The organism is Herbaspirillum autotrophicum, assembly GCF_001189915.1.
In the GTDB taxonomy this organism is placed as follows: Bacteria; Pseudomonadota; Gammaproteobacteria; order Burkholderiales; family Burkholderiaceae_D; genus Herbaspirillum; species Herbaspirillum autotrophicum.
Genome location: NZ_LFLS01000033.1, coordinates 1 through 57,671 on the forward strand (window position 1 = coordinate 1; position 57,671 = coordinate 57,671).

General features: G+C 60.1%; 47 protein-coding genes (1 of these 47 running past the window's edge). 25 read left to right on the plus strand and 22 right to left on the minus strand.

The features are described 5' to 3' along the window. The first annotated feature begins 169 nt into the window (after nucleotides 1–169). The 3 genes from AKL27_RS21210 (at nucleotide 170) to AKL27_RS21220 (ending at nucleotide 1,905) form a co-directional block, all read left to right on the plus strand. Nucleotides 170–1,078, plus strand: coding sequence for a LysR family transcriptional regulator (locus tag AKL27_RS21210; protein ID WP_050464862.1), 909 nt, complete (start codon nucleotides 170–172; stop codon nucleotides 1,076–1,078). A gap of 97 nt (nucleotides 1,079–1,175) precedes the next feature. Further along, nucleotides 1,176–1,547 (plus strand): VOC family protein, encoded by a 372-nt coding sequence (locus AKL27_RS21215; protein ID WP_050464863.1) that lies wholly within the window; start codon nucleotides 1,176–1,178, stop codon nucleotides 1,545–1,547. Between the two features lie 118 nt (nucleotides 1,548–1,665). Next, on the plus strand, nucleotides 1,666–1,905 hold the full coding sequence (locus AKL27_RS21220; protein ID WP_050464864.1) for a hypothetical protein: 240 nt from the start codon (nucleotides 1,666–1,668) through the stop codon (nucleotides 1,903–1,905). A 14-nt stretch (nucleotides 1,906–1,919) separates the two neighbouring features. On the opposite strand, the gene AKL27_RS21225 is transcribed toward AKL27_RS21220, so the two are convergent. Continuing rightward, nucleotides 1,920–2,498: an HD domain-containing protein gene (locus tag AKL27_RS21225; RefSeq protein ID WP_050464909.1), complete on the minus strand. Its 579-nt coding sequence runs from the start codon at nucleotides 2,496–2,498 to the stop codon at nucleotides 1,920–1,922. A 201-nt stretch (nucleotides 2,499–2,699) separates the two neighbouring features. Here AKL27_RS21225 and AKL27_RS21230 point away from each other — a divergent pair, with 201 nt between their 5' ends. The 5 genes from AKL27_RS21230 (at nucleotide 2,700) to AKL27_RS27900 (ending at nucleotide 6,159) form a co-directional block, all read left to right on the plus strand. Continuing rightward, nucleotides 2,700–3,089 carry a tautomerase gene (locus AKL27_RS21230; RefSeq protein WP_050464865.1) on the plus strand — a complete coding sequence of 130 codons (390 nt, stop codon included), beginning with the start codon at nucleotides 2,700–2,702 and terminating at the stop codon, nucleotides 3,087–3,089. 55 nt (nucleotides 3,090–3,144) lie between these two features. After that, a complete protein-coding gene (locus AKL27_RS21235) occupies nucleotides 3,145–3,627 on the plus strand; it encodes a MarR family winged helix-turn-helix transcriptional regulator (RefSeq protein ID WP_050464866.1) in 483 nt (160 codons plus the stop codon). 262 nt (nucleotides 3,628–3,889) lie between these two features. Next, the gene (locus tag AKL27_RS21240; protein WP_050464867.1) at nucleotides 3,890–4,915 is read left to right on the plus strand and encodes a D-cysteine desulfhydrase family protein; all 1,026 of its coding nucleotides are present in this window, start codon (nucleotides 3,890–3,892) and stop codon (nucleotides 4,913–4,915) included. A 75-nt stretch (nucleotides 4,916–4,990) separates the two neighbouring features. Next, nucleotides 4,991–5,449, plus strand: a complete 459-nt coding sequence (locus tag AKL27_RS21245; RefSeq protein ID WP_050464868.1) for a GFA family protein — start codon at nucleotides 4,991–4,993, stop codon at nucleotides 5,447–5,449. Nucleotides 5,450–5,604: 155 nt separating this feature from the next. Continuing rightward, nucleotides 5,605–6,159, plus strand: a complete 555-nt coding sequence (locus tag AKL27_RS27900; protein ID WP_157057035.1) for a hypothetical protein — start codon at nucleotides 5,605–5,607, stop codon at nucleotides 6,157–6,159. A 426-nt stretch (nucleotides 6,160–6,585) separates the two neighbouring features. On the opposite strand, the gene AKL27_RS27905 is transcribed toward AKL27_RS27900, so the two are convergent. The 3 genes from AKL27_RS27905 to argC all read right to left on the minus strand — a co-directional run bounded on the left by AKL27_RS27905 (nucleotide 6,586) and on the right by argC (nucleotide 8,192). Next, complete coding sequence (locus tag AKL27_RS27905; RefSeq protein ID WP_157057036.1) at nucleotides 6,586–6,747, minus strand: hypothetical protein; 162 nt, start codon at nucleotides 6,745–6,747, stop codon at nucleotides 6,586–6,588. Between the two features lie 110 nt (nucleotides 6,748–6,857). Further along, a complete protein-coding gene (locus tag AKL27_RS28180; RefSeq protein ID WP_198156036.1) occupies nucleotides 6,858–7,013 on the minus strand; it encodes a hypothetical protein in 156 nt (51 codons plus the stop codon). Nucleotides 7,014–7,265: 252 nt separating this feature from the next. After that, complete coding sequence (gene argC, locus AKL27_RS21255) at nucleotides 7,266–8,192, minus strand: N-acetyl-gamma-glutamyl-phosphate reductase (protein WP_050464870.1); 927 nt, start codon at nucleotides 8,190–8,192, stop codon at nucleotides 7,266–7,268. Between the two features lie 110 nt (nucleotides 8,193–8,302). Between argC and AKL27_RS21260 the strand changes: the two genes are divergently transcribed. Then, the gene (locus tag AKL27_RS21260; RefSeq protein WP_050464871.1) at nucleotides 8,303–9,187 is read left to right on the plus strand and encodes a LysR family transcriptional regulator; all 885 of its coding nucleotides are present in this window, start codon (nucleotides 8,303–8,305) and stop codon (nucleotides 9,185–9,187) included. Nucleotides 9,188–9,283: 96 nt separating this feature from the next. On the opposite strand, the gene AKL27_RS27275 is transcribed toward AKL27_RS21260, so the two are convergent. The 3 genes from AKL27_RS27275 to AKL27_RS21270 all read right to left on the minus strand — a co-directional run bounded on the left by AKL27_RS27275 (nucleotide 9,284) and on the right by AKL27_RS21270 (nucleotide 10,751). Beyond that, nucleotides 9,284–9,472 (minus strand): CPCC family cysteine-rich protein, encoded by a 189-nt coding sequence (locus tag AKL27_RS27275; protein WP_083439194.1) that lies wholly within the window; start codon nucleotides 9,470–9,472, stop codon nucleotides 9,284–9,286. A gap of 328 nt (nucleotides 9,473–9,800) precedes the next feature. Next, nucleotides 9,801–10,145 (minus strand): carboxymuconolactone decarboxylase family protein, encoded by a 345-nt coding sequence (locus tag AKL27_RS21265; RefSeq protein ID WP_050464872.1) that lies wholly within the window; start codon nucleotides 10,143–10,145, stop codon nucleotides 9,801–9,803. A 186-nt stretch (nucleotides 10,146–10,331) separates the two neighbouring features. After that, nucleotides 10,332–10,751: a hypothetical protein gene (locus tag AKL27_RS21270; RefSeq protein ID WP_157057037.1), complete on the minus strand. Its 420-nt coding sequence runs from the start codon at nucleotides 10,749–10,751 to the stop codon at nucleotides 10,332–10,334. Nucleotides 10,752–10,991: 240 nt separating this feature from the next. On the opposite strand from AKL27_RS21270, the gene AKL27_RS21275 reads away from it, so the two are divergent. Together AKL27_RS21275 and AKL27_RS21280 are read left to right on the plus strand one after the other, a co-directional pair. After that, nucleotides 10,992–11,663, plus strand: coding sequence for a response regulator transcription factor (locus tag AKL27_RS21275; RefSeq protein ID WP_050464874.1), 672 nt, complete (start codon nucleotides 10,992–10,994; stop codon nucleotides 11,661–11,663). Continuing rightward, nucleotides 11,660–13,072: a sensor histidine kinase gene (locus tag AKL27_RS21280; protein WP_050464875.1), complete on the plus strand. Its 1,413-nt coding sequence runs from the start codon at nucleotides 11,660–11,662 to the stop codon at nucleotides 13,070–13,072. Before AKL27_RS21275 ends, AKL27_RS21280 begins: the two co-directional genes overlap by 4 nt. On the opposite strand, the gene AKL27_RS21285 is transcribed toward AKL27_RS21280, so the two are convergent. Continuing rightward, complete coding sequence (locus AKL27_RS21285) at nucleotides 13,069–15,144, minus strand: sensor histidine kinase (protein ID WP_198156037.1); 2,076 nt, start codon at nucleotides 15,142–15,144, stop codon at nucleotides 13,069–13,071. The genes AKL27_RS21280 and AKL27_RS21285 overlap by 4 nt on opposite strands. Before the next feature lie 241 nt (nucleotides 15,145–15,385). Here AKL27_RS21285 and AKL27_RS21290 point away from each other — a divergent pair, with 241 nt between their 5' ends. The 12 genes from AKL27_RS21290 (at nucleotide 15,386) to AKL27_RS21345 (ending at nucleotide 31,823) form a co-directional block, all read left to right on the plus strand. Next, nucleotides 15,386–16,048, plus strand: a complete 663-nt coding sequence (locus tag AKL27_RS21290) for a response regulator transcription factor (protein ID WP_050464877.1) — start codon at nucleotides 15,386–15,388, stop codon at nucleotides 16,046–16,048. Nucleotides 16,049–16,176: 128 nt separating this feature from the next. Next, the gene (locus AKL27_RS21295) at nucleotides 16,177–16,770 is read left to right on the plus strand and encodes an outer membrane beta-barrel protein (RefSeq protein ID WP_050464878.1); all 594 of its coding nucleotides are present in this window, start codon (nucleotides 16,177–16,179) and stop codon (nucleotides 16,768–16,770) included. A gap of 304 nt (nucleotides 16,771–17,074) precedes the next feature. Beyond that, nucleotides 17,075–18,259, plus strand: coding sequence for a non-hydrolyzing UDP-N-acetylglucosamine 2-epimerase (gene wecB, locus AKL27_RS21300; RefSeq protein ID WP_083439195.1), 1,185 nt, complete (start codon nucleotides 17,075–17,077; stop codon nucleotides 18,257–18,259). A 3-nt stretch (nucleotides 18,260–18,262) separates the two neighbouring features. Then, complete coding sequence (locus AKL27_RS21305) at nucleotides 18,263–20,482, plus strand: cellulose biosynthesis cyclic di-GMP-binding regulatory protein BcsB (protein ID WP_050464880.1); 2,220 nt, start codon at nucleotides 18,263–18,265, stop codon at nucleotides 20,480–20,482. A 56-nt stretch (nucleotides 20,483–20,538) separates the two neighbouring features. Beyond that, complete coding sequence (locus AKL27_RS21310) at nucleotides 20,539–22,731, plus strand: glycosyl transferase family protein (protein ID WP_050464881.1); 2,193 nt, start codon at nucleotides 20,539–20,541, stop codon at nucleotides 22,729–22,731. Continuing rightward, a complete protein-coding gene (locus AKL27_RS21315) occupies nucleotides 22,728–25,541 on the plus strand; it encodes an NfrA family protein (RefSeq protein WP_050464882.1) in 2,814 nt (937 codons plus the stop codon). Before AKL27_RS21310 ends, AKL27_RS21315 begins: the two co-directional genes overlap by 4 nt. 5 nt (nucleotides 25,542–25,546) lie before the next feature. Continuing rightward, entirely contained in the window at nucleotides 25,547–26,245 is a 699-nt protein-coding gene (locus AKL27_RS21320; protein ID WP_198156038.1) for an alginate O-acetyltransferase AlgF, read from the plus strand. Between the two features lie 12 nt (nucleotides 26,246–26,257). After that, nucleotides 26,258–27,619: an MBOAT family O-acyltransferase gene (locus AKL27_RS21325; RefSeq protein ID WP_050464884.1), complete on the plus strand. Its 1,362-nt coding sequence runs from the start codon at nucleotides 26,258–26,260 to the stop codon at nucleotides 27,617–27,619. A gap of 2 nt (nucleotides 27,620–27,621) precedes the next feature. Further along, the gene (locus tag AKL27_RS21330; protein ID WP_050464885.1) at nucleotides 27,622–28,719 is read left to right on the plus strand and encodes an alginate O-acetyltransferase AlgX-related protein; all 1,098 of its coding nucleotides are present in this window, start codon (nucleotides 27,622–27,624) and stop codon (nucleotides 28,717–28,719) included. Then, nucleotides 28,719–29,729, plus strand: coding sequence for an alginate O-acetyltransferase AlgX-related protein (locus AKL27_RS21335; protein WP_083439197.1), 1,011 nt, complete (start codon nucleotides 28,719–28,721; stop codon nucleotides 29,727–29,729). The genes AKL27_RS21330 and AKL27_RS21335 overlap by 1 nt, the downstream gene beginning before the upstream one ends. A 5-nt stretch (nucleotides 29,730–29,734) precedes the next feature. Next, nucleotides 29,735–30,607: an alpha-amylase family protein gene (locus tag AKL27_RS21340; RefSeq protein ID WP_198156039.1), complete on the plus strand. Its 873-nt coding sequence runs from the start codon at nucleotides 29,735–29,737 to the stop codon at nucleotides 30,605–30,607. A 22-nt stretch (nucleotides 30,608–30,629) separates the two neighbouring features. Beyond that, the gene (locus AKL27_RS21345; RefSeq protein WP_050464886.1) at nucleotides 30,630–31,823 is read left to right on the plus strand and encodes an HD-GYP domain-containing protein; all 1,194 of its coding nucleotides are present in this window, start codon (nucleotides 30,630–30,632) and stop codon (nucleotides 31,821–31,823) included. A gap of 90 nt (nucleotides 31,824–31,913) precedes the next feature. Here the strand turns inward: AKL27_RS21345 and AKL27_RS21350 are convergent, their stop codons facing one another. Both AKL27_RS21350 and AKL27_RS21355 read right to left on the minus strand, forming a co-directional pair. Beyond that, nucleotides 31,914–33,503, minus strand: coding sequence for an EAL domain-containing protein (locus tag AKL27_RS21350; RefSeq protein ID WP_050464887.1), 1,590 nt, complete (start codon nucleotides 33,501–33,503; stop codon nucleotides 31,914–31,916). A 293-nt stretch (nucleotides 33,504–33,796) separates the two neighbouring features. After that, nucleotides 33,797–41,497, minus strand: a complete 7,701-nt coding sequence (locus tag AKL27_RS21355; RefSeq protein ID WP_198156040.1) for a S8 family serine peptidase — start codon at nucleotides 41,495–41,497, stop codon at nucleotides 33,797–33,799. Between the two features lie 127 nt (nucleotides 41,498–41,624). On the opposite strand from AKL27_RS21355, the gene AKL27_RS28185 reads away from it, so the two are divergent. After that, nucleotides 41,625–41,819 carry a hypothetical protein gene (locus AKL27_RS28185; RefSeq protein ID WP_198156041.1) on the plus strand — a complete coding sequence of 65 codons (195 nt, stop codon included), beginning with the start codon at nucleotides 41,625–41,627 and terminating at the stop codon, nucleotides 41,817–41,819. 222 nt (nucleotides 41,820–42,041) lie between these two features. Here AKL27_RS28185 and AKL27_RS27910 read toward each other — a convergent pair whose 3' ends face one another. The 7 genes from AKL27_RS27910 to AKL27_RS21390 all read right to left on the minus strand — a co-directional run bounded on the left by AKL27_RS27910 (nucleotide 42,042) and on the right by AKL27_RS21390 (nucleotide 52,748). Beyond that, nucleotides 42,042–42,686, minus strand: a complete 645-nt coding sequence (locus tag AKL27_RS27910) for a hypothetical protein (RefSeq protein ID WP_050464889.1) — start codon at nucleotides 42,684–42,686, stop codon at nucleotides 42,042–42,044. 284 nt (nucleotides 42,687–42,970) lie between these two features. Beyond that, nucleotides 42,971–43,141, minus strand: coding sequence for a hypothetical protein (locus AKL27_RS27915; RefSeq protein ID WP_157057038.1), 171 nt, complete (start codon nucleotides 43,139–43,141; stop codon nucleotides 42,971–42,973). Nucleotides 43,142–43,379: 238 nt separating this feature from the next. After that, nucleotides 43,380–43,718, minus strand: coding sequence for a hypothetical protein (locus AKL27_RS21370; protein ID WP_157057039.1), 339 nt, complete (start codon nucleotides 43,716–43,718; stop codon nucleotides 43,380–43,382). Nucleotides 43,719–44,050: 332 nt separating this feature from the next. Then, on the minus strand, nucleotides 44,051–45,445 hold the full coding sequence (locus AKL27_RS21375; RefSeq protein ID WP_050464892.1) for an HlyD family type I secretion periplasmic adaptor subunit: 1,395 nt from the start codon (nucleotides 45,443–45,445) through the stop codon (nucleotides 44,051–44,053). A gap of 63 nt (nucleotides 45,446–45,508) precedes the next feature. Next, nucleotides 45,509–47,698 (minus strand): peptidase domain-containing ABC transporter, encoded by a 2,190-nt coding sequence (locus AKL27_RS21380; RefSeq protein WP_083439199.1) that lies wholly within the window; start codon nucleotides 47,696–47,698, stop codon nucleotides 45,509–45,511. Nucleotides 47,699–48,127: 429 nt separating this feature from the next. Then, nucleotides 48,128–50,986 carry a bifunctional diguanylate cyclase/phosphodiesterase gene (locus AKL27_RS21385; RefSeq protein WP_050464893.1) on the minus strand — a complete coding sequence of 953 codons (2,859 nt, stop codon included), beginning with the start codon at nucleotides 50,984–50,986 and terminating at the stop codon, nucleotides 48,128–48,130. A 253-nt stretch (nucleotides 50,987–51,239) separates the two neighbouring features. Further along, nucleotides 51,240–52,748: a methyl-accepting chemotaxis protein gene (locus AKL27_RS21390; RefSeq protein ID WP_198156042.1), complete on the minus strand. Its 1,509-nt coding sequence runs from the start codon at nucleotides 52,746–52,748 to the stop codon at nucleotides 51,240–51,242. Here AKL27_RS21390 and AKL27_RS28190 point away from each other — a divergent pair. Next, a complete protein-coding gene (locus AKL27_RS28190; protein ID WP_198156043.1) occupies nucleotides 52,735–53,115 on the plus strand; it encodes a hypothetical protein in 381 nt (126 codons plus the stop codon). The genes AKL27_RS21390 and AKL27_RS28190 overlap by 14 nt on opposite strands. A gap of 180 nt (nucleotides 53,116–53,295) precedes the next feature. On the opposite strand, the gene AKL27_RS28670 is transcribed toward AKL27_RS28190, so the two are convergent. The 5 genes in view from AKL27_RS28670 to soxB are tightly spaced (at most 24 nt apart) and all read right to left on the minus strand, a layout consistent with a single transcriptional unit that may run on beyond the window. Beyond that, the gene (locus tag AKL27_RS28670; protein WP_083439202.1) at nucleotides 53,296–54,885 is read right to left on the minus strand and encodes a methyl-accepting chemotaxis protein; all 1,590 of its coding nucleotides are present in this window, start codon (nucleotides 54,883–54,885) and stop codon (nucleotides 53,296–53,298) included. A 24-nt stretch (nucleotides 54,886–54,909) separates the two neighbouring features. Continuing rightward, nucleotides 54,910–55,449 (minus strand): thioredoxin family protein, encoded by a 540-nt coding sequence (locus tag AKL27_RS21400; RefSeq protein ID WP_157057040.1) that lies wholly within the window; start codon nucleotides 55,447–55,449, stop codon nucleotides 54,910–54,912. Next, nucleotides 55,442–55,948 carry a TlpA disulfide reductase family protein gene (locus AKL27_RS21405; protein WP_050464896.1) on the minus strand — a complete coding sequence of 169 codons (507 nt, stop codon included), beginning with the start codon at nucleotides 55,946–55,948 and terminating at the stop codon, nucleotides 55,442–55,444. Before AKL27_RS21405 ends, AKL27_RS21400 begins: the two co-directional genes overlap by 8 nt. Before the next feature lie 8 nt (nucleotides 55,949–55,956). Beyond that, complete coding sequence (locus tag AKL27_RS21410; RefSeq protein ID WP_050464897.1) at nucleotides 55,957–56,553, minus strand: rhodanese-like domain-containing protein; 597 nt, start codon at nucleotides 56,551–56,553, stop codon at nucleotides 55,957–55,959. 17 nt (nucleotides 56,554–56,570) lie between these two features. Beyond that, nucleotides 56,571–57,671 carry the 3' portion of a thiosulfohydrolase SoxB gene (soxB, locus tag AKL27_RS21415; RefSeq protein ID WP_198156044.1) on the minus strand. 618 nt of this gene lie beyond the right edge of the window, so only the last 1,101 of its 1,719 coding nucleotides appear in the window; its start codon lies off the right edge, out of view; it ends in the stop codon at nucleotides 56,571–56,573.

Consider the following 57,671-nt stretch of genomic DNA (forward strand, 5'->3'; position numbering starts at 1 on the left):
AAGAGAGAACCGTAAAACTCCACAAAGAAGCATTTCCCGACCAGGCTCATCGGCGCAGAGAACGATACGCCCCCGCCAAAAACCATTCCCTCCAACCCTCCCCGCTGGTATGCGCTAAACTCACCGGATCAAGCGGCGCCATTGCCGCCCCAATCCGTCCCGCACACCTATGCATTTTGACCTCGTCGATCTTCGCCTGCTGGCCAATGTGGCCGACTTCAACAGTCTTACCCGCACCGCCGAAGCCATGCACATGTCGCTCTCGGCGGTCAGCACCCGCGTCAAGAAACTGGAAGAGAACATCGGCGCGCAACTGATCTATCGCACCGGACAAGGCGTGGCGCTGACGCCGACCGGACTGACCTTCGCCATGCACGCGCGACTGGTGGTGCGCCAGATTCAGCATCTGCACGGCGACATGCAGGAATACACCAAGGGCGTCAAAGGCCATCTGCGCATTTTCGCCAACACCACTTCGCTGGTCGAATTCCTGCCGCCGATCTTGCAGTCGTATCTGGCCGCTCACCCGGACGTGAACATCGACCTGCACGAACGCCCGAGCCGTGAAATCGTGCGCGCCGTCACCGACGGCCAGACCGATATCGGCATCATCGCCGGCAATGTCGCCACCGGCGAACTGGAAGTCATTCCTTACCGCAACGACCAACTGGTGCTGGTCACGCCGCGCGACCACGTGCTGGCAAAGGAAACCGCAGTGGCCTTCGCCGATACGCTGGACTACAATCACGTCGGCCTGCACGAAGCCAGCGCGCTGCACATTTTCTTGCGTGAAGCCAGCGATGCCCTGCACCGGCCGTTGCCGTTCCGGATTCAGGTCGGCAATTTCGAAGCCGCCTGTTGCATGATTGCCGCCAATGTCGGTATCGGCATCTTGCCGGAATCGGTAGCGCGGCGCTATGCCCAGAGCAATCCGCTGGCAATCGTGGCGCTCAGCGATAAATGGGCCGAACGGGCGATGCAGGTATGCGTGCGCAATTTCGATGAATTGCCCGCGTTTGCCAAGACGCTGATTGCGTTGCTGGCGGCAGATGCGGCACAGGCCGCCGCCGCCAACTGATGGCAAATCGCATGAACGGCGTCTTTCTTGCGTGCACGACTACCGGCGCTGCAACCGATCCTGGCAAACCATTTCAATCCCGCACTCCAGAGGCAGCATGTCAGCAATACTGAACACGATTCTCATCTATGCCAAAAACCCGGTCGCCACGGCCGCGTTTTACAGCGACTTCTTTGACTTCGACAGCAGCGGTGAAATGCACGAAGGCTTGATCGAACTGACCACCGCCGACACCGGTGCCACGATCCTGATTCATCAGGCCGCCAAAAGCGTGAAGCTCGGACAGGTTGGCGTCAAGCTCATGTTCAGCGTGCGCGATGTTGACGTTTTCAAGGTGCAAAGCGCCCAACGCGGCCTGATCTTCGGCAGCACGCATCAGGCCAACGGTTACGCGTTTGCCAATGCCAAAGACCCTGACGGCAATTCGGTCGCCATCTCCAGCCGCGCGTATCGTCAACCGGCAGTCTGAGTGTGCCGCGCCTGAAACGGCGCAACTTTCCTCAAAGCAATGACGGCCAGCCAACGGCTTGCCGCTGCGATGCGCGAGGACGATAATAGCCGTTATCCGTCTGGTCGCAGGAGGAGACATGGAACACTCACATGACGCATTGACAAGGCAGATGCTGGATTGGATCGCCCAAGGAAAACCTTCCTATGCGGAAGTTCTGGAGGTCTGGAAAAGCAGTTGTCCGCGCCTGACGATCTGGGAAGATGCCTGTGCCGATGGGCTGGTCGATGCCGGTCCCGGCATGTCCGGCACGGTATCGCTCACCGCCAAAGGGGAAAACTTCCTTTCCCGGACATCGCCGCCTGACAATCTTTCGTGAAACTGCCGTGGCCGTTACTGTGAAAAATGGCGGGTAACCCACTGCTCGCACACACTCCACAACTGCGGTGCGCCTTTTTTTATCACCGGCCCGTAGCGGGAAAAGACCTGTTCGAGCGAAACCCCATTCTCGGTCCAGGTGCCGCCGCCGGTAAATACATTGGTCAGCAGTGGCTGAAAGCGGTCGAGCGCCTTGGCGAACCTGGCATCCTCGGTTTCGCCCTCTTCGAATTCCTGCCATAAACGCAGAAACTGATCGCCTTGAAGCTGCGGCAACATGCCGAACAGTCGTGCCGCGGCGCGGGCTTCCTGTTCCGCCTGCACCAGTGCGGACGAGCCGCCATGAATCGGAAAATCACCGACGTCGATCTCGACGATGTCATGCAGCAAGAGCATCTGCATGACGCGATTGGTATCCACCGGGCCGGCGGCGTACTCATTGAGCAGCAACGCATACATGGCGAGGTGCCAGGAGTGTTCTGCGGAATTTTCCTTCCGGCTGCGGTCGAGCAGCGGTGATTGCCGCACCACCGACTTCAATTGATCGATTTCTCTCAGAAACCCCAACTGCTGTTCCAATCTTGCCAATGTCATGAGCTTCTCGCATTCATAAAGAATGGTGCGATTATACAAAGCAATACCGGGTCCGGCATCACGCACGTTACTGACAGCGGCCTCCTGGAATTTAGTGGCATATGCAATTAAATGTGCAACTATTGGCATATGCATGTATTCTCGTGAATGGCATCCTGTATGCCGCGTTATGCCCTCGACAACTGTCCCAGGAGATCTGCCATGCCCTACTTGCAACTGGATGTCAACGACACCTATCCGTTCGATCTCAAACAGGCGCTCGCCAAGAAAATGGCGACCACCTACGCCGGCCTCATGACGGTCGACATTCGCCGCATCAGCATCGCCATTCGCGAAGTTGGTCAGGGCGGTGTCTGGAGAACCGTGGACGGAGAACCGGTTCCGGTTTCGGTCCTGATGTGCGATATCCGCAAGGGCCGGACGGCGGAACTGCGCATGCAGGTAGCCAAGGCGCTCTGCGCTGATTGCATCGACATACTCGGACTGAGCGAAGACCGGCTGAATGTGGAATTCACGCAGCACGCGGGTGACGAAATGTACCACCCGACGCTGGGCGGCTTCAGTCCGGAATGGTCAGAGCACGAAGCATGATGCGGCCGGGCCGCGCCGCAGTGAAGACATCGATCAACCCCACCGGAGACCAGTGTTGACCCGTCAAAGTGCCAAAGATCCGCTGGTTTGCAACGGTGCCACGCTGCGCAAGGCGAGCCGGCGCGTTACCCAGCTATACGATGCCGTGCTGGTGCCGTGCGGGCTGACCATCTCCCAGCGGTCGGTGCTGGTGCATGTGCAGCGCGCAGGCGAGCCGACCATGTCCGAACTGGCATATGCAATGGTGCTGGACCGCTCGGCGCTGGCGCATAATCTGAAGCCGCTGGAGCGCGACGGCTATCTGATACAGACCAGAGATGCGAAAGATGGCCGCAGCAGGCGCGTTTCCCTGACCGCCGCGGGCCGCAGCAAATTGCAGCAGGCAAATCTGCTGTGGCACAAGGCGCAGGCGCGCTTTGAGAAAGTCTATGGACCCGAGCGGTCAGCAGCGCTGCGTTTTGCGTTGGCGGATATCTTTTCCGATGCGTTTGCCGACGCTTTCTTGCAAGACCAGACCGGTGTGCCGGCAGTGACATAACCGTCGGGCAACAGCGCACTTTCTGCCGGCAACCGCCACCGTACATGGCACGGCAAGTCGATCCGGATCCGTGCTGCGTGCGCCGCGCTGTACCGGATCGCCGGTGCAAAAACCGTTTATCGACAGAACGATTAAAATCCCGGTACGCCGTTCGCAACAGAGAGGACGCACATCGCACTTGGCATGACTGGCACCGGCAGTCATGCCAGCGTGATTTGTCATCCGCGGCCGGTCAGTCCCGATCAATCAATTCGAGAGAATCATGTCCCCTGCCAGCACCGATCTCCTTGCTCCGTTTCCCCGCATTCGCCTCATCGAGGGCGCCACCCCCGTCGCCCGGCTCACGCAATTGACACGCGAGATTCCCTATGCCGGCGACGTCAATCTATTTGTCAAACGCGATGATCTGATGGCGCTGGGCGGTGGCGGCAACAAGCTCAGAAAGCTGGAATTTCTGCTGGGCGCGGCCATCGCGGAAGGCACCGATACCGTGGTGACGATTGGCGGACTGCAATCCAATCATGCCCGCCTCACCGCAGCGGCCGCCGCCAGGGTCGGGCTGCAGTGCGAAATCATTCTCGGCCGTCAGGTGCCCAAGACCAACGAGGAATACGAATACGGCGGGAATGTTTTTCTGAATCAGCTGTTCGGCGCGCGCGTCGAAGTGGCCGAACCGGGCATTGCACCATTGGAGCGGGCGCGTGAACGCGTCGCGGAATTGAAGCAATCAGGCCGTCGGCCTTATCTGGTGCCGACTGGCGGCTCGACGGAAACTGGCGCGCTCGGCTATGTCAGTTGCCTCCATGAAATCCTGCAACAACAGCAAGCCTTATCGATCACGTTCGACCACATTGTCGTGGCCAACGGCAGCTCCGGCACGCATGCCGGTCTCGCCGCCGGCTTGTGCAGCGCAGGCAAATCCACGCGTATCGTGCAAGCCTTCTCGACCCTGTTTGATGATGACACGACCCGCCAGAAGACCGCCGCGCTGACAGAAGCAACGCTGGCGGTGCTCGGCCACAAGGTTGCAGTACCGGCAGACGACATCCTGGTCGATGGCAGCCAGCGCGGCGCCGGCTACGGAATAGCGACCGCTGAAATGAAAACCGCCGTGCTGGCGCTGGCACGCTCGGAAGGCATCCTGCTCGACCCGGTCTATTCCGGCAAGGCATTCGCCGGCATGCTGTCCTGCATCAAGACCGGCACCTTCAAGGCCGGCGCCAATGTGTTGTTCATCATGACCGGCGGCACCCCGTCCCTGTATGCCTATCGGGATGCCTTCGAATAAGGCCCCTGCGCAAAGATACCTGGCTCTGCCGCTGCCCATAGCGGCCAATGATCTGCATCAACCAACTGGTGACCCATGACTGACAACACACTTGATGACCGGCCTGTCTATCACGCTGCCTGCCACTGCGGCACGGTCCGTTTTACGCTGCAGCTGGCCGATGGTTTGCGTACCGCCCGCAGGTGCAACTGTTCCTATTGCCGCATGCGCGGTGCGGTGGCGGTATCGGCCAACCTGGACGACATCCGCATATTGCAGGGCCAGGAAGCACTGACGCTGTACCAGTTCAATACCGGCGAGGCCAGGCATTACTTCTGTTCACGCTGTGGCATTTACCCGTTTCACCAACGCCGCTCCGCGCCGCATCAATACGGTGTGAATGTGGCGTGCATTGAAGGAATGAGTCCGTTCGACTTTGCCGAAGTCCCTGTCAATGAAGGCAGAACACATCCCAAAGACCGTGCCGGAGGCGGTGGCCCCTCAATTGCAGGTTGGCTGCGCTATCAGGCCAATCCGGCGGCAAATGACAACTGATCATTGATGCAATGGCGGTTGTCGCGGGCGATGGCAGGCGGCGGCAGTCGTTCAACAGCCGCGGCTCAGCGGCAAGCCATCGCCCCATCCTTTGATGCAAGACCGGCTGCTTCTGGCGGGTTTCGGCTAAACATGAACATACAAGAAAGGCGACAATGAAAAATCTGATAGCTATCGTCGCAACACTAATTTTAGTTGCAGGCTGCGCGAGCAATCCTCCTCATGAGTCCGCTTCAGAAAATAAAAGCGATGTTCTTATACTTGCGCCACAAGGGGTAGATTCTTCGAAAGATTCGGTTGGTTTCAACAATTTGGTCCGCAATGTCACGCAGGCCTTTTCGAAGCAATTGCAAGAATCGTTGCAATTGCAAAATCTGAAAGTCGTGAATGTCCTCGACCAGAATCCGAAATACGACGTTGGCCAAAAACTGGCGATTTATTCAGTAAAAAATTTAACCAAATCCGTTTTTATAGTCACGATCGAGACCGAAACAATCGACGGCGATTCTCGCCTTCTTCTTCAGGCCCAGCATATCAATCAAGATCTGCTTTCTAAAGATGGCAGAGTGGTCGGCGCACATCCGGTTTCAGTTGTTAAAAAATCCTATCTTTTGAGAAGTTCCAAGCGTGGAGATAACCCCGGAACAATGTCGGATTTGGTCGATGATTTTCTGCATTTTATAAATATTGAAAATCAATTAAAAAAATAAGTTCAACGTGAATTTTTATGCGCGATCATGTTTTTGATGTTCGCAATCGGACAGAACCGGACTTACAGAATAAAGAGGGGAAATAAAAAATAGGAAACTGTGCAATATTCGTTCGGTCACTGCCGTGCTCGCGACCATAGTGTCCACAGGAGTCTTCGCGCAGAAGATCAAGAGTGTTGTCCCGGACTTTCGACCGCCGAATCCAGATTCTGCATATGACAAGACGCTTTTAGCGGATGTGACACGTGTCGGCTGGCATCATGGGCTACATGGATCAAGAGTGGGACGATATCTCCACGGATACGTGACGCCAAACGCTTGCCATGAATGATGACTGCAAAAAGCGCAATGCCGCAGGCAAGAGGCGGAATCGCACACGCCTGTTGCCCCGGCCCGCAAGTCACAACTGGTCAATGCCAGTCGGTGTCAGTCACCGCACATCCAGCGGATTTTGTAGATCAGCGCATCCAGACATTGCTGCATCGTGGCGCTCGGTACTGCCATGCGCGGCTTGCTGGCTTTGGCTTGCGCGGCGCTGAACGACATGGCGCTGACGGCGATCATGAGGCAGAGGATGACTTTACGCATGATGTGCTCCTGGTTGATTCGGGTTGAGCGGCATTCGGTATGACCGCATCCTGCGGCGCGGCGGTGACGGGCAGATGTCAAGACGCTCCGGCAATGTTGCGCTTGAACAATCAGAACAGCTTGCCGATGAGCCTGGCGCCGACATGCAGAATCATGCAGAGTGGCGATTCGTAGTCGGTGGCGCCGGTGAAGATGCTGTCGGCGCGGGCTGCGGTTGCAGTGAGGGTCAAGATGATGACGGCGGTAGTGGCGGTGATGATGCGCATGATGTTCTCCTTGAGTGATCCTGCCTTGGGTTGACCGATCCGCTGTTCCGTTCGCTTCGTTTCGTTTCGGTATGGGTGTATCTTGCGCCGCGCCGGTTACGGATCGATTGCAGTGCCGTCGGCTTATGTTGCAATTGAAATAAAACGGGCGTCTGGAAAAAACAAAACGGCGGTTCACAACATGTCGTGAACCGCCGCTGCTTTGCTGGCAAGCGCTGCCCGGTACGCAGCGCCCGGTGCCGCCCGCCGTGGTTACGCTGCCAGCATCAAATCCAGGTTTTGCACGGCGGCACCGGCAGCGCCCTTGCCCAGATTGTCGAATACCGCCGTCAGCAAGACGTGGCCGTATTCCTCATTGACGAATACCCCCAGTTGCATGTCGTTGCTGCCATTGAGCGCCTGCGGATCAAGCCCGGTGATGTTGCTCGTTTGTTCGCGCGGTATCACGCTGACGTGGGCGGTCGCGGCATAGTGCCGTTCAAGGGCAGACTGTATTTGCTGCGCGTTGACACCCGGGGCCAGCAAGCGCAGTTCCAGCGGTATCGTCAACACGATGCCTTGACGGAAAGCGCCGTATGCCGGCACGAACAAGGGCCGTTGCGAGAGGCCGCTGTAGCGTTCGATTTCAGGTGGATGCTTGTGCGCCAATGCCGTCCCATAGACCTGGAATGCGGGTGCAGTGGCGGCCGAAGCGCCTTCATATTGCGCCACCGCAGGACGGCCGCCGCCGGAGTAACCCGACACGGCATGGATGCTCACCGGATAGGTACGCGGCAGCAAACCAGCTTCGATCAGCGGATGCAGCAATGCAATCGCGCCGGTCGGATAGCACCCGGGATTACTGACGCGATGCGCTTCGGCGATATGTTGCGACTGTGTCGCCTGCCACTCCGGAAACCCGTATACCCAGCCGGCGCTGGTGCGATGCGCCGAACTGGCGTCAATCACGCGCACGGCGGGATTGGCGATGGCAGCCACCGCTTCCCGTGCGGCGGCGTCGGGCAGACACAGGATGGCAATGTCGCAGCTGTTGATCGCTTGGGCGCGACGGCGCAGGTCTTTGCGCTCTGCAGCCGGCAGTGTCAACAGCTGCAGATTGCTGCGTCCGCGCAAGTGGTCGTGGATGTGCAAACCGGTGGTGCCTTGGTCACCGTCGATGAAAATAACAGGAGCAGCCATGATCAGATTCCTTATTGAAAGAGTTCACCGTATCTTCGCCCCGTTGTTAGAATATAAAAAGTTGAATTTAATGACGATCATGTTCAGTTTTTCTGAATCAGGAGACGGTAATGCGTGAAATGAATCTGGACCGCCTGCGGACGCTGGTGACGATTGCCGATCTCGGTTCCTTTGCCGAGGCCGCGCGCATGCTGCATCTGGCACCGCCGACCATCAGCATGCACATTGCCGAACTGGAACAGCGCATCGGTGCCACCCTGCTGTCGCGCCAGCGCGGCCAGATCAAACCGTCCTCGATTGGCGACAGTCTGATCGCGCGGGCGCGCCGTTTGCTGGCCGATACCGAACAGGCGCTGCACGAGGTGCAACAACAGGTGCAGGGACTGGCCGGACGCGTACGGCTGGGCGCGTCCACCGGCGCCATCGCCCATCTGTTGCCGCAGGCGCTGGAAATTCTGGGCCAAGATCATCCCGGCATCGATGTGCAAGTGGAAGTGCTGACTTCGCAAACCAGTTTGCAGCGCCTGAACGAAGGAACCCTCGATGTCGGGCTGGTCGCCCTGCCGCAAACACCAGTGCCGAGGCTGACAATGCGGGCGTGGCGGCGCGATCCGGTGCTGGCTTTTGTCCCGGCGCACTGGCGCAGTCCGGCCCGCGTGACACCCGAGTGGCTGGCGGCGCAGCCGTTGATTCTCAATGACAGCGGTACCCGGCTGTCGCATCTGACCGGCGCCTGGTTTGCCGCTGCCGGTCAGCGGCCGCTGCCGCGTATCGAACTCAATTACAACGATGCCATCAAGAGTCTGGTGGCGGCAGGTTATGGCGCCACCTTGCTGCCGCATGAAAAAGGCGCACCGCTGACCGATCCGCGCATCAAAATGCTGCCGCTGCGGCCGGCGTTATGGCGTCAGTTGGGAATCGCTCATCGCAGCGACAATATCGAGCGCGCCACCCAGCACGTGCTGGATGTGTTGTGGCGCTTCAGTCTGCGTTAGCGCACGGGGAAGGTTCAGATTCAGGTGGGCTGACTGAACAAATGGCATTGCGGTGGTAGCTCTCCCGGGGTATTGACGCCTTCCGCAACGGGTCTGTCACAACGTGTTTACCTGCCATATTTTCTTTGCTTCATTCAGACTGGACGCATTGGCTCCACCTGCAAAATCGGGATGTTCAAACTGAAAAGGGTCGTCCTCCCAATAACATATGGGGCAGATGTCGTAGTCACCATTTGGCGGTTCTGAAAATACAAGAGACTCGCAACACCGACAGGGATATTTCATCAGTTTCCGTCAAATCGATTTATCTTGCATTTCATACGTCCGGATTGCTGTGTTTGAAAAATGAGCTTCAAGACGGCGCAGTGCGGGCGCGCCTCGCATCAAACTGGATGAAAAGGCGCCTCCGATCAGCGACGCTTCAAATAGCGCCCCCCTTGGCGCATGGCTGGAAATTATTATTCATTCTCAGAGCAGTGGCCCGGTTAGCCTAGACGGAAATTCGCCGTCATACGTGGCAGTAGTAAAACCCACCCCGGATACTGGTGTCAAGCATGCTGAGCGAACAGATGCGTCGCCGTTAGCCTCCATCCAAGGCACCAACAGCCAGCACTCAGCTTGCCCCCTGATGCGCCGCCACCGCATCCATCACGCGCGCCGAATACACCATGGCAGCGCCGGCATTGAGGGCGATGGCCACGCCCAGTGCATCGGCGATTTCTTCTTTGGTTGCGCCTTCTTTGAGGGCCGCCGCCGAGTGCACGGTGATGCAGCCGTCGCAGCGGGTGGTGACGGCTACTGCCAGTGCGATCAGTTCCCGGGTTTTGCCGTCGAGGCGGCCGCTCTTGGCACCGGCGCCGGACAAGGTTTGATAGCCTTTGACGGTATCCGGGGTGATGGCGGCGATGTCGCCGATACGGTGCATCAGTTCCTTGCGGTATTCGATCCAGTCCAGCATGAGATTGCTCCTTGTGATGGTTGATCCATACCGCCCGGGTCCTGGTGCTGCAGTGCAGCGGCATGACGCGAAAGTGCGTTTGCTGATAATAGAGCATTTTTGATTCCCGTTCTGCCCTGCATCACCATCCACCTCCGGCATGCAAGCGGCCCGGTCTGTCGCGGCTGGCCTGCTGCATGCCTCTCGCTACGGTGTCGGATTTTCCGCGGCCGGGTTGATCTGCGCGTGCAGGATTTTGACGACATGAAACAAGCGGCCGTCAGCGCAGAATTCAGGCTGTAATTCAACCTGATCGTTGATGCCTGATGCCAGGCTGGCCGGCGCCAATGCGACGACGGCGGAGCGCATGCGGTCGCGGCGAAACTCGGCCTTGACCCAGTTGCCGGCAGCGTGCATCGCCGCTGCATCGATGCACGCTGGCTGCGCTTGCATTGCCTGCCAGGCACTCAACGGTGTCATGACGCGGGCCCGGGTACCGCCATGACTTTGGTCGACCACGGGATAATACGGGCCGCTGTTGCATCCGCTCAGCGCGGCGCCGGCGCACACCATGAGAATAGCGAAAGCGGCTTCCCCGCCAGTGGATAATAAGGATGTTCCAGACATGGAAGTTTCTTTGCTGACGATGGGAACAACGCGTGCCGGCGCTGGCAATCCGGCGCGGTCCTGATTTCTGGCGCCAGTCTATGCGGCCTTCCTGTCGCGGATATGACGCTTGACTGACGAAAGACTGACAACTGCACAGTTTGCGTAAACTGATCGTCCACAGGGCGTTTTCCTTGCCGTACTTACCGGCTAGAATGGTGCATCCGTGATTCCCCTCTTACCCTTCTATAAAAGCCGCGTATGCATGTATTGTTAGTTGAAGACGACCTGGTGCTGGCTGATGGCATTTCCCGCGTCTTGCGCATGAACGGCATGGTGGTTGACATCGTCGGCACCGGTGATGCGGCCGACGCCATGTTGCAGCGCTCGCAGATTGCCATCATCGTGCTCGATATCGGCCTGCCCGGCATCGATGGTTTTGAGGTCGTGCGCCGGCTGCGCGCGCGCGGCAGTACTTTGCCGGTGTTGTTGCTGACGGCGCGCGACGCGATTCAGGACCGGGTGCGCGGACTGGAACTCGGCGCTGACGATTATCTGGTCAAGCCGTTCGCCACGCCGGAACTGGTGGCGCGGATCCGCGCGCTGGCGCGGCGCAGCAATCCGGTGGTGCAGGAATTGCGGATCGGCGGCCTGTCACTGGATGCTTTCGCCAAGCGCGCGTTCATCAATGACAAGCCACTGGAACTGTCGGTGCGCGAATGGGCGGTGCTCGAATATCTGATGCAGCAAGCCTCGCGCGTCGTCTCCAAACAGCAGATCATCGATGCCATCCTGCCGTGGGGTGAAGAAGTCACGCTCAATGCAGTCGAAGTTTATGTCTCGCGCGTGCGCCTGAAGATTGCCGAGTCCGATATCGAGATCCGCACCATTCGCGGCTTCGGCTACATGCTGGAAAAAGTGCCCGCAGCATGAAGAGCATCCGGATCACCCTGCTCAAATGGCTGATCGCACCGCTGCTGGCGATCAACCTGGTGGGTGCCGGACTGACCTATGGTCTGGCCTGGATTCCGGCCCGGACTGCATTCGATCAAAGCCTGGCCGATGCCCTGTGGGCGCTGATTCCGCAAATCAAGGAATTTCGCGGCAATCTGCACCTCGATCTGCCGTCCCAGGCCGAAGATATATTGCGCGTCGATCATTTCGATTCCGTGTTCTTCGTGGTGCGCACTGCCGATGGCAAGACCATCGCCGGCGACAAGGATTTCCCGGCGCTGGTGCCGGAGGCCGAACCCAACGAGCCGCGGCCCTATGACGGCGTGATGCGCGGCGAACGGATTCGCATCACCACCATTCGCACCAACATCGGCAAAGAACAGGTTTTCATCGGCGCCGGCGAAACCTTGCGCAAGCGCGAACATGTGCGCAACCAGATTGTGCTGGCTTTGCTGCTGCTGGAAATTTTCCTGACCCTGGTGCTGATCGGTATCGTCTGGCTGGCAGTGACCAAGGGCTTGCTGCCGCTCAAAAAAATGCAGTCCGATCTGAGCCGGCGTGACTACCGCGATCTGTCATTGATCGATAACAGCGCCGAACCGGTCGAATTGCGTCCGGTCAGTTCTGCCATCAATGGCTTGCTGGCCAAGGTGCAGAAAAGCGCCGAAGGACAGCAGAACTTTCTGGCCGACGTCGCGCATCAGTTGCGTACCCCGCTGGCCGGCATCAAGTTGCAACTGGAATGGCTGCAGCCGAAACTGGATGCGGAACCGGAGACCGCGCACTCCGGCCGTCTCATGATGTCTTCGACCCAGCGCATGATTCGCCAGACCAATCAGTTGCTGGCGCTGGCCCGGGCCGAGCCGAGCCGCTTCGAAAAACGACAGCTGGAGAAACTGGAACTGAGCAAACTGGTGGAAGCATCGATCCAGCATTTTGTCGATGAGTCCGACAAGAAAAACATCGATCTCGGTTTCGATCTGCACCCGACCTTTATCATGGGCGATGCCTTCCTGCTGGGCGACCTGATCGACAATCTGATCGACAATGCGATTCGCTATTCGCCGCCGCAAGGATCGGTGACGGTACGTTGCCAGCCTTCCGAGGATGGCGGCATCTTGTCGGTGGAAGATGCCGGACCGGGTATTCCACTGTCTGAACGCGAACTGATTTTTGATCGTTTCTATCGCCTCAACAACAGTGCCACCGGCAGCGGTCTGGGACTGGCCATCGTGCGCGATATCGCCAAGGATCACGGCGCCCGCATCGCATTGCATTCAGGCCCGCTCGACAAGGGCACGATATTTTCCATCCACTTCCCGCCGCTGCTCAACGGCGTCGTCAGCCTCGGCACCATCAACAGCACCGGCGCCGATACGCAGCCTTAAGCTGCATGCGGGGTGTCCGGCGGGGCCGCTGGCAGCCAGATGCGGAAGGTGCAGCCGGTCGCCGCTGCCGGCTGCAACGTCAGCGTGCCGCCATGCATTTCGACCAGCCGCCGGGCCAGCGACAAGCCAAGGCCGGTGCCCGGCAAATTGCCGGCGGCGCCGCCGCGGTAATAGCGCTGAAAAATCAGATGCTGTTCTTCCGCTGCGATGCCGGTGCCGTTATCCTGAATGTCGATATGCCAGCCGCTGGCATCATGTCCGGCGCGAAACACCACCCGCGTCGCCGGCCGCGTATATTTCACCGCATTGTCGGCCAGCGTGCGCAACACCAGCCGCAACAAATCGGGATCGGCCCAGACCGTATCCGGCAAACCGGCGCCCTCGATTTCCAGGCGATGACCATTGGCCAGCGGCGTGGCGGCGGCCACCGCATCTTCCAGCAACGGTCGCAACAAGGTATGGCACGGATGCACGCCATGCGACAACACGTCCAGCCGGTTGCTGCTGAGGTAATTATCGAACAGCGATGACAGCCGCGCCGTAGCCTGACTGATCTTTTCCAGTCGCGCCTGCATCTTCGATGGCGCACCGCCCGCCTCGCGCGTCAGATTCTGGGTGGTGGCATCGATTACCGCCAGCGGCGTGCGCAATTCGTGCGATACGGTGGCGATGAATTGCCGCTGCTCTTCATGCGCCACCCGCTCTTGCTGCAGCGCGGTTTCCACCGTCTTCATGGCCGCCATCAATTCATCGGTGCGGGCCATGACTTGCGTTTCCAGTTCATGCTCAGTGCGCCGGGACAAGGCCAGCGCCTGATTCTGCGCCACTTCCTTGGCGGCGCGCATGGCGTAATAACGACGGCTGATGGAGTAATAGATGATCAGGAACAGCAGCATCGAACCGGCGTACGTGACGTATTCCAGATCCGCGCTGCTTTCCACATAACCCAGCGCAATCGCGAAGCGCACCAGGATCGTCAGCAACAGCAGCATGCCGCCGGCGATGAAGGTATAGCGCACTTCTCTGGTGCTGCGCAATGCCGGCTTGAACAGCACGATGGCGCCAACCGGTGCGATGACAAAAGCGGTAGTGAACATCTGAAATTCCTGCACCAGGCCATAATCCAGGAACACCAGAACGATGATCAATATCGTCCACAGCCATACGCTGCGCAAACAGATGCGCGTCAGACGCGGATGCCGCTGCGGCATGCCGACAAAGCGGAAAAAGAATTCAGCGCAACTGGCAACGCTCAGTGCAATCGACACGCCGCTGGCACGCAATGCCCACTGCGGATGATCTGACAACACATACTGATACAGAATACCGGTGGTGGCCACGGTCATGAAGATGCAGCTCAGCACATACAAACCGAATGCGATGTATACGCCATCGCGCACCGCCCGTTCGAACCACAGGCTGGCCAGCACCAGCACGGCATATGCACCGAGGTACAGTCCAAAGCCAAGTTGTTCCAGCGCCACCGCCTGCACAAAGCGTTCCGGTTGCCACAAGGTCAGGCGTCCCGAGAGCGGATTGCGGGTCACGATCTTCATGTAAAAGGTTTGCGGTACGGTGGCCGGCAACAGCAGTTTGAACACCGATGCCCGATAGGCCACCGCGCGCTGCGACAAAGGAATGTCAAGACCGCCGGCCATGATTTGATAGTGGCCGCTGCCGTCCGGGATATACAGCGCGAGCTGTTCGCTGCCGGAAGGCAGCACCTCCAGCCACCATGCCGGCGGCAAGTGGGCCGGACGCGCTACGGTAAACCGCAGCCAGCCGACGCCGTCGCGGTAACCCTCGTTGAGTTCGCCGGGCAAGGCCGTGAAACGCGCCTGATTCGCGGGCTTCAGGATGTCTTCGAAACTGAGGTTCTGCCGCGCATCGAACAGAAACTCCAGATGGCCGCTGAGGCGTTCGCGCGACTGCTCCAGCACCAGCAACCGGCCCGGCGGCGCCGACGGCGGCGGCAGTTGCGCCTGCGCTGCGGCCATGACCGGAGCCAGCAACAGGTACGATAGCAACAAGAAATAACGCCAATGGCGCAGACAGCCCGATGCCAGACTCATGAATACCATCTGAAAATGAAAACCCCGCGAGTATATATTCCCGCTCCCCGTGGCGCTGCCCTTGATGAACACTGGCCGTCCGTCATCACGGACATACGCGCAAAAAAACACACGGACAGACTTGTGCCGCTATCGATTTTGCCTCGCATTTTCTGACAAGTCCTGACATTTTCTGACAAATACTGACAATTTCTGCAGTCCGGTGATAAACTCGCGGCCATCTAGAACCGGGGGCGGGGGCATGGCAAAGATATTGTTGTTGGAAGACGAGGCGGATCTGCGCAGCGAGGTGGTCGACTTTCTCTGCAACGAAGGGCATCAGGTCAGCGAAGCTGGCGACGTGGCGACGTTCATGCCATTGATCGATGCCGCCGACATTGCCATCATCGATGTCGGCCTGCCCGACGGCAACGGTTTCAGTGTCGCCGCCAATTTGCGCAAATCGCATCCGCGCATCGGCATCATCATGTTGACCGCACGCGGCAGTGTCGATGACAAGATCATCGGCTTGCGCGGCGGCGCCGACCAATATCTGGTCAAACCAATACGTTTTACCGAACTGGCCGCCTATATCACCGCGATGGCGCGCCGCGTCGCACCCGACAACTGGCGCCTGAACCTGATCGAGCGCCGCCTGCATGCACCCGGCGGTCAAGCCGAAAGCATGAGCTCCCAAGAAATGTCGCTGCTCGAACTGCTGGCGCGCAACAGCGGCCGGGTAGTGGATCGTCCGGCTATCGCCAAAGCCTTCGGCGCCGACTGGCTCGATTATGACGAACGCCATCTGGACCAGCTGGTCAGCCGTTTGCGACGCCGCTGGCAGAGCGCCACCGGTTTCAAGCTGCCGTTGCGGACCGAGCACGGACAAGGCTACAGCTTTTCGGTGGAGATTCAGGTGCAGTGATTTTCTGTTGCGGCAACGCCTGATTCCCCTGATTCCGGCGTCGCTGCCGATTGATTTCCCGTTATCTCCACGTTCCTTTCCCTCACTGACCTGACCGGCTTGCGCCGCGATCCCGCTGATATCTCCCCATGCAAAAACGTCTGTTCGCTTTTCTGCTCACGGCCTGCGCCGCGACCACCCTGCCCGCACCTGCCGTCGAGGCCGCCGAAGCCGGCACTGTTTATCTCGGTGTCGACGGCGCCTATGCCAGCGGCATCCAGCGCGATCCTTATACCAAGAGTTTCCGGGTCACCTCCGAAACCAACACCATCGGCGCCGTGCGCCTGCTCGCCGGCTATCAGCTGACACCGAATATCGGACTCGAAGTCGGCTACGTGCGGCGCACCGACTATCGCCAGAGCGCGGTCAACGGACCGTTTTCCTACGACGCCACGGCCCGCACCACCAACCGGGATATCTCTCTGGTCTATCAATTCACCGAATGGCTGCCCGGTCTGTTCCTGACTACCGGCGTCGTCTTCAGTCATGTCGATCTGACGGCCGACTCCCATTTCATGGGCCGCAGCACCCGGATCAATACGGCGTTTTCCAGCCGCAGCTCACAACTCGGCATCGGCTATGAAGCCACCTTGTCGGGCAATCTCAAGGCGCGTATCGGTGTCGGCCGCTATGGCGATGACAAGATCGGCTTTGTCGGCCTGAAATATTATTTCGGGAGCTGACCGGACTGGCCTGATCCGGCTGCGGCAACGGCGGCCGGACTGAAGATGTCGCCCTGACGTCGGGTACGCTTTGCCGTTGGTTTGCCGTTGCCTTGCCCTCGTCCCGCCCCTCCCCGCATTCGCCCTCTCCCCGCTGCATTCCTTTCTGCCATTGCCTTACGGCACTATTGGCAAGTCAGGAAGTGTCAGTAAATCCGGTCGCTGCCGGAGCGAAAATGGCGCCACTTGAACACCATGGATCGGTCTGAGCCCCGCCTCCCGATCCCCGCGGTGTGGCCATCTCCCATTTCGCACAGGCCCAAAATTGAAAATACTTTCCATCTTCGGCACCCGCCCCGAGGCCATCAAAATGGCACCTGTCGTGCGCGCCCTCGGCGCCTGCCACGGCGTCACCTCGATCGTCTGCGTCACCGGCCAGCATCGCAGCATGCTGGAACAAGTCATGGATTTGTTCAATCTGTGTCCTGATTACGATCTCGATGTCATGGTGCCGGATCAGACCCTCAACGGTTTGTGCTCGCGACTGTTTTCCAAGCTCGGACCGGTGCTCGAAAAAGAGCGTCCGGACCGGGTGCTGGTGCACGGCGATACGTCGACCGCAGCCATCGGCGCCATGGCGGCCTTTCATCAGCGTATTCCGGTGGCCCATGTCGAAGCCGGCCTGCGGACCGGCAATCTGCAGCAGCCGTGGCCGGAAGAAATGAACCGGCGGGTGGTGGATGTCATCAGCGATTACCTGTTCGCGCCCACCGCCGGATCGGCGGACAATCTGCGCAACGAAAACCTCGGCGGCCGGATCATCGTCACCGGCAATACCGTGATCGATGCCCTGCATATGACGGTGGCGCGGATCGGCGCCGATGCCGAGATGCGCAGCGGCCTCGATGCCGCGTTTCCATTCCTCAACAGTGGCCGCAAGATCCTGCTGGTGACCGGCCACCGGCGTGAAAATTTCGGCGACGGTTTCGCCAATATCTGCCAGGCGCTGGCGCAACTGGCGCAACGCACGGATATCGACATCGTCTACCCGGTGCATCTCAATCCGCGTGTGCGCGGTCCGGTGCAAGAGGTACTCGCCAATCTGAACAATGTGCATCTGATCGAACCGCTCGACTATCTGCATTTCGTGCGCCTGATGCAACACGCGCATGTGATCCTGACCGATTCCGGCGGCGTCCAGGAAGAAGCACCGGCACTCGGCAAACCGGTACTGGTCATGCGCGACGTCACCGAGCGGCCGGAAGCCGTCGCCTCCGGTACGGTGCATCTGGTCGGCACCGACCGCGCCCGCATCGTGGCGGCGGTAAGCGAACTGTTCAACCAGCCTGAAAGCCACCACAGCTTTTCCCACAAACTGAATCCGTATGGTGACGGCCATTCCGCGCAACGGATTGTCTCGGCCCTGACCGGTACGCCGTATACCGAATTTCAGTCGCGCCGCAACGCACGGCTCAACCCACCCGATCTGCGCGATCAGACCACGACCTAAAGCATGTTCACATCTACTTTGTCATTCCCGGCGCGTCGCTTGCGCCACTGCCTCGCTGCCGTATGCTGCAGTCTTCTGATCGCGGCGCCGGCGGCGGCTGCCGGCAATCTGGCCCAGCAATTCCAGCAATGGAGCGCGGACAACTGGATCACGCGCACCATCAGCCTGGCCGAACTCGGATTTACCACGCCCGGCGTGCTCGACAGCGGCGGCAACCGGCGCGAATATTATCTGCCGGTGCCGGCCGGTATCGTCATCAGCGATGCCGCGATTCAGTTGAATGCACGTTACCTGCGCGCCGATGGCGGTCGTACCTCGATGATGTTGTCGATTGATGGTTATCCGGTGGCCGCGCGCCGTTTCAACGAAGAGCAAGGTAATGCCAGCCAGACCATAGCGGTGGATGGTTTGCCGCGTGCCGATGGCTTTGTGCGGCTCGGCGTGAATTGGTCATCGGTGCTGTCGGAACAGGTCTGCACCGATCAGCGCGCGCCCGGCAATGCCCTGCGCATCGCTGCCGACACCAGTTTCAGTTATCGTTTCCAACGCAGCGCCATCACCACCCTGAGCGCGGCCTGGGGCGCCTTGCCAACCACCCCGACATTGCTGGTGGCCGGCCACGACTTATCGGCGGCAGCCTACGATACCGCCTGGCGCACCGGCGTCGCGCTCCGGCATCAGGGGAAACAGGTCCGCATCGTGGTGTTGCCTGGCATCGGTGACAGCATCGATTTATCGCGTATCGAGATTCCGGCCAATCTGCAAGGATTGCCGGCGTTCGCCGCCCTGGCGGAACGGCAGCCACAGCATCGCATCAAGAACGCCGCCGAACTCGGCGCCTTGATCGCCCTCGGTGAAAACGGTCCGTTGCGGGCTGATCTGATGGTCACCGACGACGCGCTGAATACGGCCATGCGCCAGGCGCTGGACGCATTGCAGCTACAGATCAAAAACGTCGCCCCGGAAGCCTCGGGCGCCTTCGCCAATTGGATCGTGGCCGGTTTCAGCGTGCTGGCAGCGGGCAAGTCACCGGCGCAGTTGAGCGTGGTGCGTTACGGTGCCACACCGGCGATTGCCATTCCGGCCACGCTCGGTGGCAAAGCCGCCGGCCTGTTGGGCTCCTTGTGGCACAAGCTGGCCGTGACGCCGGTACTTGGCGTGCAACAGGCCGGCGCCCCGGTGCTGGACGACGATGCGGTACTGATGAGTCAGTTCGGCGCCATCGCCGGCAGCATCGATGTGTTGAACCGGGCTGACCGCACCATCACGTTTGAATTGGGCGCAGTTGCCAGCGACGGCCGCCTGCCGCAGGCGCTTGCGTTCGATCTGTCGGCCGCGCCCAGCATCAATGGCGAAGCGCCGGTGGTGTCGGTATTTCTGAATGACTTCCTGCTCGGCGCCCGCTTGCTCAATGCCGATGGCCGGCCGCAACGGGTCAGCGTCGACATTCCGCGTTACGCCCTGAGCGCCCGCAATGAATTGCGGGTCACCTTCGTGCGCCAGCCAACCCAGTTGCGTTGCCACGATCAACCGACGGCATTTCCGGTCGCGATCTTGCCCGGCAGTCATATCCGGCTCGGCAAGGCCAGTCTGGATGACGACTTCGTCGGCGCCGCCGGCAAATTCAGCAATGCTGCCACGCTGATGATTCCGCAAGACTGGCAACAGCAACCGGGCAGCAGCCTGCCGCAATTGATCCGGGTCGCCAGCGCGGTCGGTTTCCCGATCAGCACGGTTGATCTGCAAGTGGTCACGCCGGGGCAGATCGCCCGTCCGCAACGGCCATTCCTGGCCTTCGACGTCGCCGTTGAGGGTTACCAGCCGGCCGCCGCGTTGCAGGATGGCAAACTGATTCTGCGCAACGGCAAACTGCAAACACTGGAAGTCAACGGCCTCAATCGTCTGGCCACGATTGAAGTGATTCGCGCCAGCGGTGAAACCGGTGTGGTGTACCGCAACGTCGGCCCTCAGGCACCGGCCCCGGAAGGCAACTTCCGTCTGACGCGCGGCAACCTGGCAGTACTCGGCGACAGCGGTTTGCTGCTGCAGATCGACAGCGACGACCCCGCCGGCGCCAAACTGGCGGCGGCATCCAATCCGCAATCGCTGTGGGACCGTCATATGGTGCTGTGGCTGATCATCATGGGCGTGATCGCCTTCGTGCTGATCGCCGCCCGCGTCACCCACGTGCGCAAGCGCAAGCAACCACAGGATGGCCTGTAAGCATGGAGCTGATCATGCTCACCGCCGGCCGTCCCGCTTGATGGAAACCTGAATCCGTGTCCGATTTTGCCATTTACTTCGCCAGCTATTACACCGCGCTGGAACATGTGGCCGCCGTGGCGGCCGTCATCATCCTGATCTCCAGCATCGATGATCTGTTCATCGATGCCTGGTATTGGGCGCGCAAGATTTATCGCAAACTGACAGTGGAGCGCCGCCGTCATTACACGCCGCTGAGCGCCGCGCAATTGATGCAGCGCGACCAGCAGGCGCTCGCCATCATGGTGCCGGCGTGGCTGGAATACGATGTGATCGCGCAGATGATCGAAAACATGGTGAGCGTGCTCGATTACCACCACTATGTGGTGTTTGTCGGCACCTATAAGAACGATGCCGCCACCATCACCGAAGTGGAACGCATGCGGCGCCGCTACCGGCAACTGAAACGGGTCGAAGTACCGCATGACGGACCGACCTGCAAGGCCGACTGCCTGAACTGGGTAATCCAGGCCATCTTCCAGCACGAGCAACAGGAAAACATGGAATTCGCCGGTGTCATTCTGCATGACAGTGAAGACGTGTTGCACCCGATGGAATTGCGGTTCTTCAATTACCTGCTGCCGCGCAAGGACATGATTCAGTTGCCGGTCATGTCGCTCGAACGCAACTGGTACGAACTGGTGGCCGGCACCTACATGGACGAATTCGCCGAATGGCACGCCAAGGATCTGGTGGTGCGCGAAAGCGTTTCCGGCATGGTGCCGTCAGCCGGCGTCGGCACCTGTTTTTCGCGCAAAGCGCTGCTGGCCCTGTGCGCGCAAACCAACAACGAGCCGTTCAACACCGAAAGTCTGACCGAGGATTATGACGTCGGCAATCGCCTCGGGGCGATGGGCATGCAATCGATCTTTGCCCGTTTCGACGTGCAATTCCGCGCCCGCCGCAAAACCTGGTTCGGCTTCGGTCCGGAGCGCGAGTTGTTGCTCAACATGCCGCTGTGCGTACGCGAATACTTTCCCGACACCTTCCGCACCGCCTACCGCCAAAAAGCGCGCTGGGTCCTCGGCATCGGTTTGCAAAGCTGGGAACAACTGGGCTGGCAAGGCTCGTGGGTCAACAAGTATCTGTTGTTCCGCGACCGCAAGGGGATTGTCACTTCGTTCGTCAGCATCATTGCCTATCTGCTGTTCTTCCAGTTCATGCTGTTCTATCTGGCCGGCCAGGCCGGCTGGTGGCAGTTGCGCTTTCCGCCGATCTTCGCGCCCGACAGCTGGCTGATGCTGGTGGCGACACTGACCGCAATCGCACTTGGTTTGCGGGTGGTGCAACGGGTGTATTTCGTGACCCGTCTGTATGGCTGGGAACACGGCCTGATGTCGATTCCGCGCATGGTGATCGGCAATGTCATCAATTTCCTGGCGGTGTGCCGCGCCTGGCGCATTTATATCGGTTATCTGATGCTGGGCAAGCGCATGGTCTGGGACAAGACCATGCACGACTTTCCCTCGGCGGCGCAACTGACCCAGAAGCGCTTGCGTCTGGGCGAATTGCTGACCTCATGGCAAGCGGTCGACGCCGGCAAGCTGGAGTCGGCGCTCGACGATCAGCGTCGCCACCAGACGCCGCTGGGACGGATCCTGGTCGCCAAAGGCTGGCTTGACGATGAAACACTGGCCGAAGCGATTTCCTTTCAGTCCGAACTGCCGCGCGCCACGCTGAGCGAAGCGTTGGTCAAGGCTGGTGCCGCCCTGTTGCCGCTGGAATTGAGTGTGCGCTGGCGCACGCTGGCCATCGGCAGCGGCGTCAGCCCGGACGATCCCGCAGCCAGTGCATTGCACATTGCCGTCGCCAATCCCTTGTTGCCGGCGGCGCTGGAACAAATCCGCAATGCCACCGGACAAGTGCCGCTGCAATTCATCGTCCGCGAAAGTGAAATCGTCGCCGGACTACGCCTGCTCAGTGGCAGCAATGCCGGTGCCTTGCCCGGTACGGCGCCGTTGCTGGGCGATATCCTGATTGAAAACAATTTGATCAGCCGCACCGAATTCGATACCGCCCTGAACGAATATCGTCCCGACCGCGATGGCCGCATCGGTGACTATCTGGTCAATCAGGGCGTGGTATCACGCGCCGGTATCGAGAGCGCCTTGACAGAACAACGACGACGGGCGCAGATGAACGCCACAGAACATCAGGCGGCAAAGCACCTCACGCCCGCCGCATTTGCCATGGAAACGCGGCCGGTATGACATCCCTGTTTCCGGCACCGCCTCGCCACTGGCGCCGTCATACCTGCTGCGGCCTGTTGCTGGTGACACTGGCAGCCGCGCCGCTGGCGGCATCGGCTACCGACACGGTCATCGAGTTGCCGCTCAGCGGCGCCGCTTACCGCATCGCCGATCAGGCTTATCGCGCTTATGCCCGCGGTGACTATGCAAGCGCCATGCGGGATGCGCGCGAGGCGATTCGCTTGCGTCCCGACGTCTCCCGGCTACAGGATTTGCTGCGCCGCGCCAGCGCCGCCGATCAGGCAGCCCGGACGCCCCGCCGCAGCAAACCGTTGCCACTGACGGCGAGCGCGCCGTTGATGCCGCAGCAAACTGCACCGGCGCAACCACAACTCGCCATCGACGCCGCACTGCGCGCACTCGCGGCCGACCAGCGCAGCGATCTGCCGTTGGCCGTGCAGGAACTCCGCAACGCCATCAAACAGGCACCCGAGGTCTCGCAATATCGCTTGATGCTGATTGACATGCTGATCCGTTTGCCGGATGAAAATGCGGCGCACGCCGAGGCCACGACGGCGGTCGGCATGGAGGGTGACGATGTCATGCCGCAACTGTTGCTGGCATGGCTGCAACAGCGCCGGGGCCTGCGCGAAGCAGCGCGCGACAATTACGCCGGTGCCTTGCAGAGCGATGCGCTGGGCGATGAAGACTTGCGCAACCTGCGTCTGTTGGCGGCCGATGCCGGCCTCAGCGCCGGCGATGGCAACGCCGTGCTGAGCGCACTGGAACCGTTGCCGGCCACTGATGGCGCGGCACAGCAACGACGCCGGCTGGCACAGATGATCAGTGCCGGCAACACCAGTTTCAGGCCGGCGCTGACCGCACCCGCTGTGCGTTGTGTCGTCAACCGCTTCGGTCCGGTGTGTTCCTTGTTCGCCGGCGAAGCACCGGCCCGCCTGCTGGCGGCAGCGGCGTATCAGGCGGCGGCCGACAATCGCAGCGCCGACGCCCTGGCCCTGATCGAGAATGCCTTGCAGGTCGGCGGTGACGATCCCGAGCTGAGCGGGAGGCGCGACAACATGCGGCGCATGCTGGCGCGGGAACCGGCAGCGGCAGCCTATCAGGCGCTGGCCGACAACGATCCGGTGCGGGCCGAGCAGGACGCCGGCAGCGCCATCGGCTATGCCCCGGATGTGATGGCGTATCGCCTGCTGCTGATCGATGCACGGCAACGCCAGCAGCATTACGCGGCGGCCGAACAAGCCGCGGCCGACGCCATCGCGGTCGATGATGAAGATGCCGTGCCGCTGGTGTTGCGCGGTTATTTCCGCCACATGCAACGCAACTACGCCGGCGCCAAAAGCGACTATCTGACGGCCCTGAAAAACGACAACCTGAGCGACGACGACTTGCGCGCATTGCGCCTGTGGGTCAGCGACGCCAGCCACGCCGCCGGCGACCTGCAACTGGCAGCGGAACAACTGGCGCTGCTGCCGGCCAGCAGCGATGAGGTGCAGTGGCGTCAGTTGCAACTGGAGCTGGATCGCCAATATCGGGACGGCAAGATCGGCCGTCCGCGCTTGCAGGCGCCGTTCCTCGATTGCCGCCAGACACCCTACGGCACCGTCTGCACCGCACGGCCGCCCGACAACGCCAGCCAGACGCTGGCCGAAAGCGCGTATCGCCTGATCGGCAAGAAACGCTATGGCGCGGCCGTGACACTGGCGCAACGGCTGACCACGATGCAGCCGGCCAACGATAATTACCGGCGCCTGCTGGCGCAAGCGCTGGACAGCAACCGTCAACCGCAAGCGGCGCAGGAAGTGCGGGCCGGCTTGCGGCCCGGCGCTCCGGAACTGGAAGCGGCCTATCTGGCATTGCTGGCCGATGCGCCGCAAGCGGCAACGCAAACCTTCCGCGAGCTGGATGCGGATGGCAAATTGCCGCCGCGCGCATTGCAGGATGCCGGCTTCGCCGCGCTCAACGCCAATCAGCGCCCGCTCGCCGTCAGCTATTTCCGCCGCACCATTGATGCCGTCGATGGCGGCGATCTGACGCTGGCGCCACAACAGGTATTCGATATCCGGCGCGCCATTTCCGAACTGGAACGGGAATGGGGTTATTACGTCGCGCTCAGTTATCGCGGTGCCAGCACGCTGTCGACACCGACGGCGGTGATCGGCGACGACAGCCTGCAACTCGGCACCGAAGCGTATTGGCGGCCGCCGTCGCTGGTCAGGGACGGCACTTACGTCGATCTGTATGCGCGCGTTACCGGCAACGTCTACAGCAAATCCGGCAATGCGACCGGCGGTCCCAGCCTGCAAGCGGCAGCCGGCGCGCGCTGGAAACCACTGGCGCAACACAATCTGATTGCCGCCTTCGAGCGCCTGATCCCCATCGGCAATGCCGCGCAAAGCGACTGGCTGGCGCGGCTCGGTAACTCGTGGGGCAAGGGCATGGATTTGCGGGTCGACACCGACCGCTGGACTAGCCAACAGGTGTTTGCCGAAACCGGTTACTACCTGCAAGGCGGCACCTGGTACTTCACCTCCGAAGCACAGTCCGGGCGCAGCTACCGGCTGCCGGACAACTGGTCGAAAAACACCGTGGTCTGGCCGCACGTGGTGCTCGGCGCCGATTACAACACCGGCTTTCCGCAACCACTGGCGGTGGGCGCCGGCGTCGGCATCAATCTGCGCCGCTGGCTGCGCGAAGATCATTACCATGCCCCGCGTTCCTACTTTGATCTGTCGATTCAGTATCGCCGCAAGCTGGCCGGAGATGAACGCGCCGGCGGCTTTTTCATTCGCAGCATTTTCAACTATTGATGACCATGATGAATTCTTTCCCGATCCCCTGGCGCCGGCTGGCGGCACTTGTCTGCGGCTTGTGCAGCCTGAGCACAGCGACCCATGCGCAGGAAATTGCCCGTTTGTATGCAGCGCAGGCGCCGGCCGGTTCCAGTTACGTGCGGGTGCTCAATCCTGAAGCGCAGAACCGGCGCGTCACCATCGGCCGCAATCCGGCCGACATCTTGCATGGCAATCAAAAACCGGCCAGTGACTATCGCGTCGTCGATGCCGCCGGCGATCTGATCATCACGCTCGATGGCCGTACCCTGCCGCCGCTGAAGATTGCCGCCGGCGGGTTTTATACCGTGGTCTTGCCGCCGACCCCGATCCAGACCCCGGCGCTGATTGCCGACGCCACCGATGGCCGCAACGATCTCAAGGCCGAACTGCGTTTTTACAATCTGATTGCGAACTGCGATGCTGCCTTGCGCTTGCAGGATGGCGCGCAGATTTTCAGCGGCGTCAATACCAACCAGGCGGCGCGGCGCAGCATCAATCCGGTGCGCGCCAGCGTCAGCGGCCAATGCAGCAATGGCGCCAACAACAATGCGGCAGCGGCCAGCAGCTTGCCGCCGATGAAATCGGGTGACCGCATCAGCGTGTTCCTGACCGGCACCGTGGCGCAGCCGCGCCTGTCAAGTCAGGTCGATGCCACCGCCGCCTACAGCGGCAGCCGCTGAAGCGATCACGCCATGGTTTTTGCCAGCACCAGTTTCCTGTTCCTGTTTCTGCCCGTATTTTTACTGGCCTATGCACTGACGCCGCAACGCTGGCGCAATCTGTGCATTCTGGCGTTCAGTTGGCTGTTTTATGCCTGGTGGCGTCTCGATTTTCTGCCGTTGATCGTGTCCATTGCGGTCTGGTCCTGGCTCACCGGCCGCTGGCTCGACCGGCAATACGGTCAGCGCCGCAAGCACGCGCTATGGCTGGCCATTACCTGGCCGCTGCTGGCCTTGTTGTGGTTCAAGTATGCCAATCTGCTGGCCGCCACCGCCGACGTCAGCGGCTGGGACAATATCCTGCTGCCGATCGGTTTGTCCTTTTTCGTGTTCGGCGCGATTTCATATTCGGTCGATGTCTATCGCGGGACCGTGCAGGCGGAGCCGAGTTTCATCAACTACGCCACCTATCAATCGATGTTCGGACATCTGGTGGCGGGCCCGGTGGTGCGCTACAAATGGGTAGCGCAACGCTTGCAGGCGCGTGCCTTTGACCGCAAGGAATTTGCCGCCGGCGCCGAACGCTTCATGCTCGGCTTTGCCCAGAAAATCCTGCTGGCCGATACCCTGGCGCCGCTGGTGGACAGCGCTTATCTGTTGCAGGCGCCGAGCGCCGCCGACGCCGCGCTGGCAGTGCTGGCCTACACGCTGCAACTGTATTTCGACTTCGCTGCCTATAGCAGCATGGCGATCGGACTGGGATTGATGGTCGGCCTCAAATTCCCTGAAAATTTCAATCACCCCTATCTGAGCACCTCCCTGTCGGATTTCTGGCGGCGCTGGCACATCAGCTTGTCGAGCTGGTTGCGTGACTATCTGTACATCCCGCTGGGCGGCAACCGTCAGGGCCTCACGCGCGGTTGCATCAACCTGTTGATCACGATGGCGCTGGGCGGTTTGTGGCATGGCGCCAGCTGGACCTTCATGGTGTGGGGCCTCTGGCATGGCGCCGGCCTGGTCCTCGAACGCGTGTGGCGCAGCGCCGGCTGGCCGGCATTGCCGCGCTGGCTGGCGCACGGGATTACCTTGCTGTTCGTGATGCTGGGCTGGATGCTGTTTCGGGCGCAGACCTGGAATGAAGTGGCCTTGATGCTGGCGGCGCTGAGCGGACAACATGGCTGGCAACTGTCGTCGGCACTGGCCTCGGCCTTGCGACCGAATCAAGGCTGGACGCTGCTGCTCGGCGTCATCCTGATCTACCTGCCGCTGGCCGGACCGCACTGGCAACAGCGTCTGACGCAACTGGCCGGCTGGCTGGCGCTGCCGCTGTGGCTGCTGGCGGTATGGGTGCTGCAAGGCCGCACCGTGGTGCCCTTTCTTTATTTCCAATTCTGATCATGCGCCGCCTGAACACCCTCGCCTTTCTGCTCATCATCTTTGCCGGCATGCTCTGGCTGGCGCTGCGCCTGTATCCGGAATTGCCGGCGTGGCAGCGGCAACTGGCGCAAGCCGGGTGGCATGACGGCACGATCACGGCCACCTTCGATAAGCAGGTGGCTGCCGCAGTGCCAGCCGATACACCAGTGGAGCGCGCGCTCAATGGCGTGTTGTATGCCCTCACTGCCGATACCGGACCGCAAGTGCGCAGCGGTTGCCCGGGCTGGCTGTTCCTGAGTGAAGAAACCGGCTATAGCCCTGACGCCGAGCGGCATTTATCGCAGCGCCTGCAACTGACGCGTTTGCTGATCGCCGAGTTCCGCCAGCGCGGCATCGTGTTGCTGGCCGTGCCGGTGCCGGACAAGGCGGAAATGGCCGCTGCCCAGCTCTGCGGCATGCGCGTGGCGATGCAGGCCGCTGACCGCCGGCACACATGGCATCAGCGCTCGGCCAGTTTGCCGTTGCCGCAAGTCGATCTCGCCGCCGGCTGGCGTCAGCCCGGTTACTGGCGCACCGACAGTCACTGGAACCGGGGCGGCGCCACCGCCGCCGCGAGCCGGGTGGCCATCGTCATCCAAAGTCTGTTGCCGCTGGCGCCGCCGACGCCGATCCGGCTGCATGTGAATGACAGCGCCCATATCCGCCCCGGCGATCTGGTGCATCTGGCCGGCATCAGCACCAACCAGCCCCCCTTCGGCCCGCTGCCCGATCTGGACTACGACATCAGGCTCGACATAGCCCGCAGCGGCGGTTTGCTGGACGACAGTGCGTCGCCGTACCTGATGCTGGCCGGCTCTTCCTACTCGACCAACACCGATTTCCTCGCCTATCTGCAAACCGCATTGCAACAGGAAGTGATACAGCAAAGCGCGGCCGGCAGCGGTTTCGCCGGCAGTCTGCTGACCTTGCTGCAACAGCATCCGGCACGCCTGCAAGACATCCGGCTCTTGATCTGGGAGTGGCCGCTGCGCGCCCTCTATCAGCCGCTGACTGCCGCCGAAACGGCTTATCTCAACGCCGCCTCCGGTGCGGCACCCCTTTCTACAGGAGCACACTAATGAAGTTCAAGCACCAGTCAGCGCCCGGCGCAACTTATCCCGCGTTCCTGCGCTGCGTGCTGACGCTGGCCGTGTCTTGCAGCGTACTGACAACACTGCCGGCGGGGGCCGCCGACAGTGGCAGCAGCGTGATTGAAGGCAGCGACGGCTGGCTGTTTCCAGGCTGGGAACGCAGCGACAAGAGTGACCGTACCGGCCTCGCCGCCAATATCAAACTGTTGCAGGAGACCCGCGATCTGCTGGCGGCACGCAAGATCGGCTTGCTGGTGATGGTAGTGCCGGCCAAGGCGGCGTTTTACCGGCAGCGCCTGCCGCAGCAAGTGCAACTGGCGCCGGAGGTGTTGTCGCGCTACAGCGATGTGCTCGATTTGCTGAACAAAGCCGGCATCAACAGCTTCGATGACCGTGCGGTATTGCAGACGGTGGAACAAGGCAAGCAAACCGCGTTCTATCGCGCCGATTATCACTGGACCGCCTGGGCCGCCGAAGCCTCGGCCGAGGTCGCCGCCCAGCGCATCAATACCAGCTGGAGCCTGCCACCCGGGGGCACCGGCACGGTGCTGGGCGAATGGACCAATGATCGCCGCTATGGCGATCTGGCCAGCAATTTCATGCGCCCGGCCGAGCGCAAACGCATCGGTCGCGATACCTATACCGTGCGCAAAACCGCAGATGCCGGCGATGCCTTGCTGGATACCGGCCCGGCGCCGGTACAGGTGGTCGGCAACAGCTTTGTGCAACCGTATCTGGGCTTTCCGCAAAAACTGTCGAATGCACTCAGCCAACCGGTGGGCCTGACCTGGAATCCGGGCAATGTCGGTCCTTGGAAAACCATGCTGGATGCCGTGGAACGGCCGGATTTTGCACACAACAAACCGCTGGTGGTGGTATGGCAATTCAACGAAGCACAATTGGAAAGCGGCCCCGATGCCAGCGCCAGTTGGGACGCTGCCGGCCGCATGAGCGCGGCGACCTGGCGCAGCCGCATGGCCGCGGCCCTGGCGAAATAAGCGGCATGCCACCGACTTCGCCGCCGTTTCCTGTTGTCTGGCCGCAGATAGTGCGCTGGCTGCTCTTGCCGGCCTTGCTGCTGCTGAGTTCATGCAGCTGGAACTCGCCGCCGGTGGCGGGCGTCGTGTGGCAACCGGATAATCAGACCGTGCGTCCGCAGGGCAACTGGGACTTGCTGGGCGCCAAGACTTTGCTGGTGCAATGGAGCGTGGTCGACGATCAGAGTTTGATCGGCGGCTGCGCCCGTCCATTGCCGGAATTGCCCGACTGGACAAGGATTGCGGCACAAACGTGGGCCAGTGAAATCATTCTCGGACTGGCCGGCAATTTCAACGAGCAACAGGCGCGCAACAATTTGCCGCACTTGCTGGCGCAATCCCGGTGTATCGCCGCCCTGCCGCTGCCGTTCAAGGTCAGCGGCTGGTATTTCCCGGTAGAAATCGATCCGACCTGGGACGAAGCACCAGCCCTGGCAGCGGTACTGGCGCAACTGCCACGGCCGCTGTGGGTCAGCGTGTATGACAACAGCAACATCGGTCCGCGCGCGCTCGCCGATTGGTTATCGCGCTGGTTGCCGGACGATGTCGGCATCTTCTTTCAGGACGGCGTCGGCGTCCACGCCCGCAGTCCGGAAGTGGCGGCACTGTATTTTTCCAGCTTGCGTCAGCGCTTCGGGATCGCGCGCGTGCGGCTGATCGCGGAAGCGTTTCGCCCCACTGACAAAAAAAGCTTTCGCGCCGCCACGGTGGATGAACTCTGGCCGCAATTACAGGTGTATAAAGAACATAAATATCAGGTCTATTTATTTGATGGTCCGCATTATGTAACGGACAACACCGTTGACACATTGCGCAAGCATCTGGCTGCTCCCGACTGAACCGCAAACTGACCGTGCCGCCATGCTGAAACCGATATCTGCAGAGCAACTTCGCCTGGGGATGTACATCCACCAGATTTCCTCGGCCTGGATTGAACATCCGTTCTGGCGCAGCTCGTTCAAGCTGGAGTCGCGTGAAGATCTGCTGCGCCTGCGGGCGGCGCGGATCGATGAAATCATCATCGATACCGGCAAGGGTCTCGATGTTGCCGCACCAAAAATGCCGGCCGGCCCGGTGCCGGCGGCCAGCGCAGACGCCCGCGTAAATATCATTGCAGAACCGGCGCCACAACTGTTGTCGGAACAGGAAGCGCCGCAGGCGCGCAAGCTGCTGGAAGCCTCCCGCGACACGGTCATCAACATGTTCCGCGACGCCCGCCTGGGCAAAGCACTGAGCATGAAGGAAGCCTCCTCGCTGGTACAACAGGTGGAAATGTCGATCACCCGCAACAGCGGCACCCTGCTCAGCATGATCCGCATCAAGACTGCCGATGATTACACTTACCTGCATTCCGTTGCGGTATGCGCCTACATGATCCGGCTCGGGCAACAACTGGGATTACCGCCGGCGCAGATACAGCAAGCCGGCATGGCGGGACTGTTGCATGACATCGGCAAGATAGGAACGCCGGCGACGATCCTGAACAAACCGGGCAAGCTGACCGCCGATGAATTTTCCATCGTCATGCAACATCCTGAAATCGGTCATGCACTGCTGCTCAACAGCGGCCACCTCGATGCGGCGGTGAGTGACGTCGCCCTGCATCACCATGAAAAATTCGACGGCAGCGGTTATCCGCATCGCCTCGGCGGCCCCGATATCTCGCTGCTCTCCCGCATGGGTGCGGTATGCGATGTCTATGACGCGCTGACCTCGAACCGGTCCTACAAGAGCGGCAGCGAACCGGGTCAAGCGATTCGCATCATGCTCAACAGCGAAGGACATTTCGATCCGCATATCCGCGAAGCCTTCATCAAGAGCATCGGCATTTTTCCGTGTGGTTCCTGTGTGCTGATGGAGTCCGGCCGGCTGGCCATCGTGGTCGATCAAAACGATGCCTTGCTGGCGCCGCGCGTGAGGATTTTTTTCTCGACCAAATCAGGAACCCGGATCCAGCCGGAAATCATCGATCTGTCGAAAAAGAATACCCACGACCGGATCCTCTCGCACGTCGATCCGCAAGCGTGGGGCTTGCATAATATCGATGTGATATGAACGGACGGGCAGCGCGACGAGGTCTGACTGAATCGCCGGCGGCCCGCATGTCTGCCGCGCCGGACCCCGCAACCGGCAGCCGTTTCAGACTCAGGCCGACAACACCGGAGCCGGTGCCGACACCACCGCCACCGGCTTTTTCCGTTCCAGGTAAAAGCGGCTGAACTGGGCGGCCGGCATGGCTTTTCCATACAACCAGCCTTGCGCATAATCGACGCCCAGTGCCAGCAGACAGTCAGCCTGGGCCTGTGTTTCAACGCCCTCTGCCACTACCTTCAGGCTGAGTGTCTTGGCCATCGCAATGATATGCGGCGTGACACTGCTGGTGGCCGCTTCGGTGCCGATGGTATCGATGAAGGACTTGTCGATTTTCAGTGCATCCAGCGGCAAGCCTTGCAGACAAGACAGACTGGAGTAGCCGGTACCGAAATCATCGATGGCGATGCGATGTCCGCCCTGACGCGCCTTGGTCAGCGTGATGCAGGCGGCGTCGATATCGATGAAGCCGCGCTCGGTAGCCTCCAGCCAGATTTGCGGAGATGCGATGCCGGTTCCCTCCAGCGCCCGGTACACCACTTCCAGAATGCGGCCGCTGCGGATATCGTCGGCGCACACGTTGACCGCGACGTGCAACTGCTTGTCGTGGCTCAGCATGGCTTGCAGATCGCTGACCACCGCCGCCACCACCTGATCGGTAATCGGCAGGATCAAACCGCTCTGCTCGGCCAACGGAATGAACAAATCCGGCCGCACCATGCTGCCATCCTGCCGCTGCCAGCGAACCAGCGCTTCGGCGCCGATGCAGGCGCCGCTGCTCAATTCCATCAGTGGCTGGTAATGCACCACGAATTCGCGCTGCTGGACGGCAATCGTCAACTCGCCCAAGGGCGACAGGCGCTGCTGCAAGCGCCACCCTACCAGGCCCACCAGCAGCGCCGCCAGTATCACGCCGACCGGCAACAGCAGCGTTTGTTCCTGTTGCAAGCTGACCAGCACGCTGCTACGCGACTCCAGCGCGATCGCCACCAGTTCGCGGTCGCCCACCTGCGCAAACAAATCCTGTTCGGTCTGGCTGCGTTCGGGATGCAGCAACAGTTGCCGGATGCGTTGCGGATCGGGCACGTTGACCGAGCCCAGCACGCTGCCGTCAGCAGTCGCCACGGCCAGTTGTATGTCGCCATCGGCGATGACGTCGACGAACCGTGCCGGGTCGATCAGCACATGATGAGCGAGATAATGCAGGCCGGTCATCTGCTTGCCGCCGCTGGCTGCCGATACCACCCCCAGCGTGGCGTGCATGCCATTCGACAGGACCACGTCGGTGGCCGGGTGCGAACCGGTCTCGCGCGGAATGCCCCAGGACGTGCATTTCAATAGCCCGCCTTCCACATAGCGGACTTCTTCGACGCTGCGGTTATCGATGGCGATCATCCGCATTTGCCGGATGTGTGCATCGGAACACGCCGGTTGCCGCAGATCGGCCATTGTGTGCAAGGCCTGATTGACTTCATTAAGCACCTGATTGGTACGCACGATGGCCTTGTTGGCAATGTGCGCCAGCTTTTCCTGCCGCGCTTGCAGCGCATGATTCCATGACAGGTAAAAACTCAGCGTCAGCGGAATCGCCGCACCGGCCACCGCCAATATCACGGCCATGCAAATCAGGCGTTTGCGGATCATCCACGTCCCTCTGGTTATCAGACTGGAAATGTTTCAATGAAGAAATGGTATCTGATTCAAGCTTTGCCGAGAAGCGGGCAACGCAATCAAATCGGGTGTTGTTGGCTGACATCTGCGAGCGCAGTCGTCGCGCTGGTGACTGACAGCTCGCAAGCCATGTCATGGTTGAGGCTGGCGTGAAACGAGGGAAACAAGGCATGCGCTTGCGGCACCAGAGAGATGAAAAACAGAATATCTTCTATTCCGTTTTTCACGTCCCAAAGAAAAGAATATTCAACAACGTTCGCGCCTGATCAAGCAGCCAACGACAACGCCTGTACCTGGTGCCCGAATCCGTCAACGGCCGGCAGCGATCGCATGCGCGCCACCGGCAGCGACGAGAGATTGCCGTCGCGCGCATAGCGCCAGGCCAGATCGCCGCCAATGGCGGCGCTATCACTGCCGGCCAGATGCGCATCCAGCAATGCGCCTGACAGCGTCCACTGATTCACACTGGCATCGGCGGCACGAACGGTATCAAATTGCGTCACCAGCCGGTCGAAATCGAATTGCACAATCTTCTTGTTATGCAGTGCACTGGCCGAGGTTGCGTCGTAGTCCGCAGTATCGTCAATGATCATCTGCAAAATGCCGATGCGTTGATTGCCGGCCTGAGCGTACCAATCTTCCATCACTATCTGTTCATGGTTGCCGGTGGCGAAGATCAGATCATTGCCATTTTTCTTGAGCAGCAAATCGGCATAGACAATGCCGCCGCCCAGCGACAGGCAAGACTTTTCTTTCTGTACCCAGGCGATGCGCTGACGACTGACGCGATCACTGCCGTCACCGCGATTGAATGCGATGATGTCGGTTTCCCACAGTGACTGAATCACGTCATTACCGCGCCCGCCAACCATGAAATCCCGGCCCTGACCGCCGTTGAGCGTATCGTCGCCGCTGCCACCACACAGCACATCGTGGCCGTAGGATGCGTACAGCGTGTCGTTGCCAGCGTCGCCGAACAGCACATCGTTGCCGTAGTCTCCACGCAACTCATCATTGCCAGCACCGCCGAATAACACATCGCGGCCGTCGGCGCCGTACAGCTTGTCATTACCGGCGCCACCCAACAGCACATCGTTACCGTAGCAGCCGCGCAGTTCATCGTTGCCGGCGTCGCCAAACAACACATCATTACCGAACTTGCCGAGCAGCTTATCGTTGCCGGCACCGCCGAACAAGACAGCGTGGCCGCGATTTGCGGACAGTGTGTCGTTGCCGGCACCGCCAAACAGCACATCGTTACCAGCCGTTCCCGTCAAGACATCGGCACCATCACTGGCACCGCTGAAACCGGCGCTGTCGGTGTAACCGAAATACAGCGCACCAAAGCCGAGGTGCCATTGCGCATAGCCGCGGGCACTGTTCACTGGTTTGACACGCTGCCGCAGGGCGGCACTGTCCCACATCTCGCCATCAGCAAACTGCACCTGCAAATGATCAGCACCGTCGGTAATGCGCAGCGCAGCAAACCAGTCATTCTTGACCGACAACACCAGATCGTTGCCGGCCTGCGTCACGACCAACTCGTCACGACTGATCGCGGCATCGATCTTGACCGTATCCATGCCGCGCGGGTGTGCACCGGCATCGGCATTTGCCGGCGCGACGGTGCGGGCTCCCATGCCGCGATACATCACCAGCGTATCCGGCGCAGCCTCGCCGTCGGCGTAGGCGGACTCATGAGCTGCTTCATGAGCTGATTCATGAGCTGATTCCTGCGTGCCAGCGCCCATCGGGTCCCGCCAGCTGCGTTCACGTTCGCGCCATCCCCTGCCATAAGGCACATCGGTAGCCGTCGCCGCACGCGTAGCCGCCCGTGCTCTGATCGCTGCCACGTCCCAGTGTTCACCGCCAGCGAATTGGATACGCTCGATTTTGGTCGCACTGCTGCCAAACCAGTCGCCGATGCGCATGCCTTCATTGGTATCAGCAATCATCACCAGCAGGTCATTGCCATCTCTTGCCAGTTGCATGTCGGCGGCAGTCAGATCGGCGGCCACACGAATGCTGTCCCGATTGCCGGCACTGACATCAGCGTCATACACATAGTCTTGTCCCATGCCGCGATACAGCAGATAGGTATCATCACCGCGCTCGCCAATCAACACATCATTGCCGCTGCCACCGTCGAGCAGATCGTTACCGGCGCCGCCGACCAGCCGGTCATTGCCGCGCCCGCCGTAGATGCTGTCGTGACCGTCACCGCCATCCAGGCTGTCATCGCCGGCATCGCCCAGCAAACGGTTATCGCCACTGTTGCCGCGAATACGGTTAGGGCCGGCGTTGCCGCTGCCGTTGATAGCATCAGTGCCCGACAGCAACAGGCGTTCGAGATGATTGCCGAGCGTGAACGAGACCGATGACAGCACCGTATCGTATCCCTGCTCCGCCATTTCAATGACACTATCGGCACTGTGATCGACGACATAGGTATCATCGCCGCGCTTGCCGAGCAAGATATCCGCCCCGCCGCCGCCATCCAGTACATTGTTGCCGGCATTGCCGACGATCCGGTTGTCGAGCGCATTGCCGCTGCCGTTAATGTGGCCGCTGCCGGTCAGCATCAGCACTTCGACTTCATCGTGCAACACATGACTGACGCTGGCCTTGACCAGATCGTAACCGCCGCCGGCCTGTTCCCGCACCACGTCCCCCAGGTCATCGACGATATAGGTATCGTCACCGCTGCGACCGTCCATGAGGTCGCGACCCGGACCACCGTCGAGCAGATTGCCACCGGCATCGCCGGTCAAGGTATCGTCACGGTCGGTGCCGTTGACCTTCAGCAACGCCGGCGTCGGTGCCGGCAACGCCGCTGCGCCATGGAAAATGAAATGATCGGCAGTCAGCTCAGCTGCTGTAATACCGCGCAGACTGATGTATTGCGTGCTGCCAGCCATCGGCCCGAGCCAGACGCGCAGATAGTACTGGCCCTGCAGGTTGACGTTGCTGAAATGCAGGTCGGCAAGCGAACGGACGGTGGTGATCGCCGACACATCAATTTTTTCCTGCGGATTGGTGACTTCGAAGTCCTCGATCAGATTCTTCAGCACACCGCGACCGGCATCGCTACCAAGGTCTTGCCTGAGCACAAAACGGTCATTGCCGGCACCGCCGATCGCCCCCCTACCTATTTGCCCCCGGGTCCCCCCGAATGTAATATTCTCGCTCACTAAAGTAACGGCGGTCATGAAATGACCGGACAAACTTTCCTCACCGTCCAGATACAAAATATCGTCACCGCTGCCAGGCACGGTGATGGTCGAATTGAGCGATGCCGGCGCATGGTTTACATGATTCATGTAGTCTGCCATGCCGGAACCGGACAGACGGGACTGCGCCGCCAGCACATCACGCACCACCACGCCTTGCGGTACGCACAAGATAGCGTCGAGACTGACGTTGGCAGCCACGGTGTTGCTGAGCACAATCCGGTACGGCGCGCCCTCATCTAGGGTAACGATGGTATCGGCATCCTGCTGCAGAATCTGTACTTGCTGCAGAACGTTTTCCGAAAAACCGGACAGAACCAGCCGATCAACGTCTGCCGTGAAGTCAGTAATCGTGGTCATCGCGGCGGTCATGCCGGTATCGCTGTGGGCGGCATCGCACCGGTCTTTTTCAATCACAAAAAAATCACCGTCGCTGCCACCGCTGAGCGTGTTGCGACCGGCACCGCCGAACAGGATGTCGATGCCGCCGGCACCGGTCAGCACATCATCGCCGCGACCACCCACCAGTACATTGTTGCCGGCATTGCCGGTCAGCGTATCGTCACACTCGCCGCCGATCAGGTTGTCGATGCCGTCCGGATTGCGGATCGTCAGCGCTGCCCCGGCTACGGTGGCACTGCCGCTGCCCAAATCTATCCGGCTGGCGCTGCTGAGCGCGGCAACATTGAGGGTATCCTTGCCGCCGTTGTCATCGGCCAGCACATTCCTGCCATCCACCGCCGCCAATTGGGCATATTCATCGGTATACACATAGTGGTCATCGGACGTGGCCTGGCTACCGAAGACATTCATGCTCCAGTCGTGCAGCACACCAACATCGCCGGTGACGGCGTCAATCACTTGCAAGGTCCAGTTGCCGTTGGCACGTTCACCGCGCAGCAAGGCGCTGTCGACAATGAAATCGAGGGTGTTGCTGTCGTTGAAATCGTGGTCGCCACGATCGGTGGCTAAACTGTTGAGCGCCTTGCCGGGCCGGTCTATCAAGATCGACTCGGTACCACCGGGCGAGATCAGCTTGACGATCAAGTCGCCGGCGCGGGCATGCGTCAGATGCAACCGCACTTCCACGTGTTCAATGGTGATCGCGGCAGCAGCATCCAAATTCATGTGCAAGGTATGTCGCACGCCCCCGGTATTGCCATCATGGATGGCCAGATCGAGCGTGCCGGAAGCCACGGCATTGGCCGCGCTATGCTCGTTGCGGCTGGTCTGCTGCGTCACCCAGTTTTCCGCCAGCCTTACCGCAGCACGCGCATCGACTTCGCCATAGCCATAGTCATGGCTGACATGCATACCGCCGCCATTCCAGTGGCGGCTGGCATTGATTTGCCAATTGCTGTCAGGATCATCCACGCTCCTGGCCGACAATGCAAGAATCTGTTGTACGTCGCGATAACCGAGTGCGGGATTGGCTTCCAGCATCAGCGCCACGATGCCGCTGACAATCGGCGTGGCGAAACTGGTGCCCTGTGCCACCTTGTGGTCGGCACCAAAAGTCGACCCATTATCGCCGCGCACCAGCCGCGACGTGGAATTGACATTGGAACCGGGTGCGCTCACAAGAATACTGGCTCCCGGATTGGAAAACGGCCGCCCGCCAAACTGCAAGGCACCGAGATCAGTATTGCCGTTGATCGCACCAACCACGATACTGGCGCGCGTATTCGAGATATTCGAATAATTGGTATTGCCGCCTTGCTGCCGTCGATTGCCACCGGCAGCCACAATCACGGTACCCAGGCCGTTACGCCCCCGGGCCAGAGCCGCCTGATACTCGCGCGCCATCAGGCCCAGTACGGTCGGTTTGAAACTGAGACTGAAGCTATCCTTCGAACCCCAACTATGATTAACCACATCGTAGTGGCGCATATGGGACAAGGCAGCCATGTCTTTCGCTTCAATCCAATAACCCGCAAGGCTGGCATCATATGCCACGCCAACACCGCCTTCGCCATTGCGCGCGGCCACCATCACTCCTGCTACCAGCGTCGCATGGTCGCTGAACTGACCATCGCTGCCTTCCCCGGCACGTTGGCCCGGTGTGGCATTGGCCAGCCAGGCCGCATCGATGTTCGGTTTCAGATCGGCATGACGGAAATCCAGCACTTCCTTGCTGCCAGAAAAATTGCCAGCCGGTTCAAACTGGGCAATCCGTACACCTTTGCCACTGTAATCACGCCAAACCGGCAACACATTGGCTGCCGCCAGATACCATTGCTCAGTCAGAAAGGGATCGTCCGGCAATTCCGGCGTTGCCAGATACACCGCCGCGCGCATCACCGCCGTCTCGCCGCTGGCGGTATCCAACACGGTGGCGGCCGAATTGCCCTTGCTGTCAGCCACCGTGTACTTGAAACCCATGAAACCGGCAGATGCCGCATCCGGTGTAAACAAGACATCGCCGGCGGCAGTGATCTGCGCGCTGCCGCCCGTCACGTCAAACACCGCACTGATGTGCAGCACATCTTCTTGCCAGTCGATATCATTGGCCAGCAACTGCTGCTTGCCGATCAGGTGCGGCTGATGACGATCAAACAACTGGCCGGACTGGTTCTTGCGCAATACATCGCCGACCGGCAACGGATGGTCGAGGCCGACGGCCGCAGTGCCCGGGATCTCGACCCGGCTGACATCGCTGAAATTGGCGCGCTCGATATTTTTCAGAAAATCGGTGCCGTCGCGCCCGGCGACCGTATCGCTGATCCAGATCCCCTCCTGCGTGCGGTTGATCCGATACTCCCCATAACTGCCCGACAAGGTCACCGCATCAACGCCGGCACCGCCATCGATCCAGTCATCCCCGCCACCGCCCTTGATCACGTCATTGCCGTCATCGCCGTGCAATGCATCGTCGTCACTGCCACCATCGATCAGATCATTGCCGCTGCCGCCCGCGATCAGATCGCGGCCACGGCCACCGCGCACCACGTCATTGCCAGCGCCGCCCTGGATCACATCGGCACCATCCTCGCCATTCAAGACATCGGCGGCGGCACCGCCAATCAGCGTATCATTGCCATCGCCGCCCTCCATGAACACACTGCTGCGACCACCGCCGATCAACACATCATCCCCGCGCCCGCCCTGAGCCGCCTCGACTTCCGCATTCCCCAGATGCAGCAAGACACCACGCGCGCCGACCACTTGCACCACATCATTGCCGGCACCGCCATGGATGTTATGTGGCAAGTCTTCGGCATCGATGATCAACACATCGTCACCGGCACCACCGTAAAACGTATCACTGCCCGGACCACCGGCCAGCCAGTTATTATTGTCATCGCCATGCAGGATATCGTCGCCATTGCCGCCAGCGGCATTGTGCACACCCTTGTCAGCCACATGGACCGTTTCTCCGCCATTGCCGGCGGCATAAGAACGCAAGCTGCCGGTGACGGCATCGCCTTGAGTAGTCACCTGTGTGCCACTGCCGTCGGCAACAAAGGTGCTGCCATGCGGATTGACCAAAAAATTCGCCGCAATCGCTTCCTTGCGCTGGCCGTTTTGCAGGAAGCTGCCGCGCGCCAGCACTTCATTGCCATCGCGTACCTCACCGCTTTGCATTTGATGCGCCAGATCGATACGCGTGATACCCAGTTCATCCAGACTCTTCAGTTCCGACAGTTCACCGGCATCCATCACGCCATCGCCATTGGCATCATCCCAGCTCTTGCCATCATGATTGGCATCAATCCACACCTTGACGTTATGCCAGTCGGCATCAAGCGCATCGAATACCTGATCGGCATGCGTATCGAGACTCTGGAGCGCATCAAAACCATGCGCAAACGGTTTGCTGCCGGCTTCGCCGTTCTGCCCGGCAACACCACCAAAATACTCCGACAAGGTTTCACTGATGTTATCGATCTTGCCATTGCCGTTGCGGTCCATGACGACGATCCCATCTTCCTTGCTGACCCAGCCGGTCTGTTCCAGACTGCCGCCATCATTATCGGCATCGAACAAGACCGGCGCCTCGGCATAACTGGTCAGCCGCACGCCATCGCCATTGAGATCAAGCACCAGCGGATCGGTCGGCAAGGTCACCCGGCCCCAGGCATTGGTGCTGTTCAGGATATAAGCGGTATACGCATTAGGCGCTTTAAAAAACTGCGGCGTGCCCACAGGATCGAGCACCGCATTGAGGCTGTTGGTATCAATCACATTACGCACCGTATTGCCATTACCGGGCCGGTAGTGATCGGCCAATGCCTGCGTAATAATCGCTTGCACAGTGTTGTCCTGCAGCCCGCCAACGTATTGATTATTGTTGAGCTTGTCGGCGTCATACCTGAGCTTCCAGCTGCCACCCGAGCCCACCAGCCCGTTGCGCACGTCATCAGCCTCGGCCTGACTGTCACTGGCGCCTTTGCGTTCGGCATTGCTGGTGTTGCACACCGCGAGCTCGAACGCGTCCTGTGTTGCCACCGCTGGCAATCCATGGATTTTCTGGTCAGTGCGAATGAAATTCGGATCGCTCAATTGCGGATTGGCTGCAATCAAGGCATCCAGATCCCAGCCGTTGGCTTGTGCAATCGTCCACAAGGTATCGCCTTGCTGCACGGTATAAATATTGTCACCGGTCAGCACATCGGGATCGGCAACGGGCCGGGCGCTGGAATGGAAGATGAGTTTTTCTTGATTGTCGGTGGGGTCAAGTACCAGTATTGAATTCGGTACTTGATTGGCTGGAGGCAGATTATCTATTACAGGCACAGTGCTGCTGCCTTCTGTGATTCTGAGGCCGATGCTGAATCGCTCTGTCATTTGATTGACTGACCATTGCCCAGGAGCGGTATTTTCCAACGTGTTATCCCAGATTTTTCCCGCATGATATGAAGAGATGGCTCCTGCAGCAATGCCAACGATGGGGGCACCAACACCGGCTATTACTGGACCTATTTTTCGCACATTTCCCAGCGTTTTTCTTATGCCGACAGTAGTGATAGCCGTCATTGCCAATCCAACACCAGTCGAAAAAATTTCTTTCACCACCGCACTGGGATTATCACTTTTGACGGCAACCGTTATCTTGTAAGCGTCATAACCATTTTTGGTGACCAGATTGACGCCGGCTACCTTCACCCACATGACCGGTATACCGAGACGAGCCGCTACATCATTCAGATTTCCGGCGGTCTTGAACGCATCGAGAAGCGCTTTTTTTGCAACAGAGGCGCCCGTATCTCCCGCCTTCCCAATGCCGCCGAACAGGATGGACACTGAAATCTCTTTAGCTGCATCCGCATCATTGTTCGTATCAGTGGTGTTTCCCATGATCAATACCTTTCTGTAGTGACAAACTTCTGTTGAATAACACCGCATATAACTTCAGCGGAGAAACAGTAATAAAGAATGGTGACAAGACGGAGGTAAACAGCAAGTAAGAAACTGTGCTGAATCTGGCAGAATGAAATTGAACATCTTTCGGATCAAAACCGGGAAAAGATGCCCAAAAAAGTCCATAGGAAATCATCACACCGAAAAATGTCATTGTCATATACAGCAATACCGATTTCACCAACGCATACGCGGACGACTCCTCTTTATCTGGAATCAGAAAAGTCGCGCGCGCATCACGACAATACGCAAACCAGACGGCAAACCAACAAGTCAAGATAATCGCCCCTACTCCGCAATACATGATCACCACCTGCGCCGGAAACGGGTCGTGATGAAAAACCGCAGCAACACGCGCAGCAGATTCCAAGGCTCCCATCGTTGACATCATCGACAGCATAAAATCTCGCCCCCATTGCGGCGTAGGCGCAAAATACGCCCAGAAGTACAGGACATAACCGAGTCCCCAAAATAGAAAGACTGCGAGATAAAGTGGCCGCAACGGATCTTTCTCGGACTCCGGAATAACAGCAGGGAAATTGAAATGCCGGGGATGATTTTTCATCAATCAAGAGATCCCAATGCCAGATAAAAAACAACAGGCGACACGCGCAGCGCTGACATATTCATCATTAATCGCACGCAAAGAAATTGGAAAACTACATCCATCGGATCTCCGCGCTACTGCCATTGAGAATCTTGCTCAGAAATCTGTGATGGCCTGGACAGCGTCGTGGAAGAGGTAATGCATGACAACCGGATCGCACGACGAAGATTGCATCGAAAGAAGCATCCTGCTACTCGATGAAAGAAATAAACATAGAAGATCTTGCGTTTTTTTCGGGTAATTTATCTTCGCGCAACGATTGCGAATGGCATGCACAGCATCGCCAACGCGGAAAAACTGACTCCCACGATCACGTCACTCATCCAGTCATCCCCGCCACCGCCCATGAACGCACCGCTGCCGCCGCCATATAACGTATCACTGCCCTGACCACCGGCCGGTGTCATCGCCATGCAGAATATCGTTACCACTGCCGCCGACCGTGTATGAACGCTGAGTGCCGGTGACAGCATCGCCTTCGGTGTTCACCCGCATGCCGCGGCCGTCCGCGACAAAGACGCTACCATGCAAATTGACCAGAAAATTCGCAACAATCGCCTCTTTCCCGGTGCCGGAATGCGCACAGGAAAATTGCAACGACGACGATTTTCCATCAATAAAAAATGTCCACCGTACCGCTGCGTTTCATGCTCAGGCATCCACCCCGCACACGTGCGCGGTTCTGTCCGTTTTCAGTTCGGATACCACGGTCGTCAATATCCCGTAGCCGGGATAGAGATTGAGCGCGTCACGTGTAAATTTTCCGAGCGCTTCATCGCCTGACAGTCCGGCGCGGTATCCTTGCACCAATTGGACTTCGATGTTTTTGCCGTGACGCGTCAAGACTGCCGCTACGACGAAAACGCGTTCAGCCGATACCGACGTCGCCACCGATGCCGCCGACGGACAACAAATAACGGTGCGCGCCATGACGGCAACCGGAGAAAACAGCATGGCGAGGATGACAACAGGGCAGGCAAGTCTGATCATGTTCAGGAGTCGGTGATAACCGCAACCAGCGCTGCGGCAGAGTTGATGGGCGCCGAGGTACGAGCGCGTGATCGCACGCGGAAGATCGTTACAAAGCCGACATCCTGCTATCAGGCACGAGAAATAAACATAGAAGATATTGCATTTTTTTCGGGTAATTTCTCCTTTTGCGATGATGGCGTATCGCTTGCTTCCTCACCACCAGCGAGGAAGCAAGCAGCTGCCGCGATCACGCTCGGCTACTGATGTCGCTGATCGCCATCAGTAATATGGCAGAGACCATTTCCCGTCCGCGGCGCCCACCTTGTTCACTGAGTCAAAGCCTGCCGCCTCTAACGCTCGCGCCCCGCTTCCTGCGCTGCCTTGCGCATCGGCGACAGCAGATAGGCCAGCACCGTGCGCGTGCCTTGATGAATTTCGGCGACGGCGTGCATGCCGGCGGCCAGCGGCAGGTGTTTGCGCTGCGGGTCGATCAGGACCTGGCGGTCGAGTTCGATCCGGGCTTTATAGGTGGCGCTGTTGTGTTCCGGGGCGGCCGTGTGGTCATTGCTGCGCGCGTTGCCGCGTGCCTGCGGGGAGCCGGTGTCGGCAGCATCGGCGCTGACGCGGGTGATGGTGCCGTCGAGCATGCCGTATTTCTGGAACGGATAGGCCGCCAGTTTGATCTTGGCCTTCTGGCCAACCTCCACGAAACCGATATCTTCATTGCGGATATGCACGTCGACGTACAGATGTTCGTCGCGCGGCACCAGCGTCATGATGACGGTGCCCGGTTGCACCACGGCGCCGATGGTCGTCGTCGCCAGATCTTTGATGACACCGTCCTGCGGCGCCGTCAGTTCCATCAGGCCGGTGCGATACTGGCTCTTGTCGAGGCTCGGCTGCAACTGCGCGATGCGGGCACCGATCTCGGCCAGCTCCCGTTCCAGATCGCTGCGATAACTGCTGTGCAATTGCGTGATGCGCAGCTTTTGCGCGGCGATGGTGGCATCGAGCGCGGCCAGCATCGAACGCTGCGCGTCCAGATCGCGGCTGCGTTCTATCGCTTCGCGCTGCTTGTCGGCCGCCGCCAGCGAGCTGAAAAAACCTTGCTGCTCCAGTTGCCGGTAGGCCTCGGCGGCACGCCGGTAGGTCGGCAGGGTCTGTTCCAGCTTGTCGCGGATCTGGGCTGCGCTGCGCTGTTCGTGTTCGGCCTTTTGCAGCAAGGCCTGCTCCTGTTCCAGACTGTCGCCGAATGCTTTGCGGTGGGCCTGGTCCTGACGCTGCACTTGCTCAAACAATTGCCGGTCATCGCCGCTGACGGCTTGCATCGGCCGCCCCGCCAGTGCCGCCCGAATGCGGCGTTGTTGCAGGCGCTGCTGATGCAGCTCGCTGGCGACGCCGGCCTGATCGGCGCTCGCTTCGGTTGCATCGAGTCGCGCCAGCACCTGCCCGGCCACCACATGATCGCCCTCGGTGACTTCCAGCGCGCGCACGATGCCGGCTTCGGAAGGCTGCACGATCTTGAGCAAGGTTTGCGGTACCAGTTTGCCATTGGCGGTGGCGATGATATCGAGCTTGCCGAATACGGCCCAGATGATCAGGATCGCGATCAGCAAGGCGATGCTCCACACCACGATACGGCACCCGGGTGCCGGCGCATTGTTGCGGATCAGACCCAGCGGATCATGCCAGCGACCGGCAGCCGGCAGGTGCCGCGGAGTGGAATCAGGTGAGTTTTCTGGCATCGGTTCTCTCTGGTGGATAGGGGGATTCGGACCGGGGATACAGCCCGGGAATTCAGGCCGGATTCAGACCGGTGCCGGGATCTCTTGCGCGCCCTGCGCGCTCAGCCGGATCACGACATCGGGTTGCAAGCCTGCGGGCAAGCAATGCGTGATGAACAGCATCGTCACCCGGCCCTTGAGGCTGTTGACCGTGCGCGCGAAACTGGCGGCGGTGTCGTCGTCAAGCGCGCTGGTGGCTTCGTCGAAAATCAGGATACCCGGTTGCTTGAGCAAGGCCCGCGCAATCGCCAGCCGCTGTTTCTGGCCGCCCGACATGCCGGCGCCGCGTTCGCCGATTTCAGTGCGATAACCTTGCGGCATGGCTTCGATGACGTCATGCACTTCCGCCATGCGGCAAGCGATGACAATCTGTTCAAACGTGGCGTGCGGGCTGGCCAGTTGCAGGTTGTCGTAAACCGAACCGGAAAACAGGATGGTTTCCTGCGGCACCACGCCGAAGTTGCTGCGCAATTCATTGGCGGCCAGATAGCGTATATCGACGCCGTTGATAACGATACGGCCGCTCACCGGCTGATAAAAACCTTGCAGCAATTTGGTCAGCGTACTCTTGCCGCAGCCGGAGGGCCCGGTAATCACGGTCATCTGCCCGGCGGCGATGGTCAGTGACAGTTCCCGATACAGCAGCGGCTGTTGCGGGTGATAGCGAAAGGCGACCTGTTCGATCCGGATCTCGCCCTTGCGCGCGGCATCGCGGGCCGGGATCACCGAATACGGTTCCGGCGGTGCATTCATCAGATCACCGAGCCGCGCCACCGACAGGCTGGCTTGCTGGAACTGCTGCCACAGGCCGACCAGCCGCAGCATCGGTTGCGACAGCCGGCTGGCAAACATTTGAAATGCCACCAGCATGCCGATGGTGAATTCCGGCGCCTGCATGACGATCCAGGCGCCGCAGCCGAGTATCAGCAAATTCATCAGTTGTTCCAGCAAACCGGCCACGGTATTGTAGGTATTGCTCAGTTGCCGGGTGGCGAAACCGGCTTGCAGATAGCTGGCCAGATAGCCGCTGTATTTACTGTCGAGTTGCGGCTCCAGCTGCAGTGATTTGACGGTCTCCATGCCGGCGATGTATTCGGTCAGGAAGGCCTGATTGCGGGCGCCCAGCAAAAACTCTTCCTGCAGGCGCTGCTGGAACATCGGCGCCACCACCAGACTGAGCACCACAATCAGCGCCAGAATCGCCAGCACCAGCAAGGTCAGCGTTACGCTGTAGTAAAACATGATGCCGACAAAAATCAGCAGAAACGGGCAATCGAGGATCAGGGTGACGGCGGCGCTGGCGATGAATTCGCGAATGGTTTCCACGCCCTCCAGCCGGGCCGCCACCACGCCGGTGGGACGATGCTGGAAGTACAGCGGCGGCAACTTGAACAGATGGGCGCAGACCGCCGCCCCGAGCACCGCATCCACCCGGTTGCCGGTGTGCAGCACCAGATACTGGCGCAACCACGACAGCAGCGATGAAAACAGGATCAGCACTATCATGCCGGTCACGATTACCAGCAAGGTGCTCTCAGTCCGGTGCACGACGACTTTATCGATGATCACCTGGGTAAACAATGGCGTCGCCAGCGCGATCAGCTGAATCACCAGCGAGGCCAGTATGATGTCGCGCCACAGCCGGTGATGCTTGCGCAATTCAGGAATGAACCAGTGAAAACCGAATGGTCGCGCAGCGCCGGCGGCGCTGTCGGGGTCAATCGCCGCCTCGAAGCCGGGCACGATATGCAGGGCATCGCCGGCATAGCGCCTTGCCAGTTCGCTGAGCGCCATCATGCGCGGCGCGGCGGCATCCGGTTCGGCGATCAGCACCCGCTCGCTGTCGGCTTGCAGAATGAAACCGGGACTCACCTCCAGAACGCCATCGGCTGCCACATGCTCAGCGCCGGCATCGCACTCTTGCTCCGTGTCCGCTGCGGCAGCGGCCTGCATGCGGACCGCTTCGCCGGCGTCATTGCCGGTACTGAGCCAGACCAGCAACGGAAAACGTCCGCGCACCAGCTCATGCGGCGGCACCACGCCGGCTTCGACGTCGAAGCCGCTGGCGCAGAGCGCCCGCGCCAGTGACGCCGTGGTATAGGGTGCGGCCTGCTGCTGCTGCGCCAGGTGCAGCGCGAACGGTTTGCGATGCAATGCGCAAATGCCTTGCCAGGCCCAGAAAAAGCCATGGCGACTCATGGTTTTGATCAACATCTGTTGCTTTCATTTTTTCAATCCCCGCAGCGCCGGCACAAGCACGCATACGCTTCGGGCGGAGCGCATGAAAACGCCGGGTGTGCTGCGGGATGACTGCACGGTGGCTTCGTCCATGCGCCGGAGGTCCGGCGCCGGCGTGGCGGAGTTGATGTGCAGCGGTTGGATGTCACAATGCGGTCGGCGTGCACACCAGCCGGTCATTGCCACACGAGTACGATTTGAGGCCGCTTGCTGCTGCCAGCGACAAGCAGAAAAGTTACGCTGTTGTCTCAAATGAATATGGGCAGATTTTCAGTGCCATTGGTGAAACTGGATATAGAAACTTATTGATTTTTTATTATTATTTTTCAATGCAAATGCTGGCATCACGCCTCTGCGACCGCCAGCGGGCGCTGGCAGTCGTGATCATTTGCTAAATCGCAGAGATCAGATCGATCCGGTCTGCGGCACTCTCATTGCGGTGGAAAAAGCGGCCACTTCCGACGCCGTCATGAAACCGCCGAACAAGCGTCCCTGTACTTCAATGCAATTGTCGGTGGTCAGTGGTGCCAACTGATGCGCTTCATCGACGCCGCGGGCCGCGATCATGATGCCGAAGCTGCCGCACAGCTTGGCGACCGCACGCCGCACCGCATCCGACTCGCTGGTCAGGCCGACATTGCGCACAATCGCGTGGGCAAACTTGACCTTGTCGAACGGTGCGCCGCGCAAACCGCCGAGCACCATCGAATAGGTAGAGCCGAAATTATCCATCGAGACCCGCACACCGAGCGCGCAGACATCATTGAGCGCGACCAGAATCTGCTGCGGGTCTTCCAGCAAGGCGCTCTCGTCCACCGCCAGCTCCAGACGGTCGGCGCGGATGCCGGCGTCGGCCAGCGCCCGCGCCACCCGTTGCGCGAATCCGTGACGCCGGATCCAGGCCGCACTGACTTTGACGGTGACCTTGGGACAATGCGGCCAACCGGCCAGATCGGCACAGGCACGATTGAGCATCCAGGCACACAAGTCGGCCGCAACGCCGATTTCTTCGGCCAGCGCCGAAAAATCTTCAAACGCCATTCGCCCCCGGCCCTCCTGCCCCGGACGATTCCAGTGCAGCGCTGCCTCGACGCCGCTGGCCCTGCGCGACTTGACGTCGATCAGCGCCTGATAATTCATCTCGAATTCATCGCGGGCAAAGGCGCGCCGCAACTGACGTTCGATTTTCTTGCGCGCCTGCATGCGCGCGTCCATCTCCTGATCGAAAAAGTAGTAACGTCCGCGCCCTTCCTGCTTGGCCCGGTACAACGCCATATCGGCGCATTTCAGCAAACGCTCGGGGTCGTCCTTGCCATCGATGACCGGCATCACGCCGATGCTGGCGCCGATCACGATCTGATGGCCGTGCAATTCATAGGGCATGCGCACCGCGTCGATGATGCGCGCCGCCATGCCGGCCACGGCTTCCAGCGAGACGGCATCGCAGCAAACCACGACGAATTCATCGCCGCCGAGGCGCGCCACCACGTCCACTTCACGCGCCTGCAACAGCAGCCGCTGCGTGACTGCCCGCAACAAGGCATCGCCGACCGGATGCCCGAGCGTATCGTTGACTTCCTTGAAGCGGTCCAGGTCGATATACAACACGGCCGCCAGTTCACCGCGGCCGGCGCGGCTGATGGCAAGTTCCAGCCGGGTGCCGAGGGCAGTACGATTGGGCAGGCCGGTCAAGGCATCATGCAAGGCCATGTAGGTAATGCGATCCTGCGCCTGACGCCGTTCATGCACGTCCTCCAGCACCCCGACCCATTCTTCATCCTGTTGCAAGCCCTGGGCCGCGGCCGCTGCCACCAGCGAACCGCGCGATCTGACCCAGCGCCAACTGCCATCGGCAGCCGCCACCCGGAATTCCAGATCAAGCTGACCGCTGCCGCTGCCCAGACATTCGCGCAAGGCGCGACGGTCATCCGGATGTACGCGTTTGAGCCAGCGCCAGCCAAGCGCCTGCCGTTCGGCGGCGCCGGTCAGCGCCGCCCAGCCGGTGGCCGCAGTCAGACACAAATCGGCGCGGGCGCGCCACAAGACCAGTGCTCCGGCATGCGCCAGCGTGCGGTAGCGCAATTCGCTGCGGGCCATCTGCTGCGCATTCTGGCGCTCCTGAACCGCACGCTTTTTGAGTGCCGCGTGGGCCGCCACGATACTGACCCGCATCGATTCAAATTCGCTGATCGGCAAACCTGCCGCCGAAGCCCGGGTCGGGGTCTCAGTGCCAGCCGCATCATCGCTGACCACATTGCGCGCATCATGCGCCAGCGACCGCACCGGTCGCAGGATCAGCCGCGTCACCCAGCGTGCCGTCAGCAGCGCCAGCAACAGCGCCAGACAGCCCCCAATGGCCAGTTGCCACAAGGGATGCTGCCAGCGCGCATTGAAGGCATCCAGCGGTTCTCCCACGACCAACACCCAGCCCGGCGTATCGGCCAGTTCTTCAAAGGCAAAGATGACCGATGGGCCCTCCGCCGTCTGCGCCTCGAACAGGTGCTTGTCCTTGCTCAAGGTCTTGAGTTTGTCCCAGTCCGGCACCGGTTTGCCGACAAAGCGCTGGCCGTCGCGCGAACGCGCCACAACGCGACCGCTGCCGTCCACCACCGCCACCAGCAGACTGGTCGCGGTGGGGCCGGCCTGCTCTGCCAGTCGCACCAGTTGCATCGGACTCAGAACCAGAGAAAAAAACTGCACCTGCCCGGCCGCGACCGGACGCGCCACTGCCAGCGCTACCTGTGCGGTGCGCTCGGGACCGGTGAAATACAGATTGGATAAGATCGGCCGTGTCTGCGGTGCGGCGCTGGCCATGACCTGGCGAATGAAGGCGAGCGGCGGCGCGTTGGCTGTCAATGTCTCGGGAATGACCTGTGGTCCGGCGGCGGTAAACATCAGCAAGCGGCCCATGTCGGGCGCGGCGCTGTCAAGCCAGTGCTGCAGATAGGCACCGTCTTTCTGGTCGGCGGCGGTGGCCGAGGCCAGTGTTCTGAGCAAGGTAGCGTTGCCGACCAGATCATTTTCGACCGAACGCGCCAGCACCCGGGCACTGTCCACCAGCCGGTCGGCGCTGGCCTGGCGGTAGGAGCCGGCCGCCTGCCAGACCGCAAAGGCAGCCAGTCCCAGGGTGGGCGCCAGCGTCACCACTACCAGCAAGACCAGAAAGGTGCGCAAACGCTGCGGTCCCGCGGCGGCCAGCGACCGGAGGCCGGGCCGGTGCCACCAGCCTGGATGCCCGGCAGAGCGGATCAAACGATTGCGCATGGAATTCCCCTTACATGCCTGTCCCGCATTATTTATGCTGACTCTTTGCCGCGCGCGGTGAGCTTGAGTGCGGTAACCTTGATGCGAACCCGTCCGCATACAGCCGTCTGGCCGTACAGCACAGCGTTACGCCACACACCGCCGTGTCTGCCGACACAACTAAGTCTACCGGGAATTCCTGGGCCTACGGCAGCTTTTTACACTGACCGCAGGGATCCGTGCAGCAAGTGCAACGGGAATATCAAAAAGACAATCAGTGCACCACATCGCCGGTGCCCTTCACCAGCCGGAACGCCTCCACCAGATGGGCCAGCTTGAGCGCCTGCTGTTGCATGGTATCGGCGACCACCGTCGAATCTTCCACCAACCGCGCATTGCGGCGCGTGACATCGTCAATCTGGGTCATGGCTTGATTGATCTGGTCGATACCGAGACTCTGCTCGGCACCGGCGACAGCGATATCCTGCATGTACTCGGCGACTTCACGTACCGCCGCGACTACCGTGCCCATGGTCTTGCCGGCGTCATCGACCAGGCGGTCGCCGGCTTCTATCTTGGCCACGGTGCTGACAATCAGACTTTGAATTTCCTTGGCGGCCGTCGCCGACCGTTGCGCCAGCTGCCGCACTTCGGCCGCCACCACCGCAAAACCGCGCCCCTGCTCACCGGCGCGCGCCGCTTCCACCGCCGCATTGAGTGCCAGAATATTGGTTTGGAAAGCAATTCCGTCAATCACGCCAATGATGTCCACGATCTTGCGCGAGTGTTCCTTGATTTGCGCCATGGTCTGCACGACCTGCACCACGGCGGCACCGCCCTGGCTGGCGATATCGGCGGTGCTGGCGACCACGCCGTTGGCGGCCTTGGCGTTGTCGGCATTTTGCCGCACGGTGGTGGCCAGTTCTTCGATCGAGGTCGCCGTTTCCTCCAGCGACCGCGCCTGCGCTTCGGTGCGGGCCGACAAATCGCTGTTGCCGGCGGCAATCTCATCTGCGCCCTGATTGACCAGTCCGGTGGTTTCCTTGATTTGCCCGACCAGCAATTTGACGTTGGTTTGCAATACCCGCAGCGATTGCATCAGCCGCGCCATTTCGTCGTTGCCGCTGACCGCAATCTTGCCGGTCAGATCGCCGGCGCTCATGCGATCGATTTCCTGACACGCACGTCCCAGCGGCAACAAGGTGGCGCGGTACAAATAGATGCCCAGCCAGGCCACCAGCGTCATGCCGCTCATGGCGATCAATTCCAGCAACAACCGGCTCTCGGTGCCGCCGATCAGGTTCACCGCCAGACTCAGCGCAAACAGCAGCATCAGCGTTGCCGTCGCTGCCCGCAAGCGGATCTTGATGGGCAGTGTGCGCAGCAGATTGAGGCGCGTCAGCAGCGACGGCGCCACCACTTCGCCGGCGCGGATTTGCAAATTGCTTTTACCTTCCTTGATGGCGCGATAGATGCGTTCGGCTTCGGCGACCTTTTGCCGGTCGGCCTTGATGCGGATCGAGGTATAGCCGACCAGCTTGCCATGTTCCAGCAACGGTGCAGCATTCGCCTCGACCCAATAGAAATTGCCGTTCTTGCAGCGGTTCTTGACCAGCCCGGTCCAGGCTTTGCCATTCCTGATCTCGTGCCACAAATCGGCAAACGCTTCGGCCGGCATATCCGGATGCCGCACGATGTTTTGCGGCGCACCAAGCAACTCTTCTTCGCTGAAGCCGCTGATATTGACGAAGTCACGATTGACGTAGGTAATGTTTCCATTCAAATCCGTCTTTGAGACAACCGTTTCCGAGTCCGTCAAAATGTACTCGACATTGGTTACCGGCATATTGTTTCGCATGGCCTACCTTGTTCAAAATAATAATCTGAATCATGTTCTGCCAAGCGACCTGCCAGCCACAGTGTGCAACCTGCGGCTACTGTCCCTCAACAGTCTTGCAGACATCTACATCGAAATAAAGCGGTCACGCGGCTGCCGAACGGCGCGACCGGGACGTCAGACGACCCCGGCCGGCGACAGCGGCGCGTATCAATTTCTGTGCTTCAGGCTCTTCCCGTTTGGCTGGCAACGCCTGGTGCCTGCGTTGCCGGCAGCTCGCCTTCTTTTATTTACTATGGGCAAGCGCGCATGATCGCAATACCGGTATCGCCAGTTGCCAAAATTGCGCAGGCTGATTCTACGGAGCATGGCCGGCAATAAATTGATCTATATCAATGATTGCGTCTTCTGCCGGCAGGGAGTGTGGGATGATGCCGGTGCGGCGAATGGGGAATGACTGCCGGTGCGACGGCGCGCACCGGCGTGATGCAAGTCAGCCGCGCAGCATCGCGGGTGCCGCCGGCAAGCGCGAGGTGGCGGCCACCGGAGCCTGTCCCGACAAGGTGAACAGTGCCACCGCTTGCGCCAGATGAGTGGCCTGATCTTGCATGCTTTGCGCGGCGGCTGCGGCCTGTTCGACCAGTGCCGCATTTTGCTGGGTCACTTCATCCATCTGCGTGACGGCCAGATTGACCTGATCGATACCGGCACTTTGTTCCTGACTGGCGGCAGCAATTTCCTGCATGATGGCCGTGACTTGCCGCACCGATGCCTGAATCTCGTTCATGGTCTGGCCGGCCTGATCGACCAGTCCGCTGCCGGCATCGATACTGTCCACCGAAGCGCCGATCAACGCTTTGATTTCACGCGCGGCACCGGCCGAACGCTGCGCCAGACTGCGCACTTCGGCCGCCACCACCGCAAAGCCGCGCCCCTGTTCACCGGCCCGCGCCGCTTCCACTGCGGCATTGAGCGCCAACAGGTTGGTCTGGAAGGCAATGCCGTCAATCACGCCGATGATGTCGACCACGCGCCGTGAACTGCTCTTGATGTCGCCCATGGTATCGACCACCTGCGCCACTACATTACCGCCCTTGACCGCGATATCCGAAGTCTGCAACGCCAACTGACTGGCCTGACGGGCATGATCGGCATTGTGGCGCACGGTACTGGTCAGCTCTTCCATCGAACTGGCGGTTTCTTCCAGACTGGCCGCCTGCGATTCGGTGCGGGCCGACAAATCGGCATTGCCGGCGGCGATTTCGCGCGACGCCACATTGATGGTGTTGGCCGATTGCGCGATGCCGGCCAGCGTCTGGTCGAGTTGTCCGCGCATGGTATGCATGGCGTACAGCAAACTGGATTGATCGTTGGGCGCCACCGCCACCGTCAGCGACAGATCGCCGCCGGCAATCCCGTGCGCAATGCCGACTGCATAATCCGGCTCGCCGCCGAGTTGACGCATGACGTTGCGCGTCAGCCAGGTCATCATGACACTGCCGGCCACCAGCGCCATGACCGCCAGCACCAGACTGATCGCCAGCGCCTGACGCGTAAAGGCGATCATTTCCGCCTTCTTGGTATCGATCTCGGCATTCTTGAGTTTGACGAAATCAATCAGATAACCACGCATGGTGCGCCATACCGGTGTTTCATCTTTGGCGATCAAGGCAATCGCGGCCGTCTGATCGTGCTCGGCAACGCTCACGATATTGGCTTGCATCGGTTGCTGCCGGGCCCGGATCGCCGCGACTTCCTTGAGCATGCGCTGGATCGTTTGATCGTCCTGCGACAAGCGCATGCCGGTGGCGTGGGCCTCGCCAAACGCGGTGGCGGCGTTGTCCAGATTCTTGTAGGCGTTCTTGTTATTGGGATCCATCACGATGTTGCGCAAGGCCTGCCCCATTTGCAGACCCTGGGTATACATTTCGTTGGCCGCTTCCAGCAAGGCCTGGTCGCGGTCGAGAAATACTTCAAAACGCGATCTGGTACTTTCCATCCCGATCAGCGCCGCCCCCAGCGCCAGCAAAAACAACAGGAATGACACACTGCTGCAAACCACCATCTTGTTGCGCAACTTCATACCGCCCCTTTTATATTGATCCAACTATTTTGCAGTGCTGACTTTCTTCTCCGCTTCAGTCACCGCAGCATCCAGATAACCGCCATAAAACCCGGCCACATCACCACCGATGATCGGTGCCGTCAAGACCTTTCCACTGGCATCAATCATGATCACCGTCGGTGCAGCGCGAATGGCGAAAGTCTTGGCCACCTCGCGTTCGGCCGTTGGCTTGCCGTCAAGACCGGTGACGCGACGCGTGCCGGTCATGTCGATTTCACGAATGATGGGTTGGGCTGACGCGCTCTTTTCGCGCAGCATGGATTGCAGATAATTGTTGCGCACCACGTGACAAAAGCTGCACCCCGGCAGCGAAAAGAACAGTATCAGTGGTTTGTGTTCAGCTTGCGCCTGGCGGGCGTCGCGTTGCCAGTCGCTCAGCAGCGGCACTGCCGGGCCGGAGACGCCGGCAGCGTGCACCGGCGTTCCCATGCCGGCGCCGAACAACAGCGCCAGAGCGCACACTGCAGCAGCGCAGCCGGCATGCAGCAGGCGCCGCAGACGTTGAGAGAAGGATTTATTCACGGCGCGCAAAACTGGCGATGTCGTCAAAGTCTTCATCGAATATTTCACCGATGTCGACCCGCTTCAACACACCCTGCTTGTCGAAAATGTAGTTGACCGGCAAGCCCTTGCGCTTGCCCAGTACGCGCTCCAGCGCTTGATAATCGGTGGTCACCGGAAACTGCCAGCCATACTTTTTGATCCACTCGCTGGCGCGCTGGCGCTGGTCTGCCGCCTTATACTCGATATTGACGCCAATCACGAGCAGCTGGCCGCTGTTCTCGCGATACAGCTTTTGCAACTTGGGCGCTTCATGCATGCAAAACGGACAGTCCGATGAAAAATAGCTGAGCACCACCACCTTGCCGCGCAGACGCGCCGGATCGATGGTTTTGCCGTCCAGCATGGTGAGCACCGGCAAGGCCGGCCGCTCACCCAGGCGGACATCGGCAGCATGCGCCGGCATGCCGCATCCGAACAGCACAGCCAGCAAGGTCAGCCAACGCAGCATGGCGCTCATGTCGGGCCTCAGTATTTGGGAAAGTACAACTTGTTTTTATCGAGCTTGTAAGTCCATGGCAGGTTGGCATTCTTCCAGCCGTTGACTACCCGTTGGCCGGCGCGCGGACCGTCTTTGGCGGCGTCGCCTTCAAAACCGTCGACCACCGAATAGACTTTGCTGTAACCGAGATCCGACAACAGATTGACGGCGCGGGCACTGCGGTCGCCGGAACGGCAGATCAGGATCACCGTGTCATCCTTGCCCAGACCGGCGGCGCTCATGCGGCGTGCCAGTTCGGGACCGAAGTCGCTGTTGACGTCCAGCTTGAAGCGGCCATTTTTTTCATCCCATGGCGCATCGTCCGGATGTTCGACATAAGGAATATTGGCATCGACCACAGTCGCCATGCCGACATACGATACTTCGGCGCGGGTGCGGACATCAACGAAATAGGCTTTGCCGCCGAGCTTTTGCTTGAGCGCGTAAGCTTCCGGTGCATCCAGATACAGCGCAGCCTTGGTTTGCTTGATGGCCGGCACTTGCGCCGGGTCGGCCGCCAGTGCCGGGCCCGACGCCAGACCGCAGGCCAGCGCCAGCAACAGGATATTGAGTGATTTTTTCATATGCGCTTTCAACGAGATCAGACCGCAATGCCTGGATTGTCTTGCATGCCGATAATGCGCGGTGTGTTGAGCTGGCGTGGCTTGACCACTTTGGTCGTACGCAGCCATTGCGCCACCACATCCCATACCGGCTCGCCCTTGGCACCCTCGGCCACCGGCGCCCAGCCGGCTACCTTGTAGGTCTTGTTGGGATCGATCAGCTTGCCGTTCAGGCGCATGTCCTGAATCCGAGCCCCCATCTTGGCATTCGGATCAATGGTGTAGTTCATGCCACCGACCCGCACCATGTCGCCGCCCTGTTGATAGTAGGGATCGGGATTGAACAGATTGTCGGCGACGTCTTCCATGATGGTCTTGATGGTGGTGCCGTTCATCTCGGTCAGCGTGCTGTACGAATACGTCGTGGCAGTCTGGTCCATCAGATGTTCCATCAGGATCGGGCTGTTCGGCAGCAATGAAGTGCCCCAGCGGAAGCCCGGCGAAAACGCCATGTCGGCACCCTTGACATCCATCAGCGCATCGACGATCAGTTGATCGAAGGTACCGTTGAAGTTGCCGCGGCGATACAGCGTGCCTTCGGTCATCGCCAGCTTTTCATTGAGCCTGGATTCGTAGGGTGCGCGGATCTTCTTGATCAATGCATCCATCTCGCGATCGGCTGGCAGGAAGTTCGAGAATACCGGCAACAGGCGATACTTGAAGCCCTGCACCTGACCGCCGCGTACATCAAAATCGAGCACGCCGAGGAATTTGCTGTTGCTGCCGGCGTTGGTGACCAATGTCTTGCCGCCCGCATTGTCGACGATCACCGGCACCGGAATGCCGTCATGCGTATGGCCGCCCATGATGGCATCGATGCCGCGTACGCGCGACGCCATCTTGAGATCGACGTCCATGCCGTTGTGCGACAACACGACCACCACTTTGGCCCCCTTGGCGCGCGCCTCGTTGACCATTTTCTGCATGTTCTCTTCCTGAATGCCGAAACTCCATTCAGGCACCAGATAGCGCGGATTGGCAATCGGCGTGTAAGGGAACGCCTGACCGATGATCGCCACCTGCACGCCGTTCATTTCCTTGAGCACATACGGCGGGAACACCTGATCGCCGAAATCGGT

Excerpts from the sequence above, each read along its gene's own strand:
- AKL27_RS21345 (WP_050464886.1), top strand. The coding sequence starts at position 30,630 with ATGCTGAAACCGATATCTGCAGAGCAACTTCGCCTGGGGATGTACATC.
- AKL27_RS21220 (WP_050464864.1), top strand. The coding sequence starts at position 1,666 with ATGGAACACTCACATGACGCATTGACAAGGCAGATGCTGGATTGGATC.
- AKL27_RS21375 (WP_050464892.1), bottom strand. The coding sequence starts at position 45,445 with ATGCCAGAAAACTCACCTGATTCCACTCCGCGGCACCTGCCGGCTGCC.
- AKL27_RS21285 (WP_198156037.1), bottom strand. The coding sequence starts at position 15,144 with ATGAGTCTGGCATCGGGCTGTCTGCGCCATTGGCGTTATTTCTTGTTG.
- AKL27_RS21210 (WP_050464862.1), top strand. The coding sequence starts at position 170 with ATGCATTTTGACCTCGTCGATCTTCGCCTGCTGGCCAATGTGGCCGAC.
- AKL27_RS27905 (WP_157057036.1), bottom strand. The coding sequence starts at position 6,747 with ATGCGTAAAGTCATCCTCTGCCTCATGATCGCCGTCAGCGCCATGTCG.
- AKL27_RS21260 (WP_050464871.1), top strand. The coding sequence starts at position 8,303 with ATGCGTGAAATGAATCTGGACCGCCTGCGGACGCTGGTGACGATTGCC.
- AKL27_RS21315 (WP_050464882.1), top strand. The coding sequence starts at position 22,728 with ATGACATCCCTGTTTCCGGCACCGCCTCGCCACTGGCGCCGTCATACC.
- AKL27_RS21270 (WP_157057037.1), bottom strand. The coding sequence starts at position 10,751 with ATGTCTGGAACATCCTTATTATCCACTGGCGGGGAAGCCGCTTTCGCT.
- AKL27_RS21280 (WP_050464875.1), top strand. The coding sequence starts at position 11,660 with ATGAAGAGCATCCGGATCACCCTGCTCAAATGGCTGATCGCACCGCTG.
- AKL27_RS21340 (WP_198156039.1), top strand. The coding sequence starts at position 29,735 with ATGCCACCGACTTCGCCGCCGTTTCCTGTTGTCTGGCCGCAGATAGTG.
- AKL27_RS21380 (WP_083439199.1), bottom strand. The coding sequence starts at position 47,698 with ATGTTGATCAAAACCATGAGTCGCCATGGCTTTTTCTGGGCCTGGCAA.
- AKL27_RS27275 (WP_083439194.1), bottom strand. The coding sequence starts at position 9,472 with ATGAAATATCCCTGTCGGTGTTGCGAGTCTCTTGTATTTTCAGAACCG.
- AKL27_RS21325 (WP_050464884.1), top strand. The coding sequence starts at position 26,258 with ATGGTTTTTGCCAGCACCAGTTTCCTGTTCCTGTTTCTGCCCGTATTT.
- AKL27_RS21245 (WP_050464868.1), top strand. The coding sequence starts at position 4,991 with ATGACTGACAACACACTTGATGACCGGCCTGTCTATCACGCTGCCTGC.
- AKL27_RS21305 (WP_050464880.1), top strand. The coding sequence starts at position 18,263 with ATGTTCACATCTACTTTGTCATTCCCGGCGCGTCGCTTGCGCCACTGC.
- AKL27_RS27910 (WP_050464889.1), bottom strand. The coding sequence starts at position 42,686 with ATGAAAAATCATCCCCGGCATTTCAATTTCCCTGCTGTTATTCCGGAG.
- AKL27_RS21275 (WP_050464874.1), top strand. The coding sequence starts at position 10,992 with ATGCATGTATTGTTAGTTGAAGACGACCTGGTGCTGGCTGATGGCATT.
- AKL27_RS27915 (WP_157057038.1), bottom strand. The coding sequence starts at position 43,141 with ATGGCGATGACACCGGCCGGTGGTCAGGGCAGTGATACGTTATATGGC.
- AKL27_RS21410 (WP_050464897.1), bottom strand. The coding sequence starts at position 56,553 with ATGAAAAAATCACTCAATATCCTGTTGCTGGCGCTGGCCTGCGGTCTG.
- AKL27_RS21320 (WP_198156038.1), top strand. The coding sequence starts at position 25,547 with ATGATGAATTCTTTCCCGATCCCCTGGCGCCGGCTGGCGGCACTTGTC.
- AKL27_RS21240 (WP_050464867.1), top strand. The coding sequence starts at position 3,890 with ATGTCCCCTGCCAGCACCGATCTCCTTGCTCCGTTTCCCCGCATTCGC.
- AKL27_RS21215 (WP_050464863.1), top strand. The coding sequence starts at position 1,176 with ATGTCAGCAATACTGAACACGATTCTCATCTATGCCAAAAACCCGGTC.
- AKL27_RS21230 (WP_050464865.1), top strand. The coding sequence starts at position 2,700 with ATGCCCTACTTGCAACTGGATGTCAACGACACCTATCCGTTCGATCTC.
- AKL27_RS21295 (WP_050464878.1), top strand. The coding sequence starts at position 16,177 with ATGCAAAAACGTCTGTTCGCTTTTCTGCTCACGGCCTGCGCCGCGACC.
- AKL27_RS21265 (WP_050464872.1), bottom strand. The coding sequence starts at position 10,145 with ATGCTGGACTGGATCGAATACCGCAAGGAACTGATGCACCGTATCGGC.
- AKL27_RS28670 (WP_083439202.1), bottom strand. The coding sequence starts at position 54,885 with ATGAAGTTGCGCAACAAGATGGTGGTTTGCAGCAGTGTGTCATTCCTG.
- AKL27_RS28180 (WP_198156036.1), bottom strand. The coding sequence starts at position 7,013 with ATGCGCATCATCACCGCCACTACCGCCGTCATCATCTTGACCCTCACT.
- AKL27_RS28185 (WP_198156041.1), top strand. The coding sequence starts at position 41,625 with ATGGCTCCTGCAGCAATGCCAACGATGGGGGCACCAACACCGGCTATT.
- AKL27_RS21385 (WP_050464893.1), bottom strand. The coding sequence starts at position 50,986 with ATGCGCAATCGTTTGATCCGCTCTGCCGGGCATCCAGGCTGGTGGCAC.
- AKL27_RS21350 (WP_050464887.1), bottom strand. The coding sequence starts at position 33,503 with ATGATCCGCAAACGCCTGATTTGCATGGCCGTGATATTGGCGGTGGCC.
- AKL27_RS21335 (WP_083439197.1), top strand. The coding sequence starts at position 28,719 with ATGAAGTTCAAGCACCAGTCAGCGCCCGGCGCAACTTATCCCGCGTTC.
- AKL27_RS28190 (WP_198156043.1), top strand. The coding sequence starts at position 52,735 with ATGTTTCCATTCAAATCCGTCTTTGAGACAACCGTTTCCGAGTCCGTC.
- AKL27_RS21330 (WP_050464885.1), top strand. The coding sequence starts at position 27,622 with ATGCGCCGCCTGAACACCCTCGCCTTTCTGCTCATCATCTTTGCCGGC.
- AKL27_RS21370 (WP_157057039.1), bottom strand. The coding sequence starts at position 43,718 with ATGATCAGACTTGCCTGCCCTGTTGTCATCCTCGCCATGCTGTTTTCT.
- AKL27_RS21290 (WP_050464877.1), top strand. The coding sequence starts at position 15,386 with ATGGCAAAGATATTGTTGTTGGAAGACGAGGCGGATCTGCGCAGCGAG.
- AKL27_RS21405 (WP_050464896.1), bottom strand. The coding sequence starts at position 55,948 with ATGAGCGCCATGCTGCGTTGGCTGACCTTGCTGGCTGTGCTGTTCGGA.
- AKL27_RS21225 (WP_050464909.1), bottom strand. The coding sequence starts at position 2,498 with ATGACATTGGCAAGATTGGAACAGCAGTTGGGGTTTCTGAGAGAAATC.
- argC (WP_050464870.1), bottom strand. The coding sequence starts at position 8,192 with ATGGCTGCTCCTGTTATTTTCATCGACGGTGACCAAGGCACCACCGGT.
- AKL27_RS27900 (WP_157057035.1), top strand. The coding sequence starts at position 5,605 with ATGAAAAATCTGATAGCTATCGTCGCAACACTAATTTTAGTTGCAGGC.